Origin of the sequence: Dokdonia sp. Asnod1-B02 (assembly GCF_045063955.1) — a bacterium.
Classification (GTDB): Bacteria; Bacteroidota; Bacteroidia; order Flavobacteriales; family Flavobacteriaceae; genus Dokdonia.
On the sequence record NZ_JBEFNW010000002.1, the window covers coordinates 1667228 to 1724898 of the forward strand.

General features: G+C 37.1%; 43 protein-coding genes and 1 tRNA gene (1 of these 44 cut by a window edge). 17 read left to right on the forward strand and 27 right to left on the reverse strand.

Annotation, left to right across the window (positions count from 1 at the left end; all coding sequences use genetic code 11):
- Window positions 1-143: 143 nt before the first annotated feature.
- Window positions 144-3011: a M16 family metallopeptidase gene (locus tag ACJJVU_RS07685; protein WP_405223893.1), complete on the reverse strand. Its 2868-nt coding sequence runs from the start codon at window positions 3009-3011 to the stop codon at window positions 144-146.
- 264 nt (window positions 3012-3275) lie between these two features.
- Between ACJJVU_RS07685 and ACJJVU_RS07690 the strand changes: the two genes are divergently transcribed.
- Window positions 3276-4082: an alpha/beta hydrolase gene (locus ACJJVU_RS07690; RefSeq protein WP_405223895.1), complete on the forward strand. Its 807-nt coding sequence runs from the start codon at window positions 3276-3278 to the stop codon at window positions 4080-4082.
- A 1-nt stretch (window position 4083) separates the two neighbouring features.
- On the opposite strand, the gene ACJJVU_RS07695 is transcribed toward ACJJVU_RS07690, so the two are convergent.
- Window positions 4084-5451, reverse strand: a complete 1368-nt coding sequence (locus ACJJVU_RS07695) for an alpha/beta hydrolase family protein (RefSeq protein ID WP_405223897.1) — start codon at window positions 5449-5451, stop codon at window positions 4084-4086.
- 169 nt (window positions 5452-5620) lie between these two features.
- Window positions 5621-6133, reverse strand: a complete 513-nt coding sequence (locus tag ACJJVU_RS07700; protein WP_405223899.1) for a hypothetical protein — start codon at window positions 6131-6133, stop codon at window positions 5621-5623.
- 266 nt (window positions 6134-6399) lie between these two features.
- On the opposite strand from ACJJVU_RS07700, the gene ychF reads away from it, so the two are divergent.
- Window positions 6400-7494 (forward strand): redox-regulated ATPase YchF, encoded by a 1095-nt coding sequence (ychF, locus tag ACJJVU_RS07705; RefSeq protein ID WP_339848343.1) that lies wholly within the window; start codon window positions 6400-6402, stop codon window positions 7492-7494.
- Between the two features lie 60 nt (window positions 7495-7554).
- On the opposite strand, the gene ACJJVU_RS07710 is transcribed toward ychF, so the two are convergent.
- Entirely contained in the window at window positions 7555-7968 is a 414-nt protein-coding gene (locus ACJJVU_RS07710; protein WP_405223902.1) for a BLUF domain-containing protein, read from the reverse strand.
- Between the two features lie 506 nt (window positions 7969-8474).
- On the opposite strand from ACJJVU_RS07710, the gene ACJJVU_RS07715 reads away from it, so the two are divergent.
- A tRNA-Ser gene (locus ACJJVU_RS07715) sits at window positions 8475-8559 on the forward strand.
- A 615-nt stretch (window positions 8560-9174) separates the two neighbouring features.
- Here ACJJVU_RS07715 and ACJJVU_RS07720 read toward each other — a convergent pair.
- From ACJJVU_RS07720 to ACJJVU_RS07790, 15 genes are all read right to left on the reverse strand, one after another.
- Window positions 9175-9864: a nucleotidyl transferase AbiEii/AbiGii toxin family protein gene (locus tag ACJJVU_RS07720; protein WP_405223904.1), complete on the reverse strand. Its 690-nt coding sequence runs from the start codon at window positions 9862-9864 to the stop codon at window positions 9175-9177.
- Window positions 9865-10422, reverse strand: coding sequence for a hypothetical protein (locus ACJJVU_RS07725; RefSeq protein WP_339848270.1), 558 nt, complete (start codon window positions 10420-10422; stop codon window positions 9865-9867).
- Between the two features lie 143 nt (window positions 10423-10565).
- The gene (locus tag ACJJVU_RS07730) at window positions 10566-10925 is read right to left on the reverse strand and encodes a hypothetical protein (RefSeq protein WP_405223906.1); all 360 of its coding nucleotides are present in this window, start codon (window positions 10923-10925) and stop codon (window positions 10566-10568) included.
- A 790-nt stretch (window positions 10926-11715) separates the two neighbouring features.
- Entirely contained in the window at window positions 11716-11976 is a 261-nt protein-coding gene (locus ACJJVU_RS07735; RefSeq protein ID WP_405223908.1) for a hypothetical protein, read from the reverse strand.
- Between the two features lie 56 nt (window positions 11977-12032).
- Window positions 12033-12638 (reverse strand): hypothetical protein, encoded by a 606-nt coding sequence (locus tag ACJJVU_RS07740; protein WP_405223910.1) that lies wholly within the window; start codon window positions 12636-12638, stop codon window positions 12033-12035.
- Window positions 12639-12646: 8 nt separating this feature from the next.
- On the reverse strand, window positions 12647-13627 hold the full coding sequence (locus ACJJVU_RS07745; protein ID WP_405223912.1) for a hypothetical protein: 981 nt from the start codon (window positions 13625-13627) through the stop codon (window positions 12647-12649).
- Complete coding sequence (locus ACJJVU_RS07750; RefSeq protein WP_405223914.1) at window positions 13624-15642, reverse strand: AAA family ATPase; 2019 nt, start codon at window positions 15640-15642, stop codon at window positions 13624-13626. The genes ACJJVU_RS07745 and ACJJVU_RS07750 overlap by 4 nt, the downstream gene beginning before the upstream one ends.
- Before the next feature lie 179 nt (window positions 15643-15821).
- On the reverse strand, window positions 15822-18827 hold the full coding sequence (locus ACJJVU_RS07755; protein ID WP_405223916.1) for a type I restriction endonuclease subunit R: 3006 nt from the start codon (window positions 18825-18827) through the stop codon (window positions 15822-15824).
- A gap of 4 nt (window positions 18828-18831) precedes the next feature.
- The gene (locus tag ACJJVU_RS07760) at window positions 18832-20178 is read right to left on the reverse strand and encodes a restriction endonuclease subunit S (protein WP_405223918.1); all 1347 of its coding nucleotides are present in this window, start codon (window positions 20176-20178) and stop codon (window positions 18832-18834) included.
- Complete coding sequence (locus tag ACJJVU_RS07765) at window positions 20178-21986, reverse strand: N-6 DNA methylase (protein WP_405223920.1); 1809 nt, start codon at window positions 21984-21986, stop codon at window positions 20178-20180. The genes ACJJVU_RS07760 and ACJJVU_RS07765 overlap by 1 nt, the downstream gene beginning before the upstream one ends.
- A 155-nt stretch (window positions 21987-22141) precedes the next feature.
- Window positions 22142-22708, reverse strand: a complete 567-nt coding sequence (locus tag ACJJVU_RS07770; RefSeq protein ID WP_405223922.1) for a hypothetical protein — start codon at window positions 22706-22708, stop codon at window positions 22142-22144.
- Between the two features lie 226 nt (window positions 22709-22934).
- Complete coding sequence (locus ACJJVU_RS07775; protein WP_405223924.1) at window positions 22935-23090, reverse strand: hypothetical protein; 156 nt, start codon at window positions 23088-23090, stop codon at window positions 22935-22937.
- A gap of 53 nt (window positions 23091-23143) precedes the next feature.
- Window positions 23144-23950, reverse strand: a complete 807-nt coding sequence (locus ACJJVU_RS07780; protein ID WP_405223926.1) for an SDR family NAD(P)-dependent oxidoreductase — start codon at window positions 23948-23950, stop codon at window positions 23144-23146.
- A gap of 96 nt (window positions 23951-24046) precedes the next feature.
- Complete coding sequence (locus tag ACJJVU_RS07785; protein ID WP_405223928.1) at window positions 24047-25012, reverse strand: 2OG-Fe(II) oxygenase; 966 nt, start codon at window positions 25010-25012, stop codon at window positions 24047-24049.
- Window positions 25013-25211: 199 nt separating this feature from the next.
- Window positions 25212-26195, reverse strand: coding sequence for a zinc-dependent alcohol dehydrogenase family protein (locus ACJJVU_RS07790; protein WP_405223930.1), 984 nt, complete (start codon window positions 26193-26195; stop codon window positions 25212-25214).
- A gap of 172 nt (window positions 26196-26367) precedes the next feature.
- Here ACJJVU_RS07790 and ACJJVU_RS07795 point away from each other — a divergent pair, with 172 nt between their 5' ends.
- On the forward strand, window positions 26368-27258 hold the full coding sequence (locus tag ACJJVU_RS07795; protein ID WP_405223932.1) for an AraC family transcriptional regulator: 891 nt from the start codon (window positions 26368-26370) through the stop codon (window positions 27256-27258).
- 38 nt (window positions 27259-27296) lie between these two features.
- Window positions 27297-27425 (forward strand): hypothetical protein, encoded by a 129-nt coding sequence (locus ACJJVU_RS07800; protein WP_405223934.1) that lies wholly within the window; start codon window positions 27297-27299, stop codon window positions 27423-27425.
- A gap of 13 nt (window positions 27426-27438) precedes the next feature.
- On the opposite strand, the gene ACJJVU_RS07805 is transcribed toward ACJJVU_RS07800, so the two are convergent.
- The 3 genes from ACJJVU_RS07805 to ACJJVU_RS07815 are packed head-to-tail and all read right to left on the reverse strand — an operon-like array spanning window position 27439 to window position 39384.
- On the reverse strand, window positions 27439-29361 hold the full coding sequence (locus ACJJVU_RS07805; RefSeq protein ID WP_405223936.1) for an OmpA family protein: 1923 nt from the start codon (window positions 29359-29361) through the stop codon (window positions 27439-27441).
- Window positions 29362-29373: 12 nt separating this feature from the next.
- The gene (locus ACJJVU_RS07810) at window positions 29374-30294 is read right to left on the reverse strand and encodes a type IX secretion system membrane protein PorP/SprF (protein WP_405223938.1); all 921 of its coding nucleotides are present in this window, start codon (window positions 30292-30294) and stop codon (window positions 29374-29376) included.
- 24 nt (window positions 30295-30318) lie between these two features.
- Window positions 30319-39384 (reverse strand): Ig-like domain-containing protein, encoded by a 9066-nt coding sequence (locus ACJJVU_RS07815; protein ID WP_405223940.1) that lies wholly within the window; start codon window positions 39382-39384, stop codon window positions 30319-30321.
- A 575-nt stretch (window positions 39385-39959) separates the two neighbouring features.
- Here ACJJVU_RS07815 and ACJJVU_RS07820 point away from each other — a divergent pair.
- The 4 genes from ACJJVU_RS07820 to ACJJVU_RS07835 are packed head-to-tail and all read left to right on the forward strand — an operon-like array spanning window position 39960 to window position 43676.
- Window positions 39960-40739 (forward strand): HipA family kinase, encoded by a 780-nt coding sequence (locus tag ACJJVU_RS07820; protein ID WP_405223942.1) that lies wholly within the window; start codon window positions 39960-39962, stop codon window positions 40737-40739.
- A complete protein-coding gene (locus ACJJVU_RS07825) occupies window positions 40729-41112 on the forward strand; it encodes a DUF3037 domain-containing protein (protein ID WP_379953268.1) in 384 nt (127 codons plus the stop codon). Before ACJJVU_RS07820 ends, ACJJVU_RS07825 begins: the two co-directional genes overlap by 11 nt.
- A gap of 50 nt (window positions 41113-41162) precedes the next feature.
- A complete protein-coding gene (locus ACJJVU_RS07830) occupies window positions 41163-41759 on the forward strand; it encodes an NAD(P)H-dependent oxidoreductase (protein WP_405223944.1) in 597 nt (198 codons plus the stop codon).
- 3 nt (window positions 41760-41762) lie between these two features.
- Complete coding sequence (locus ACJJVU_RS07835; RefSeq protein ID WP_405223946.1) at window positions 41763-43676, forward strand: monovalent cation:proton antiporter-2 (CPA2) family protein; 1914 nt, start codon at window positions 41763-41765, stop codon at window positions 43674-43676.
- A 252-nt stretch (window positions 43677-43928) separates the two neighbouring features.
- On the opposite strand, the gene ACJJVU_RS07840 is transcribed toward ACJJVU_RS07835, so the two are convergent.
- The 5 genes from ACJJVU_RS07840 to ACJJVU_RS07860 all read right to left on the reverse strand — a co-directional run bounded on the left by ACJJVU_RS07840 (window position 43929) and on the right by ACJJVU_RS07860 (window position 52531).
- Window positions 43929-45350: an efflux transporter outer membrane subunit gene (locus tag ACJJVU_RS07840; protein ID WP_405223948.1), complete on the reverse strand. Its 1422-nt coding sequence runs from the start codon at window positions 45348-45350 to the stop codon at window positions 43929-43931.
- Entirely contained in the window at window positions 45350-48493 is a 3144-nt protein-coding gene (locus ACJJVU_RS07845) for an efflux RND transporter permease subunit (protein ID WP_405223950.1), read from the reverse strand. Before ACJJVU_RS07845 ends, ACJJVU_RS07840 begins: the two co-directional genes overlap by 1 nt.
- A gap of 23 nt (window positions 48494-48516) precedes the next feature.
- The gene (locus tag ACJJVU_RS07850; protein ID WP_405223952.1) at window positions 48517-49653 is read right to left on the reverse strand and encodes an efflux RND transporter periplasmic adaptor subunit; all 1137 of its coding nucleotides are present in this window, start codon (window positions 49651-49653) and stop codon (window positions 48517-48519) included.
- Window positions 49654-49659: 6 nt separating this feature from the next.
- Entirely contained in the window at window positions 49660-50163 is a 504-nt protein-coding gene (locus tag ACJJVU_RS07855; protein ID WP_298327462.1) for a GbsR/MarR family transcriptional regulator, read from the reverse strand.
- A 298-nt stretch (window positions 50164-50461) separates the two neighbouring features.
- Entirely contained in the window at window positions 50462-52531 is a 2070-nt protein-coding gene (locus tag ACJJVU_RS07860) for an ATP-dependent helicase (protein WP_405227484.1), read from the reverse strand.
- 45 nt (window positions 52532-52576) lie between these two features.
- On the opposite strand from ACJJVU_RS07860, the gene ACJJVU_RS07865 reads away from it, so the two are divergent.
- From ACJJVU_RS07865 to ACJJVU_RS07900, 8 genes are all read left to right on the forward strand, one after another.
- Window positions 52577-53911 carry a GIY-YIG nuclease family protein gene (locus ACJJVU_RS07865; protein ID WP_405223955.1) on the forward strand — a complete coding sequence of 445 codons (1335 nt, stop codon included), beginning with the start codon at window positions 52577-52579 and terminating at the stop codon, window positions 53909-53911.
- 267 nt (window positions 53912-54178) lie between these two features.
- On the forward strand, window positions 54179-54301 hold the full coding sequence (locus tag ACJJVU_RS07870) for a hypothetical protein (RefSeq protein ID WP_405223957.1): 123 nt from the start codon (window positions 54179-54181) through the stop codon (window positions 54299-54301).
- A 90-nt stretch (window positions 54302-54391) separates the two neighbouring features.
- On the forward strand, window positions 54392-54868 hold the full coding sequence (locus ACJJVU_RS07875) for a PA2169 family four-helix-bundle protein (protein WP_013751816.1): 477 nt from the start codon (window positions 54392-54394) through the stop codon (window positions 54866-54868).
- Window positions 54869-54932: 64 nt separating this feature from the next.
- Window positions 54933-55388: a BLUF domain-containing protein gene (locus ACJJVU_RS07880; protein ID WP_405223959.1), complete on the forward strand. Its 456-nt coding sequence runs from the start codon at window positions 54933-54935 to the stop codon at window positions 55386-55388.
- A 172-nt stretch (window positions 55389-55560) separates the two neighbouring features.
- Window positions 55561-55959 carry a VOC family protein gene (locus ACJJVU_RS07885; protein WP_013751818.1) on the forward strand — a complete coding sequence of 133 codons (399 nt, stop codon included), beginning with the start codon at window positions 55561-55563 and terminating at the stop codon, window positions 55957-55959.
- A gap of 65 nt (window positions 55960-56024) precedes the next feature.
- Entirely contained in the window at window positions 56025-56549 is a 525-nt protein-coding gene (locus ACJJVU_RS07890) for a YetF domain-containing protein (protein ID WP_339849397.1), read from the forward strand.
- A gap of 109 nt (window positions 56550-56658) precedes the next feature.
- A complete protein-coding gene (locus ACJJVU_RS07895) occupies window positions 56659-57507 on the forward strand; it encodes a universal stress protein (RefSeq protein WP_405223962.1) in 849 nt (282 codons plus the stop codon).
- Between the two features lie 11 nt (window positions 57508-57518).
- Window positions 57519-57671 carry the beginning of a sulfite exporter TauE/SafE family protein gene (locus ACJJVU_RS07900; protein ID WP_405223964.1) on the forward strand. It continues 579 nt past the right edge of the window, so only the first 153 of its 732 coding nucleotides appear in the window; it begins with the start codon at window positions 57519-57521; its stop codon lies beyond the right edge, outside the window.

The window sequence follows — 57671 nt, forward strand, 5'->3', positions numbered from 1 at the left end:
TTTTCTTTTCTAGTTAAATTTTTCAGGTGTTTTAGTTAATTTTTTGTGGTTCATTTTTTCGCGAAAGCGTATCCTTTACGCATAAAAAAAGAGCCTCCGTGTGGAGACTCTCTTTAATGAAATTCACTGTACTTCTATTCACATTATTGCTTGACGTTCTTAAGATCTACTTCATTTCCATCTTTGTCTAGCATTTTTACTTCGTCAAAGCCCATTTTTTTGAACTGTGCAAATTGTGTTGCGGCATCACCTACTACGAGGTAAGCCATCTTGTTTTCATCAAGATATTTATTTGCAAGCGCTTTGTGCTGCTCTAACGTCATATTACGTATTACGTCTTCCTCTTTCTCAATGTAATCTGTAGGAAGATCATAAGCGCTACGCTCTTGTAACATTCCTAATAAAGCAAATTGAGTCTCAAAACGACGTGCATTAGATTTGATAAGTGCATTTTTTGTAAAAGCAAGATCCTCCTCAGAGATTCCTTCTTTGTACTTTCTAATCTCATCTCTAAAAATCTCAACAGATTCTCCAGTTGTGTTAGTACGTACACTAGAAGAAGCAGTAAATGTACCTGGAAGTTTAGATCCATTAAAGTAGGTACGGGCTCCATAAGTATATCCTTTTTCTTCACGTAAAATAAGGTTTACAGCTCCAGAAAAAGATCCTCCTAGTTTGTAATTCATTACTTCGGCAGGGTAGAAGTCTTTGTCTGTACGTGCCATACCTAAGTATCCTATGTTAATCACAGATTGCTTTGCCTCTGGAATGTCTACAAATAATAAAGAAGATTTGTCTCTTGTATTTGCTATTGGGTATGCTGGGATTGTTACTTCTTTTGCCTCCCACTTAGACTCAAGATCTGCAAGTGCTGCTAGCGCATCTTCTTTTTCAATTTTTCCTACGATATGGAAACGGCTCACAGAAGGTGAGAAGTTTGTTGCGTAAAAATCCTTTAGATCTTGCATCGTGATGCTATTTACAGACTCCTCTGTACCGCTTGTAGGGTAAGAAAAGATATGATTTTCACCATATAATACTTTGTTATATACATTACTTGCTACTGCGTTAGGATTTGCAGCGCTACGCTTAATACCGTTAATAGTAGCGGTCTTGATACGTCCTAGCTCTTCCTCATCCCATCTAGGCTCAAATAAAATTTCTTCTATAAGGTCCATGGTAGCGGCAAAGTTACGAGTAAGCGTATTTCCTTGAATGGTAATCGCCTCGCGAGAAGTATACATATTGATACTTGCTCCTAGTAATTCTATGGCTTCTTCTAACTGCTCTGGAGTTTTATTTGCAGTACCCTCCATCATAATATCTGTCATAAGGTTTGCTACCCCATTTTTTTCCATACTGTCAAGTAAGTGACCACCTTCTATCACGAGGTTAAAGTTTACCGTAGGGATTTCATTTTGAGAAATTCCATACACTTCAATACCGTTAGAAAGTTCTGCTTCCCATGACGATGGAATTTTAAGAGCAGGAGCGTCTCCTACAGATGGAGGCGTAGCACGATCAATTTTAGATGGTGTTTTTACTACTTCTGTAACTGCATCTTCTACTACCTTAGTTACATTCTCTTTAATTTCTTCTTCAACAACGTCTGCTTTTACAGAGTTTTCTACAATAAGATTAAGTTGGCCCTTAGGTACAAAACTCGTTTGCACATATGGCTTCCCTTTTACGTAAGTGTTATACACACGCATTACATCTTCCTTTGTAACCGCTTTGATGTTCTCAATATCTTTTTCAATAAAATCTGGCTCACCAGCAAATACATTATAGCTTGCTAGTTGGAACGCTTTACCGTTTACACTGCTTATACCATTATAGAAACCAGTTTCAAGACCAGCTTTGATACGCTCTACATCTTTATCTGTAACGCCTTCTGCTTCAAATTTTGCAAGACCTTCGTCTATTGCTGCTTCAATTTGATCAAGATCTACACCGCTATTTGCAGTGATGATCACGTGAAATTCTCCTGCAATTTCCTGGCTATTATTGTAAGCTGTTGTTCTTGAAGTAAGATCTTTTTCTTTTACAAGAATCTTATATAAAGGAGCTTTTTTTCCGCTTGCAAGAATTTCAGCTAAGAAATCTAATGCGTAGGCATCATCTGTATACTGCTGCACTGTTGGGTACACACGGTGTAATTGTGGTGCTTGTGCAAAGTTATCCTCGTGGTAGAGTTTCTTTGTTTCGGCGATTGTTACTGGCTGTGGCTCAAGTGGAGCTACCTCTTGACGCTTTTTAATCTCACCAAAGTACTTCTCAATAAGTGCTTTTGCATCTTCAGTTTTAAAATCTCCTGCAAGTACGAGTGTCGCATTGTTAGGACCATAAAACTTGTCGTAAAATTCTTTTACGTCTGCTACCGTAGCATTTTGTAAATCCTCTAGTTCGCCAATAACTTGCCAGTTATATGGGTGACCTTCTGGATAGATGTTTTTATCAAGTACCCATCCCGTGTGACCGTAAGGATTATTATCTACACGTTGTCTTTTTTCGTTTTGAACCACCTCTTGCTGATTTTCAAAAGCCGACTCAGTTACTGTATTAATTAAGAATCCCATACGGTCAGATTCTAACCATAATACCGTTTCTAGTGCATTGTTAGGTACCGTTTCATAATAGATAGTTCCATCTTTCCAGGTACCTCCATTTAATGTTCCTCCGGCATCTTGTACCGTTTTAAAGAACTGATCTTGTGGTACATTTTCAGATTCTTGAAAGAGCATATGCTCAAAAAGGTGTGCAAAACCAGTGCGTCCAGTCTTTTCACGGTTAGAACCTACGGCATATTGTATGGCAAGCGATACAATAGGATCACTACTATCTTGATGCAAGATAACGTCTAGTCCGTTTTCAAGTTCGTATTTTTCATAGTCTATCGAGAGTTTTGCATCTGCTGCTTGTGCCTTGTCACCACTGGCATTGTCTTTACACGAGGTAACAACAAAGGCTCCTGCCATAAGGACAAAAGCAGCTGTTTTTAAGTTTTTCATGATCTGTGTTTTTTGATTTTTTAAGATTCTGTAAGATAATCTGCAACTTGATAACCTTTTCATAAAATTATGTTAATGGCAGATACTGAGATTGTTAATATTACTTTCGTAGCGATATAGACTTCATCTAGTATCACAAATACCTCATTATTTATGAATTTTTAATCCTACAGCATTTACTGAAGCCACGCCTCATTCTGCAGTATTTTCTGTAAACGAAAAGAAGAATAGTATTTTTGCAGCGCATCCATCAAGGCAGCATTCATGAAAAAGCTCAAAAAACCATTGATTATACTATTTATTGTTGCAAACCTATACGCGATTCTCTGTGGAGGTTTATACTTCTTTCAAGACAATCTTATTTTTCATCCGCAGCAGTTGCCGCAGGATTATGACTTTAATTTTGAACATCCGGCTGAGGAGGTTTGGCTAGATGTTCAAGATGGAGCGCGCTTGCACGGACTTAACTTTCAAGTAGACGATGCAAAAGGAACCATTTTATACTTTCACGGTAACGCGTCAAGTCTTGCTCGCTGGGGAGAGATTGTGCAGTTTTTTGTTGAGAAACAATATAATGTCGTAGTGATGGATTATCGTCAGTATGGAAAGAGTGGAGGAGCGCTTACTGAGCAAAATTTATATGATGATAGTTTGCTGTGGTACGCTTTCGCGAAAGCGCAATATCCCACAACCCCAATAATAAGCTACGGTAGAAGTCTGGGGACAACCTTTGCGACTTATGTTGCAGCTCAAGAAAATGTGAGCCAACTAGTACTAGAAACCCCATTTTATAGTATTGAAAACGAGGCAAGCTCAAGATTTTCTATCCTTCCAGTTAAGAGATTACTCAAATATGAATTCCCAACGTATCGTTATGTAAATGATGTGCAATCACCTATTGCGGTGCTTCACGGTACAGAAGACGAAGTGGTGGCATACGCCCACGGAAAGCGATTATTTGACAGCATAGATCAAGAAGAAAAGGTATTAATTACCATTCCAGAAGGTGGACATAATAACCTCATTGAGTTTCCTGCCTATGAGGAAGCTATAGATAAGGTTCTTAATTAAATTATCTAATCGTTTCTTCCTTAATCCACTTTGCAATGAGCGTTAGTGCTCTTGGAGCCATGGTTTGCTCTATTTCTGAGTATTCCGTTAACGCGCCAGTGGTGCTTTCTTGAAAGAGATGATTAAGCCCTTCAAAGGCTACTGTTCTTGTGCGCTCGTTATTACTAGCAGCAAAAGCTTCTTTTATAGCTTCTAGATTCTCTTCATAAGGAACTTGTAAATCCTTTTTACCATTCATTGCGAGAATAGGAGTTTTGACTTTACTTAAATATGTACTTGGCTTCGTTCTTAGTAGACTTATGATCTCGGGAGTAGTGATTTGATTTGTGATGGATTCCACTTGCTGTGCGGGTACATTAGGACCAAGTTTGTTAAGTAAGGCTGCATTTACTTCGTTTTTTAGGTCTCTATGATTTTCTGGAGCATTTACAATGATCTCATAAGCACGTCCTATGATTTCTAGTCCTTGTTTTATTTGAGCTTCTGGTACATTAAGTAACCGTTCTAGCGCTGCTTTTTGTGAGAGCATGAGTTGGTCACCATTTATTCCAGGTCCTGCGAGCATGACTGTAAAATCTACATCATCATTAGTTGCCGCAATTTGCGGAGCGATAATCCCTCCGATGCTATGACCTATAAACCCAAATTTAGACTCCTTGAGATAAGAACGCTTTTTAAGATACTCAAGTGCAGCCGTGGCATCTCTCGTAAACTCTGTGATACCTGCAGTTTTAAAAGTTCCAGTAGATTTACCTACGCCACGCTCGTCGTATCTAAAAACGGCAATACCTTGTCTGGTGAGATAATCTGCAAGGACGTAGTATAACTGGTGGCCAAACATATATCCATCTCTATTCTGCGGGCCGCTACCACTTATGATAATTGCTACGGGAGGATTTTTTATATAATTAGGAAGTGTGAGTGTACCGCTAAGTTCGATATCGTCCTCCTTATTTTTAAAAACGAGTTCTTTTGTGGTGTAGTTAAAGGGCGCCTTCGGTTGTTGTGGCCTGTTTAATGTGATCACACCACGCTCGAGGTTGAGTGCTACGGGAAAGTTATTTTGGATAATATTACCCGTAAAGCTATCATTCTCAAAAGCACCTTTGTATATGATATTAAAATCTGGAAAAGTCGCGACGAGTGTGTCATTTGTAAACGTAGTAGTTGCTGCTTTTCCCGCCATAAGTCCTTGGCTTGGGATATCCATTGTGGTGGCAAGAGCGCTATTCTCTTCTTGAATGTGAAAAGCAAAGTCTAGCTTTTTTCCTTGAAAGTTTACGGTGCCTGTCCAGTCTCCTGTAATTTCTTGTGAGTAGGAGGTAAGCGTGATTAAAAAACCTAGGATGAGTGTAAATAAAGCTTTCATAATGTACTAGTAAAGAATATATAGAATACTAAGATACTTGTAAATGTATGGATTGCGGGTAAAGTGTTCAAATTTTGGCGAAAGCCTAACAAAAAGAAACCCGAGGCTTGCGCTCTCGGGAATCTAACCAACCAAAGTTGTCTATGGCTGTTGTATCATACGTTACTTCTTAAAACTTAGTAGAAGTTGGCGTTTTTTTAATTTTATAAGTCACTGTCGTTACAGAGTCATCATCATTGTTATACTCTTCAGAGACCATATTTCCATCCTCATCAAAGTAGCTTACAGAAATCCCGTTTGCAGTTTTGAGTAAGTACACGTCACCTTTTGCAAGTTGGCGCATGGTTCCGTACTCAGATGTATTATTCTCACGAGTTCTCATAATAGTATACCCGTTTTCAGATTCTTCAAGTTGAAACTCAGAATCATTATAAGTATACGTTACCTCACGTTTTACAACAGTATTTCCTCGCTGTAACGTTTGGTTCAATTTTCCTTCCTCTGTAGGATCTAGTTGTGTAGGCGTTACTGTAGATACCTTTTCTGTTTTGTACACAGTCTCGTTACCTAGTGAAGATTTTACGGTCGTTCTTGTCGTTGTCGTTTCTTCTATCGTTTCCTGTGCTTGTGCTGCTGTGATTGTAAAAAGCGCTGCACATACTGTATATATTAACTTCTTCATGTTGTCTTGTTTTGGTTCTGTACAAAAGTACCTATGCAATCCCTCTATGATGCTTAAGGGTATGGTAATGCTTTGCTAAGTCTTTGCCAAAGTTTGTGTAGCAACCTCCTCTTTCTCTTAAAATATCACAACTTTGGGATGTTTATATAAGCTTGGTCTGGCAGTCGGTAGATCTATAAATAAGAATTATCTTTGCATCCTGAAAAAAGAGTGGAAAGGTATTTTTTCCGCTTTCGCGAAAGCGTACTATTAATACACATTATTTTATGAAAGCTGGAATCGTAGGATTACCTAACGTAGGGAAGTCAACCCTTTTTAACTGTCTGTCTAATGCCAAAGCGCAAAGTGCAAACTACCCGTTTTGTACTATAGAGCCTAACGTAGGTGTGGTAAATGTACCAGATGAACGTCTGTCAAAACTTGAAGAGCTTGTAAAGCCTGAGCGTGTAGTCCCTGCTACGGTAGAGATTGTAGATATCGCAGGTCTTGTAAAAGGAGCAAGTAAAGGAGAAGGACTAGGAAATCAATTTCTAGGAAACATACGTGAGACAGATGCCATTATACACGTACTACGTTGTTTTGACAACGATAATATTGTACACGTAGATGGAAGTGTAGATCCTATACGCGATAAAGAAACGATAGATATAGAGCTACAGCTTAAAGATCTTGAGACTACAGATAAGAAACTTGAAAAAGTAAAACGCGCTGCTCGTACGGGTAATAAAGAAGCACAAGCAGAAGAGGCAGTACTTTTAAAAATAAAATCTTCACTAGAAGCAGGAATCTCTATACGAGCTATTGATATAGATGAGGATACGAGAGAAGAGTATGTAAAGCCATTACAATTTATTACAGACAAGCCAGTAATGTACGTGTGTAACGTAGATGAAGGTGCTGCTGTAAATGGTAATGAGTATGTAACTAAGGTACGCGAGGCTGTAAAAGAAGAAAATGCAGAAGTAGTAGTACTTGCTGTAGGTACAGAAGCAGATATTACAGAGCTAGATGATTATGAGGAGCGCCAGATGTTTCTTGCAGATATAGGTCTTGAAGAGCCAGGAAGTGCTGTCTTAATACGTGGAGCCTACAAGTTATTGAACCAGCAAACATACTTTACAGCAGGTGTAAAGGAAGTACGCGCATGGACGGTAAACATAGGAGCAACTGGACCACAAGCGGCAGGAGTAATCCACACAGACTTTGAGAAAGGCTTTATACGTGCAGAGGTAATACAATATGAAGATTTTGTAACCTACGGTAGTGAGTCAAAAGTACGCGAGGCTGGAAAGCTAGCAGTACAAGGAAAAGAATACATTGTTAAGGATGGAGATGTAATGCATTTCTTATTTAACGTATAAGTACAAGCATCACTAAGTAAAAAGCCTCACTGTGAAAACAGTGAGGCTTTTTTATGATGGTTAGTCAAGTATAATAAAAGATCTTAAAAGACGTGACAGCTTATCTGATGTAGTAGATTGTATCGAGTGTACTTTGAGATACGCTTTGATCTCATCTAGCTGCTCTCTATTTTCAATGGTTTGAAAATGTGAGTTGTATTCTTCAAAAAGTGATTTAGTACTTTCTTTATTAATTACCTCAAACACGCTGTGGTGACGCGTATCATGTTTGATTTTAGTAGTGTATAAGTTGGTAAGATATTCTTCGTCACCTTCTAGTACTTGGAAGAAGTTACCAAATGAGTGTAGTAAGATACCACGCACACCACGCTCATTATTGCGCTCATTAGTATGATCAAAGATTTCTTGAATTTCTTCTTCAGATAAATCCTCAGAGGCTTTACTAAAGTAACAGATGGTGTACACAGATTTCATAACTAGGGATCTTGCGGCAAATATAAATATATTATGATAATTGTTTAACGCTTTTTAGAACTAGAGGGACGTTATTGAAATTTTGATGAACAGAATTTGGGGGACTTACTGTTGTGTGCTTACTGTTGTTGCTTACTGTTGTGAAACATCTCTCTAAATCTCTCTTCGAAGAGAGACTTCATTTTTCTTTCTCTTGCGGGAAAGGGGTGTTGGACTGTGGTGGTTTTTTCTTTTCTGTTGTTGCTTACTGTTGTGGGACATCTCTCTAAATCTCTCTTCGAAGAGAGACTTCATTTTTCTTCCCCTTGCGGGGAAGTTTTTTTTGGTTGGGTTAGGATGTTAGGTGTTGAGGGAAGGGTGATTTTATTTTTTTTTGTGCTAAAAGTACTCGGGTAGTGGGAGTTATGTGGTAGATTAAAAAAAACTACAAAAAAGTGTTGTTGTAAAGGAAAAAGCACTGTATATTTGCACCCGCAATCAAGCAGATAGCTTGATGAGGCACTCTAGGAGAATTGGCAGAGTGGTCGAATGCGGCAGTCTTGAAAACTGTTGAGGGTCACACCTCCGGGGGTTCGAATCCCTCATTCTCCGCAAAAGAAACCCGCAACGTTGTTGCGGGTTTTTTGTTTTATAACCATACGTCAAGCTCCGCTTGAAAGTAGGGGTAGAAAACAAAAAACCCAACGAGCATAGCTCGTTGAAGGTTTCATGCTTGCCCAGGATTCCCCTCTGGGATCACCGCAGGTAATCCCTTTTTCTATTTGTCATCAATTGTTATTAGTCAAGCTAGCTTGGTAGGCGAAGGGATAAAACAAAAAACCCAACGAGCATAGCTCGTTGAAGGTTTCATGCTTGCCCAGGATTCCCCCTTGGGATCACCGCAGGTAATCCCTTTCTAATTTTCACCAATTAATTATTTGTAATCTCCGCTTGAAAGTAGGGGTAGAAAACAAAAAACCCAACGAGCATAGCTCGTTGAAGGTTTCATGCTTGCCCAGGATTCCTCTTCTGGGATCACCGCAGATAATCCCTTTCTAATTTTCACCAATTAATTATTTGTAATCTCCGCTTGTAAGTAGGGGTAGAAAACAAAAAACCCAACGAGCATAGCTCGTTGAAGGTTTCATGCTTGCCCAGGATTCCCCCTTTGGGATCACCTTTAGGTAATCCCTTTTTTATCTAATTATTTAGCTGGTGCAATGATATTTAGCTATCAATTATTTGATTGATAGTTACTTTTAATAGGTCTAAACTTTCAGTAAGAATTTGACGATCAATATTTGCCGACAAAATTTCATCACTACTGCGCTGTACAAGCAGTAGTGATAATTGCTCTCTTATAAATAGACGAACGTCTTTATGGGTGTTTTTTATTTCAGAAACAATGTCGCTATTATTTAATAATACGTAAAGTATATCTTCAATATCGTGACTGGTGCGGTAATCTGTACCTCTGCTATTAAATGCTTCAAACTTAGTAGCTATAAATATCGATGGACTAAAAATTTGAATCTCTTGCGTGTTGACTTTTGCTTTGTGGATGTCCTTAAAGCCATATGCATACCATTTGTTATTAACATTTACGGGGTTATCAATACCATCTGGAATTATATCTACAGGTACTCCTTTAAATATTTTACGCACAATAGAGGTGCTTACTGGGTCTGGATAAAATTTTTGATCCCGTAATTGCTCTTCTATTTTTATCCAATCACTATAATTCTTAACTTTAATGGTAACATCTATATCTTCAGTTACTCTTATTTCATTAATTGCGTGATTATCTGCGTATAAACTCACCACTGCACCGCCTACAAACACCGCTGTCTCCTTGAGTTCCTCAAGTCCAATAGCTACTTGCTCAATTGCGTCTCTATTTTTTTCCTGACTTATCATTTATAGTACCAATAATTTCGTACCATCATTAGTGCTTTTAGCATCAAAAAATAAACGTTCTAAGGCTTTAATAGCCATAGCTTTTTCCCTTGCCCTGCCTACGCGTAAAGTATCTACTAAGGCTAACAATTCATATAAGATTGCGTCACTTTCTACCGCCTTTATAACCGATGGATAAAGAGGTTCTATAGCTTGTCCTCTTAAAGTACCACGGGCTGAGGGCCACACATAATGCTCATTACTCACAATCTGAGAGTTAAGCGGTAGTGCAGAATGTGCTGTTGGTATTCCTTTAACTAATGACCCGGGTTTCTGCGGAAATACATAGGTAATACCACTCTTTAAAAAGTCGAGTAGTGCCAGTTTAAATACCTTCTTTCCAGAAGGGTCAATCAGGCCCGCATATTTTGAACGTACAATAGATTTACTCACCTCAGACTGGCTAATGCCTAATGTGTGTGCCAAATCTAGCTGCTGCCATTTTTCATTATTTATGGCAATAATCTTTAATAAGATCACAATGTCTTGCGGACTCATTATTTGTTGTTTATACTTCATAACTTATTATTCCATATTCGAATATGCAATAATAATGAATATATAATTAAAATTCAATAAGTTAATACATCATATTCCATATTCGAATATAGAATACGCTACCTAAGCTATGCTACTACCGCCTACCAACTACCGCCTACCGACTAATTAAGCACCTCCTTATTCACCCCTTTTCTATAGCAGCGCTCTTCACCTAGGTATAGCGGATTACCGTGTTTTTCTGACCAGAAGCCTTCTAGTAGATCTTTGGTGATGCATTGATAGACTACGACACCTTTGTAGATGGTCTCGTCATCGCCTTCATAATTAAAATTAATCACGAGAATGTTATTCTTAAAGAAACCAGTTCCTTGTTGGCGCTGATCACCACTTATTAGCCACGTAGCAACGATTCTCTTGTACTCATCTAGCGCTAGTGTGAGTTCGCCCTCATAGCCAGCTGCATCTGCACTTTGGTTGCTTCCTGTGATGGTGTATGTACCTGCTAGGTCTTCTATGGTCATTGGTGGGTGTTGGGTTTAATCTCGGTTGGGATACAATTATTCTCAATTTCTTGAACTGCTTTTAGAGCGTGGTCTCTGAGTATAAGTTCTGTTTTCATAGATTGGTTTTATTTTTTAACTAAGTTTCTCGATAAGTTCTTCCCTTCTTTTAAATAATTCTTTAAATGAAAGTCCATTCGTTACATAGTAAATGACAGTAATTAATAGTATAATTGAAACTATAGAGAGCGCCCAGTAAACCCAATTACCATCTCTATAAGAAATCAGAATCAACTTTATAATACTATATAATTGAAAAACTAGAGGGAATATCACAACTAATACAAACATTGGTACAAGCATTAGTATAGTAGAAAAGTGGCTCTTTGATAGAGTTTCAAACAGCTTGCTTAATGCAAATTTAGGTTGGACGCTTTTTAACCATTCTTTACTTGCTAAATCTTTAGGTACTAACGCTTCGATTAAAGTGAAGGCTTCAATGGATTTTTCTCCAGAAAAAATGAGATAAAAATATACCCCAGCATGAATACTGGGAATAAAAAATAAGATAAATTCACTATTACTTAGATTTAAGATACTGAGAGATAAGTTTATGTCTACGTTGTTTTCAAGAAGAAAAAAATAAGAGGGATAATGTATAACAGAGCTCCTAGTTTTGTGATTCTTTTTTTCAACATTGTTAATTCGTTGAGTAAAGATTGCAAGTAAAATTCATTCATAGATTAAGAGAAAACTTTTAAGGTAATTTGAAATTAGTATGTTTATTAGTTAAAATAAGGATTCATAATTTCTACCCGTATGCATAGGTACCATCAGGTTTAGTGAAAGCCACGGCAACAATATCTGCATCTGGTTTTCTTCCTTTAGCAACTAGCCAGTCATAGGTAGCATGGATTAAGGTATAAGTACCGCGTAACCCTTTATATTCGGTACCATATGTTGTTGTTCGACCGAAAGTATTCATAATGTCCGCTAAGTCTGATGCCATTAATGTCGCACTAGCGCGATTAAGTACAGTAGCTATTTCTAAAACGTATTGCTTATTATCCATAATATAGTTGATTTTCTTTATTGAATGTTGAGTTATATTTAAATTAAGTTGTTATTTCAATGCCTCCCACAATGTGGATGTAACTTGTTAGCCAGTTTATGTTCAAGTACATAAAGGAGAGGACCTAAATCTTGATTAAAATGGACACAATGAATTATTATAGTTACATCTGCATCTTTAGCCCAGTGATATAATTGTAGACCTTGCGTTCTAGCATTTTTATAATATCCAAGGTGTTGATTAATTCTGCCCATTATATTAGTTAGGCCCCTTTTACTTGGTTTACCTTTTCTTACTCCTAAATAAAATGTCTTATCCTTATGAGCTAATTTGTTTGTTGTTGGAACTGCTCTATATCCAGAATTCTTTAACTGCTTTTTACTTCTATATTCAGAAAGAAGATTATCTAATTTAATTGCATCTTCGGTAGTTTCTGTTTCAAACCAGTAAATGCAATCACCATAATAATCATCTAGTTTAGCTAAAATATGTTTAAATTCGGGCTTAGTATTTGGATATGAATTAAATTCAGTACCAGGATCAAAGAGCTGATTAGTATGAAATTGTCCAATTTTAAATTTATCTTTGGGCGCTTTCAAAATTTCAGAAATTATACCGTCTAATTCTATATTTACGGTATTGATATGAGTATCTATATTCATTGAATTATTTAAGTAATTATTTTTAGTTCTTCGAGAATGTCTTTTTTGAATTTACTGAAAGGTCTTTTATGAAAATTTGATGTCTCATATTCTACTCCAAAAACTATTCTATAAGTCTCTTCATATGAAAGTCCTGCATCAGGATATGCCAACATCATATTTTTAATATAGTTGACTGAATAAGCTTTTTTGATTTCAATCAAATCTGATAGCTCTGAACTGTGAGCATTGTAAACTTCTTTAAGATTCAAATCATTATATGTGTTGAACGTTTTCTTATTTCCTACCGAAGATTTTATTTCAACAGTATAAGAGTTCGTAGATCTAAAATATTTATAAGTAAAAGAAAAATTATCTAAAGAGTCTTCAATAATATATGGATGTAAATGTCTGTTGAGTGAAAAAATAGTATCACTTTTGGCTGTACTGTTACAAATTGAACAACTAGGAATAAGGTTAAAAAAAGAAAGAGCTAAAAGAGGGAAGATACTTTTGGGGAACCAGTGGTCAAATTGAGGCCTCATTAATTTTCTTCCTCTTCTCGATATCATCGTATTTGTATAAATTCTATTGCAATACGTACACGTTGTCCTATCTAAATTGGATGCTAAAGAATAATCATACTTTTTAGAGGAGGAAATAAACCAATTTTCATAATTAACAATTTCCTCAATTTTTTTATTAAGTCGTTTGTATCTTGAATATTTCTTTCTCTCAGCAAGAGATCTATTTTTTGGTTTTAAAGAGCATATGCGTAGATAGTCTAAAAAACCAGCGCTTGTAAACTTTGGTAAAGCATCATAAAATCTTAAATTTAAATCATAAATTTCTTGAGGACTGCCATTAATTAGAGTACCTCTATTATATACAATAAAATCAGAAATAGCAGTTGCTTTGTGTCGATGTCTATTCAGATAAGGTAGAACTATTTTTGAGTGTTCAACTTTGGCTCTTTTTATATTGGTTGCAGACCTATTTATAAAAATCATTTATCCTTTCTTTTAAATTCTACATCTTGATTAATTTGAGAAGCGAGCCTTATAATTTCATTTTTAATATTTTCCTCTTTTGCACTTTCAGGAAAAGTATTCTCAAACATTGACTGCATCTTAGTTCGTAAAATGGGTTCATCAACAATATTTAGTATTTTTTTATAGTCTTCCCTACCAAAATCACCTAATTCATTCTCTAAATTTTTATATAAATTAATTTTAACATTGTATTCCTTAGGGTTTAATTGATCATTCAAATTTTTACGAGTGTTTTTGATATTGGTTATTTCTTGAAATAAATCGAGATAATTAATCCATTTAATTGCATGATTTATCTTTTCTCTAGCAAAATCACCTACTAGGCCATCTTCTACAAAAAATGAATCTGCTAGTAGGTCTGTGATGTTTGCACCAAATGATCGTAAGGGTCTACCTTGTTCATCAATTTTGAAGACCTTTACAGTTGAATTCTCCAATTTCTGTAGATAAGTTATATTATCATTCGGAATATCTGATAAGGTTAGCGCATCGTGTGTCGAAAATATGATTTGTATTGTTGGTCGTTGACTTAGTTCAATAAAAAGCTCTGGTAATATTTCTGTAATTGATTTTATAAATTTCTTCTTCCAAACAGCGTGGTAACCAGTTTCTGGTTCATCGAGCAACAATAAGTATTGATTGTACTTGCGTAGGTGGTTTTCTCCTTTTCGCACAAAGGAATAAATAGCGCTATAAAAGTTTAATAATGACTGTTCGCCTGTAGAAAGTCTTTTCTCCGGAGTGATATTAAATATTCTGAATTCGAACTGTATGTATTGAAAAGCTTCGTGAACATCTTGATATAATTGAATAAAAGTCTGAAGGAAATTTGCTGTAGTATCTTGTTTTACAGATATTCTAATCTCATTTGGTTTTTCAAAAATGAATGTTCTATCAGCATTTTTATTTATAAAATTATAAAGTTCAAAAATCTTAGAGTAACGTTGAATGGTTAATACCATATGTTTTTTCAATTGACCGAAATCGAATCCTCCAGCTATTTGAGAAATCTTATAGCCCTTAATTTTTTCAATTAGGGCATCTACATTTTTGAATTTGACACCTACTTTTTCCTCTAAGGTTTGATAAAGCGCGCCATCTATATTATCTAATCTTTTCTTTAAAAAAAATTCCAACTTATCTTCAAACCTCTCCTTATTTAAAACATCTTGGAAACTTACTGAATAACCATTTGAATTTGTTTGGGCAAACGTATCATCAGAGACCAATAAGGAGAGAACAAAGACTTGAAAATTACTGATAAATCTAAAATCACCGTGTATTCCTTGTTCATTAGACACACTATAATGGTTCCAAAGCATTTTCAACTGTTCTCGAATAGATTTCCCTATAGTAGCATTTTTATAGAAATCAGATCCTAAGAACTCATCTTTATCAATTTGGTTGACCTTGATAGTTAAATTTTCATAGAATGGAAGATTCTGAAAAGTTTTTTGAAGATATTGACCTTTCTGGTTCAGAAAAAAGACTTGTCTCAAAATGCTATTATAGTAGTAATCTTCAATACTATCATCTATTAGATTAGATTGATTAATGGGACTATGAAAAGTTTTCAGGTTGTAATCAATGTGACTAGAATAATATAAGGGGTAAAATTTATTTTCATCATTATATTTTTGATATTCAAATTGAGTGCTAATTTGTATTTCGGACTGATTTCTTAAAAATAGGCTTTGGCCATCCCAATAAATACTAATGATTTGATGATTTGGTTCTTGGTTTAGTATCCTCATAATAGAAGATTTTCCTACACCATTATTCCCCACAATAGCACTTATATTAGTTATTTGATTTCCAAAGAAGTTAGAAATATGCTTTGGATTTTCCGACTTATTTATTTCCAGCTTATTATTAGAATACAGAAACTCAAAAGTAAATGCGCCACCAAAATTAAAATATTCACATTGGTTGAATAAAAAGTGGTCTTTGATAAAAAATGCTAGTAATTCCAAGGATTATATTTTTCTTATTTTTTTCTACTGTAAGCCTAAATAAATGAATGAGCTCAAAAATTTACAATCAATCTTAACTCTTAAAGTTTCAAACCACAAAATTTTGAATAGGCTTCTATTTTGTTTAAAAGCCTCTCTTTACTACTGATTAGTATTTAATTTTATACTTTCTTAATTATTTATCCTGCTCTATTTAATAGGTCTTTGACCATACCGAATACCATATTGTTAAACTCTTCTTTAGCCTCGGCGTTGTCATTTATAACTTTGTAGAAATCAAAATTTGTAGTGACATGTTTGAGTAATTCGTCTTGTGCTATTTTATCACTAGTAATTCTAGCGTTCTGTTCGTCAGAGTGCTCAATAGAGTTTAGCATATCTTTATTTTTCGCGACTCCATTTACAATGCTTTCAGCCATTTGTCTCACTTTATCCGCATCTTCAAATTCAGTCCCGTAGCGGTCGTTGAAAGTTTGAATAATATTTGATAATTGGTCAATCTCTGGGTCACTTACGCCACCTCTCATATCTGTTGGGATAGGTTGTAAATCTTCTCCTTGTTCCATTGCTATATTAGTAGTAGCTTCTAATTGTAGTCGATAGCTATCCATATCAATACTGTCTAAAACACCTTGCGAAAAATCAGGTTCAGCTTCTGTTACTAATTTATTTTGCAAATGATTTAAGAAAATATATAAACGCTCGAGATACACACTTTCAAAGTCGACAATTTGAGAAAGGAAGATATACAAGCGCACATAGGTCTTTACCTTAGCTCTAAAATCAGCTTGCTGCTCTTCTTCTAATTCTTCTCTAAAAATAGCACTGGACTGATCCAAAATGTCGTGTAATTGGTCTACCGCTACATTTGCCAATATCTTATTTGAAAAATCTTCAACTTGTTCTCTAGAATAGACTTGGTAATTATCTAAAGCATCTTGTAAGTCAAATAGTTTATTTGGATCTGTTGCTTCTCCTAAAATGGTATTTTCAAAATATGGTTTAAAAGCTTTTTCTATATCTTCAGATGAATTAGCAAAATCTAAAACAAAAGTGTCTTTTTTTAATGGATGACTTCTGTTTAGACGCGACAAGGTTTGAACCGCATTTACTCCACCTAATTTTTTATCTACATACATTGTGTGTAGTAGTGGTTGGTCAAACCCTGTTTGGAATTTGTTTGCTACCAATAAAAACTTGTATTCGTCTTTTTCAAATTCCTCTGGAATGTTTCCACTTGGAAAACCGTTTAAACTTGACTCAGTTTCTCCATCTATTTCTCCTGAAAAACCAACAATTGCTTTATACGGACTATTGATAGATTTTAAATAGGCATCAAATGCAGTTTTGTATTGTACGGCTTTTGCTCTGCTACTTGTTACCATCATAGCTTTTGCTTTTCCTCCCATTTTCTTCTTACGAACTACATTATCCATAAAATGGTCTATCATTAAAATAGATTTCTTTTTTATGGCGTGGTCGTGTCCTTCTACATATGCTTTTAGTTTCTTTTGAGCCTTTTTCTTATCGTATTCTGGGTCGTCTTCTATTTTTTTAAGTAGAGCATAAAAGCTTTGGTAGGTTGTGTAATTCTGTAACACATCTTTTATAAAACCTTCTTCTATGGCTTGTTTCATAGAATACAAATGAAATGCTGCATATTTGGTTTTACCATCTTGCTCAAATGGTTCACCAAATAATTCTAAGGTTTTGTTTTTTGGTGTTGCTGTAAATGCAAAATAACTGGCATTAGGTAATAGTTTACGAGCTTTTACCATTGCTCTTATAAAATCTTCGCCTGTTACTTCATCATCTTCTGTTTCGTCATAGTTTTCTAAATCGCTCTGTAACTGTTCTTCGTCCGAAACTTTGGCAAGTGTTTCGTTTAATTTACGTGCCATTTGTCCGCTTAAACTACTGTGGGCTTCATCTATAATTATCCCGAAGTTATTACTTGGTAATTCTCCAATATCTTCCACAATGTGTGGGAATTTTTGAATGGTCGTAATTATGATTTTTTTACCTTCTTCTAAAGCTGTTTTTAATTGTTTACTACCATCTGTTATGGCTTGTACAACACCCTTTACTTGTTGGTATTGTTTTATGTTTTCTCGTATTTGCTTGTCTAAAACTCTGCGGTCTGTAATAACTATTACGGTATCGAAAATGGTTTTAGAACCTGATTTATCGTGTAGACCAACCAGTTGGTGTGCCAACCAAGAAATGGAATTACTTTTACCTGAACCTGCCGAATGTTGAATTAAATATTTTTGTCCAGCTCCTTTTTCTTGGGCATCTAGTAGAATACTAGAAACCGCTGTTAATTGGTGAAAACGAGGGAAAATTAATTTCTTGGTTTTCTTTATTTTTTTGTTGCCTTTAGAATCTTTGTATTCTTTTTCTTCGGTAATTAACTTGGTGTAATTTTGTAGAATATTGGTAAGACTATCTTTAGTTAAAATCTCTTTCCAAAGATAGTCTGTTTTTATACCTCCGTTTGGTTCATTTCCTGCTCCGTTCTTGTTTCCTTTATTAAACGGTAAAAAATACGAGCTGTCGCCTTTTAGTTCAGTACACATCCAAACTTCTTCTGTGTCTACTGCAAAATTAACCACCATACGACCTAAACGAAACAATTCTTCATTAGGGCCACGGTCTGTTTTGTATTGCTTTATGGCGTGTTTTACATTTTGATTGGTTAGTTCGTTTTTAAGCTCAAAACTTATTATAGGTAAACCATTAATAAAACTAACTACATCTAAAGAGTTTTTGTTTTTAGTAGAATAATACACTTGTCGCATTACCGAAAATAGATTGGCTTGGTAAAGTTCTGTGTTTTTGGTGTTGTAAGCAGAAACAGGTTTATCGTAAAACAAACGAATCTTAGTATCGGTAAAACCATCTGTTACACCCTTACGCAATACCTCAATAACACCTTTAAGTTTTATTTGGTCGTTTATGCGTTTAATTATTTTTTGTTGATACAGTTCTTTGTGGTAGCGTTTTAGTTTTTCTACTGCTTTGGGTTGGGTAGCATCTAAAAATTGAAACAAGAGTTCACTATCTAAACAATTTACGTTATCGTAATCTTGTGATGTACGCAATACATAACCATTAGTAATTACCAAATGGTCTACAATGTGCTTTTCAAAGCCGTTTTCTTTAGTGTTGGTAGTCTTACTCATTTAGTTACTCTTTTATGTTATAAGCTGTAGCGTCTTCTGCTACCATTGCTAATGGCGTTTCTACTTCTGGTATTTTAAAATCTCGAACATCTATTTTACCCGTAACCGCTTCTGATATTAAAGTGGTTTTGTATTCTTCTACTAAAGCGATTTCTTTTTCTATTGTAGAAATAGTTTTATCAATTTTAGTGGTTTCAGTTTCTATATAAATTACAATTTGTTCCTGTTCAATAACAGAAGGGCAACAAATTTTGATTTTTTTTAAATCTGCAAAACTCATTGATTGCCTTACTCCTCCACCTAAGTTGTAAAAGGCTTTAGATAAATCGTAAGAGTGAAATAACAAATGAAAATATTTAGAATTACAGTTTGTTTTAGTAGTTTCTATTGCTACGTAAGCAGAAGTAATTATACCAAAATCATATACTAGACCAGTTCTAAGACTTTTTTTATCATTTTGTAGATCTGTAAATCTAAAAATGATATTACCAGGTTCTACAATTTGGTATGTTTCATATGAATCAGGCACTAATCCATTTCCATCTAAAATTGATTTAGTAACAATTTTACCGTGACTTAAGGATAATCGATTGTTGTTTATTAAACCAATATTCTTAATTTTTCTATTTTTAAAATATTCAAAAGTATTTCTCACTTCCCAATGTTCAGGAATATCACCTAGCCATTCAATACCTGAAGGTTTTAGATTGACATTTGGATTTAAACCTTTGGTGACAGCTTGGTTAATGATTGCTGCTTTTTGCTCGATAAGTAATTCTATTAACTGTTTTTTCTTTTTTATAAAACGCTCAATTTTTTCTAGTTTGTAATCTAGAAAATTAGCTATGGCGGTTTGTTCGGGTTTTGGTGGTAGTGGTAAATATGAATCTTTAAATTTACCTGTATCGATATTTTGTCCTTCTCTAATACCAGTAACAAGAAGCGTTAAGCCACTAATGTATCTTTTAGATTTTAATAGATATCTGAAGTATTTATGTACAACTTCTTCTTGGGGTTTTAAAATTGTGTATGCAGGACTAATTATCCCTCTGTAATGAGCATATTCAATGCCTCCTTGAAAAGACCTTAGACTAATTACGAAATCACCTTTTTCTACAAGTTTTAAGGTTTCAAAATTTTTAGTAGCTGTAACTGTAGTCTTACCGTAAACTGATTTAGGAACGACACCTTTTGTTTGAGTTGCGGCCAAGAGTTCTTCATCAGGAAATCCCTTTATTGAGGTTTCTATTAGAATACGTTTAGACTTAATTATTTTCCAATTTTCAGGAACTTTTCCAAGCCAAACAACTTCTGAATTTTTATATGTAGAATATGTTTTTATATTTTTCATTATTCTACAATTTCCTTTAATAAACCATCTGTTTCGGCTTCCAACTCAAAAATCTTTTTAGAAATAGTATCTAAATCTCTCAAGGTTTCATATTGGTAGAAATATTTATTGAAGGCAATCTCATAGCCTAATTTCATTTTCTTTTTATCATACCAAGCATCAGGTGCAAAGGGTAATACTTCACGAGTAAAATAGGTATCAATGTTTTCCATCATTGGTACGTTTTCTGTATCCTTTAAATCTTTGTCCGATTTTGGCTTCCCTTTACTGTCTTTTATTATTTTTCCGTTTTCGTCTTTTTCAGGTTGATGTGTGGTTATTTGATAAAAGCCAAAATCTTCAATATCAAACACTTTAGAGTATTCATTTTCTTCAAAATCAAAATATATGTTTTGAATATCTAAAATATGATTGGATAGTAATTCTACTTTTTTATCCCCTAAACCTTTACGCATTTTACTGTAAAAAGCTTCAGAAGAAGCATTAATCAATTGTACTTTTCCTTTTCTTTCTTTTGCTTTGTTATTACTCAATATCCAAACATAGGTTGCAATACCTGTGTTGTAAAACATATCGTTCGGCAATTGTATAATACATTCTAATAAATCGTTTTCTAAAATGTATTGGCGTATGCCACTTTCTCCACTTCCTGCATCACCAGTAAATAAGGCAGAGCCATTATGTACAGAAGCTATACGGCTACCACCATCTTTTGGGTCTTTCATTTTAGAAAGCATATGTAGCATAAACATTAACTGTCCGTCATTGCTACGAGAGGTCAAACATTGTTTTTCTAGTTCACCTTTAAAGTTTTTAATTTCTAAGTTAAAACGAGTATCGTTTATTTCTATTTTTTTTGCTGTACCTACGTTGAGTTCTTTTTGGTCTTCTTTCCAACTTGTTCCATATGGTGGGTTGGTTAGCATAAAGTTAAACTTCAGGTTAGGGTCAAAACCATATTTACTCAATGTAGAACCAAATTGTATTTTGTCTGGGTCTTCTCCTTTTAGTAACATATCAGATTTACAAACCGCATACATTTCGCCTGTGTTTTCTTGACCATATAAATGAAAACTGGCTTTACTTTTTATTTCACCATCTGGGTTGGTGGCAAACTTTTTAGATTGCGTAAGCATTGCACCAGAACCTGCACAAGGGTCGTACACCAAATAGGTTCCTTTTTGTATTTTGTCTTTTACAGGCAAATACACCAAATGAGTCATTAATTCTATAATTTCTCTAGGGGTAAAGTGTCGTCCTGCTGCTGCATTGGTTTTTTCGTTAAACCTTCTGATAAGGTCTTCAAACATATATCCCATTGCCATTGGCGATATTTTCTCTGGGCGTAGTTCTACTTTTGGGCTACAAAATTTTTCAAGTAATGAAAAAGTAATACCTGTTGTTTCAAAAGTTTCTAATTGGTTACGAAACTTAAATTTTTGAATAATGTCTTGTACATTTTCAGAAAATCCGTTTAAGTAATCTAAAAAGTTAGAGTCTATATTATTTGGATCTTCCAACAATTTTTTCATTGTGTATGGAGAAGTGTTGAAAAACTCTAAACCTGAACCATGTCCTTTACTGGTTAATAATCCGTTAAGATTATCCATTTTGTTTTTATACTCATCGTAAGTTTTCAAAACTTGATCTTTGGAAGGTTCTAGAGCCAAATCCAAACGCCTTAAAACCGTCATTGGTAGAATAACGTCTTGATATTGATTTTCTAGGTATTTGTTTATCAAAACATCATCTGCAACTGTCCAGATAAAATTGATAATAGGCTGTAGGGACTGTGTATCTAAATTCATTTATTGTTATTCAAATTTGGTTATAAGATCTCGTTGTGAGATGGATTTAGTCATAACGAATGACTAATATACTATTTAAACTTTGTAAGAAATTACGGGTTTTCTCATAATGGTTAAATTTTAAGAAAATTGAGGTATTATTTTATTCAATAAACTCAATCCCCCCTACCACGCCCCACATACAACTCCATCGCTTTCTTATACTTTATCGCACCTTTCATACTCAGGTCATTAATAAAATTGTCTAGCTCAGGGTGATTGCGGGCGGTCCAGGTAATTAGGGAGTCGCGTTCTTGTTGCCACACATCCCAGTTTACATCTATGCAGGTGATTTCTTCTAGCTTGGTGATTTTGCCATCATGGAGGTATATTTTATGGCTGCAGGTGAGTGGGTTGTTCTTTAAAAATTCAAATCGTAGCGAACTCACGGCTACCGTAGCGATTACTTGCGTGCTGTCATTTTCTATGGAAACCACCTCGTAGGAGGGCTTAAATATGGAGTCCCACTTAAACTGCTCGTAGTAACTTTCTTTGTCAAAAGGCATCACATAATCTCCAGCCGTGATGGTGATGCTATCGCTTATCAAGCTGCTTATTTCCTTATAATTCCCTTCGGCAACGGCCTTGTAGTAGGCAGCGACGGTTTCTTGTGAGGTGGCTTCTTTTTGTGTGCATCCCGTGAGTATGCAGAGTAGGGTGAGGAGGAATAGGGTATATTTCATAGCGCGTGATTAGATGAATACGGGCCTAAATATACCATCTTTTATAGTGCCGTAGCTTGCAAATGAGGTGCTGTTTATGAGGTGTTGAGAGTCCGCTTTCGCGAAAGCGTGAAAACTCCACACACCATTAGTCTAAAGCTTTTAAAGGCTTGCATAAAAATAAGCCTTCACTATAGTTGGGGGAACTAGGAAGGCTTACAGTCATCGGGTAAAGAGCAAGATGTTGCTACCTGCTAACCACAATAAAATCTGAACGTCTATTTTCTAAATACTGCACCTCTGTACAGCTATCGTCTGCCTCATCACAAATGTGTATGGGCCTAGACTCACCAAATCCTTTTGCACTCTCAATGCGCGAACTCGTGGTACCATTTTTAATCAAATAGTCACGGGTAGAGATGGCTCTGTTTTCTAGTAAGCAAAGCTTTTTGTGGTTTATGATATGTTTTTTAAAATCTGTTGTGTTGTGGTGATTAAGTGTGTGCGTTTTTGCTCACTGTAGGCATCTGTATGTGCCCTGCCAAAGCTTCCTTTGTCATTATCAAAGTAGTCACCGCTATGACTCGCATAGCTAGGGTTTGTAGCGAGGTCTTGTAAAATAGTTGCTCCTTTATCTGCTGGTGACCAGTGGTGACCGTAGGCTTCTTTTACCATATTTGTATTAAGTAAAGAACCTGGGTTTACAGGGATAACCGTAAGTGCTGGCTCTTGTAACGCGAGGTCAAAGCTCCACATTAATAAAGCAAGCTTACTCTGTGCGTAGGTCTCCTGCTGGATCTCTTCTTTAGTACCTGCTAGTACGCTATCTATAACAGATGACTGCGCTGCAGAGGTCAAGTTTATAATGCGCGTGCGGTCGCTTTTTTTAAGGAGGTCGAGTAGGGAAGTGGTGAGCAGGTAAGGCGCTATATAATTTACCGCCATACGCATATCAAGCCCATCTGCCGTAAACAGCTCGCGGCTTTTAAAAACCCCTGCGTTGTTTATGAGTACATCTAGCGTTGTGAGTTTTTCATTTACCTCACTAGCCATAGCACACACTGCTGCCATACTAGAAAAATCTGCTACAAAACCGTCTATGTGTTCATTGTTAGATTCGGCTTTTATGGTGGCGATGGTCTCTGCTACTTTTGTAGCATTACGACCGTGTATGTACAAGGTATGTCCCTGTTTTGCTAGCTGTATGGCGGCTAGTTTACCTATGCCGTCAGTACTTCCAGTAATTAATATGGTCTTGCTCATTCCTATATGTGTATGTTGATGAAAACTGGCAATAGTTGTACTGCCAGTTCTTTTAATTTTATTCTTGTTCTAAGATAGTTATTAGGTCTACATTTCTTAAAAAGGAGCAACGGTATCTTTAGGACCATCAGGTAAACTCCATCGCTGGCGAGCGGTTACACTTTCTAACGCAACATCTTTAATAGTATCACTGTTGCTAGTATTTCCGTAGCTACTTTTACTACCGCGTGGTATTTGCATACGATCTCCATATAGCCACACTACTAAATTACTACGTTGCCCGCTTGTAATGGGGTGCGTAGCGTGCGGCACATTACCGCTATGGATGATTGCTTTTCCAGGCTCAAAAATAGCTTGTACCGTTTTTCCTGAAGCTTTATCATAAAAATCAACCTCAGATCCCGTAAACTTCTCATCTGGTAAGTTGATATTGATATTCAAGGTAGCTGCAGAGGCATCGGTATGTGCGTGTAAATCCTTGTCTTTATCTGGATTGTACTGTATTGAAAAACCAAAAGTCTGATTGTCATAACCGTAAGTTCCTAATAATAAACGCGCTATAGGACGCATAAAACGGTCCATCATATCATTATAAAATACCTGAAAATTAGGTGCTGCCAGATGACCTTCAGAACGAGGGTCTAACATCATTCCATATCTGTTTAATTGAATACCATAAGGTGCACGTTTTGGCACTCCTGAGTTTGCTACAGCTTCTAGATAGTTTCGAAAATCTGCTAAACGATCTAGATCAAAAAACTGTGCTACATAAACACCTGGTATAATTTCTTCCCACAAATCGGCAACAGCAGATTCATTTTCTGGGTTTTCCCAAGCGTCTTTAATGGCTTTACGTAATCGTGGGTCTAGCAAGGTTTCGTCAGGAACTAATAAATCATCTTTGTTTTCTATTTCCCATTCTGCCCAAGCAGCTTCTAGTACTTTGCGATTTTCGTTCCAAAATTGAGAGACAGATGGATCGCGTCTTAATGATAATTCTCGTGATGGTACTTCTAAAGCACGAGCTTCTGCAAGTGCATTTGTATGTTCGATGGTACTCATAATTATATGTTTTACGTATAGCTACTGCTATTATATTTTATATTTATAATAGAACTACGCACAAATGGCTGGTGGCTTTGGTAGTAAAAAATGGTGGTTGTTGTAAAAAGCAAAGTTCTGTATTTTTTAAACCTTAAACATCTATAAAATAGGTGTTTAAGGTTTAATTGCTTTCCATAGTAAGCCTATGGATGAGGTCTTAGTTAGTTACAACTACTTTACCTATTGCTTTACCACTCTCTAGTCTTGCATAAGCATCACCTACATTATCTAGTGCAAATGTGCTGTCTACAAGAGGTACTAGTGCTTTGTCTTGTGCGATATTGCTTAGTTCTTTTAAAATCGCTCCGTGCTCTTCTCGCTTGTAGTTGTGTAACATAGGGATGAGCATAAACACAACGTGTAGTGATAACCCTTTAAAGTGTGCTGGAGTAAGATCCAGGTTGCACATAGATACTGTAGTAGCAATTTGTGCATTAAGTGCTGCTGCCTCAAAAGACTTCGTAAGGTTATCTGCACCTACGGTATCATAAATAAGGTCAAAACCTGCACCATCTGTATATTTTGCTACATATGATTCAACCGTTTCTTCTTTATAGTTAATTGCCGTTGCTCCATAGCCTTCTATAATTTTTTGTTGCTCTGGTCCTCCACAAGTAGCATATACATCTGCCCCAAAGTAAATAGCTAGTTGTACCGCTACGTGGCCTACACCTCCAGAACCTCCGTGTACGAGTACTTTCTGCCCTTTTTTAATCCCTGCGCGTATTAATCCTTCATAAGCAGTAATTGCCACAAGTGGTAGTGATGCCGCCTCTGTCATAGATAAGTTGGCAGCTTTGTGAGCAATAAGTTTACTATCTGCTACGATATATTCAGCTAGCGTACCTTGTAAGTCGGCAAGGCCACCTACACAACCGTATACCTCGTCACCTACTTTAAAGTCATGTACACCTTCACCTACTGCTTCTATCACTCCTGCAAAGTCCATTCCTAATATAGCTGGTGCTGCTGGAGATAAAGGTAGGTCTGACCCCATCTTGCGTATCATGGTGTCTACCGTGTTCACACTAGAGGCTGCAATCTTGATACTCACGTGACCTGGAGTTACTGCAGGTTTTGCTACTTCGCTTGCTGTGAATGCGGCATTCTCACCGTATTCGTTGATAATCATTGCTTTCATATATGCTTTCTTTTATAGTTTGTGGTTTTCTTTGATGATACAAAGGTAGTGGGATAGGTCACTGGTCTATTTGTATATAAAATGGTTAATTAGGTATAAATAGAGGTTATTAAGTGTGTTATGATAATTTTAACGCGATAAAACCCTAAATTTGTCCCTAAATCATACTACTATGCAAGTATTAGAAGCTTATAAACCTTTTGAAATACAAGAAATGGAGTTATCTGAGTGGAAACAACGCCCAGTTAAAAACAACTTTTTTGAACTTGTGCTTATAGAAAGTGGAGAGGGTACGCAGTGTATTAATTACAACCTCTACGATTATAAAAAGGATAGTATCTTTTTACTACCTCCCTTAAAGTGTCACTCTTTTAATATAGAGAAGCGCACAAAATTTGTCTTTTTAAAGTTTACCAAGTCGTTTTTTAAAAGCTCTAATAAGATGACGCTCGATAAGTCTGAGTGGTTTAAAGAAGCAGCCTACATCTTATCTAACTATAACCAGCTGCCTGGCGATATCATTAAAAGTGATGCAGATAGGGAGCATCTCAAACAGCTTACGGCAATTATTTTAAGAGAGACTAGAAACTATGGAGAGGTCTCTGTATCGCTTATCTCAAGTCTTATGGTAAGTATCTTAGAAGTGGTTATTAGAAATATAAAAAAAGGGAGTCACTATGAGATTGTAAATACAACAAGTGATGATAGAGCAACAAATATGCTCACCTACATCAACGAGAACATTGCAAAAAGTGAATTACTCAAAGTAGATAGACTTGCAGAAACATTTATGATGTCTGCAACCTACGTAAGTGAGTTTTTTAGAAAACAGGTAGGGATGTCCTTGCGTGAGTATATTATGAAAGCCAAACTTAGACTAGTAGAGATACGTCTTCTCAACTCAGATTTCACCCTCACTGAAATCGCAGATGAGCTAGGCTTTACAGATGTAAGTCACCTCTCAAAAACATTTAAACGCTATACAGGTACTTCTGTAAGAGACTTTAAAAACGCAGGGGAGTATATGCTACTTAAAAGAGCCTCTTGTGGTGTGAGTGCTTAAGACTTGCTCGTTTGTTATAACCAATCAAATATTTATGTATGAGTGGTACGCTTTCGCGAAAGCGTGAAAACTCCACACACCATGAGTATACAACTATTAAAGGCTTGCATAAAAATAAGCCTTCACTAGCATTGGGGGAACTAGGAAGGCTTACAGTCATTGGGTAAAGAGCAAGGTGTGCTACCTGCTAACCACAATAAAATCTGAACGTCTATTTTCTAAATACTGCACCTCTGTACAGCTATCGTCTGCCTCATCACAAATGTGTATGGGCCTTGATTCACCAAACCCTTTTGCGCTCTCAATGCGCGAACTCGTGATACCGTTTTTAATTAAATAGTCTCGGGTAGCGATGGCTCTGTTTTCTGATAAGGTCTGATTATATGACGCTCCACCACGTTGATCTGTGTGGGATTCTATCTTTATGATAAGCGCAGGATATTCGTTCATAATATCAATAATGCGCTGAAGCTGTTGTGCGGCAAATATGTTGATCGCATAACGGTTAGACTCAAAATTAATAGGGTTGATTTTAATCTTTTCTATCTCACCATCTGTAACAAAAATGTCTGAAAGGTTAGCCAGTTTAAAATCTACAAAGTTAATAAGCCCATTAGGCTCTGTGCCTGTATTTAAGTCCAGCTCATCTTTTGAGTAGCCTATTTTTGATGCCTTAATATTGTATTTGATATTGCAACCCATCTGTAGGGTGTAGGTTCCTGCTGTGTCAGTAAGTGTTTCGGCTACTTGCTTATTGTTTGTATCATAAGCGATGATAGTCACTGCTGGTAATGGTGCGCCTGTTTGTGAGTCTGTAACGGTTCCTTCTAAGGTCTGGAAGCACTCACCGCGATCATATACAAAGGAGTAAATGTCATCGTCGCCTTTGCCGCCTTCTCTGTTTGAGCTAAAATATCCTTCATTTTTAGTGTTACTTGCCACATAAGCAAAGTCGTCTGCATTGCTGTTAATCCCAAGTCCGAGGTTGCGGGCATTACTGTAAATGCCGTCTCTAAGCTGCGCTTTGTAAATATCAAGGCCGCCAAAACCTACGTGACCCTTAGAGGCAAAATAGAGTTCTTTGTTTTTTACAAAAGGGAAAAAGTCATCATATGGTGTGTTTACCGCATCACCTAGATTGCGAGGTGTGGAGAGTGAGCCATCTGCTCGTATGTCACACACATAAATATCTGCACGGCCATAACCACCTGGCATGTCTGATACAAAATACAGCTGACTACCATTTGTAGTTACAAAAGGCTGCCCTATGGAATAGCCATTACCATTAATGGGAAGTTCCTCCTTGTCAAATTTGTCTTTATTAATCTGCACGCGGTAGAGCTTAAAGAAGTTTCTCTTGTTTTTTGTATAAATCTTACGCGATCCAGATTGTGCACTTGAAGCATAGACCAGCGTTTGATCATTATTATAAAAAGTAGCCGTGGCGTCGTGATACTGGGTTTCTAGCTCTTCATTAAAAAGCTTAACATTTGAGTAGGTGCCAGTACTATCTATCGTGGCTTCATAAAGCGATAGGTAAGGGGTGTTATCTCTTTTGTAGATTTTATTTTCTTCATCATTGCGAGCCGTTGAGAACACCAGTTTATTCTTATATAAGGATCCACCAAAATCTGCATAGCTAGAGTTAATATCAAGATTTGTAATCTGATAGAGCGTGTCATTTGCTAGTATGTCATTAAACCTAGACTTTTCCTCATAATATCTGTTGAGCTCTTTGTCTTTTTTGGAAAGCTTTAAATAGCCTACATAAAAATCATCTGCCGTATCATACTTTTTTAAGAAGCGTAGTACATCAAAATACTGCCAGATATGTGCAGGCTCCATCGTGTATCCTAGTGCGTCAAAGGTTTTCTTGTAAGCAATCTCTGCACGTTCATAATTCTTAAGGTTATAATGCGTGTCTGCAATATGCTGCCAGGTGGTAGGCGCTATCTTCTCTGAGTCATTGAGGTGCTCATCATAAAGTACTGCAGCATCTGCATACATATGTCTGTCATAAAGCTCATCTGCTTTTTTTAAATCATTTTGTGCATAACTAGAATATATACACATCATGAATAAAATATATAGTGATTTCTTCATAGTGGTTTGATATTAAAAGAATCTAGGTGAGAATGACATTCCCTTTTTCTTGAACAAAGAGAATTTTAAAATAACTTCATGGGTACCATCATTATAATTTGTGAACTCTGTAGTTGCATAATCAAAGGAATAGCCTAAAAATAGATTGTCAGAAATTTGAAAACCGGCCAGCGCACTTACCGCAGCATCCACTTGATAACTAGCACCTACAGTGAGTTTGTCATGAAAAAGAAAATTGGCCGAAAGATTATATCGCAACGGACTACCATTTACATAATTTACAAGTGCAGCTGGTTTAAAGCGTATGTTATCACTTATGCCAAACACATAACCCGCGGTGAGGTACGACTGGCGCTCATCTGCCACGACAGCTTCCTCCACATTATCATAATACTCATCACTAAAAAAGTCAGGCACCGAGACTCCTACATACCAATTATATTTATACAAAAAGGCACCAGCACCTAGCGTTGCCAGCAGTCTGTTATCTACATTATTTGTGAGTAGGGGATCACCTTGGTTTACAAACTCCCCTTTAGAAAAATCTACATTGAGTAACTGAGCACCTGCTTTTATCCCAAATGCGAGGTTGAGATCTCTATCTAACTGAATATTATAAGAAAAATTACCATCAAAGTTGAATCTTTCGGCAGGACCATTTACGTCTTTAGTGACATTGACTCCTAGCCCTACGCGCTCCGTGAGCGGAGTTTCAACACTGAGATTATAAGTCTCAGGTGCGCCATCAAAACCAGCCCACTGAGAACGATATATCCCCACCACATTCAACCCTTCTGAAGATCCAGCATATGCTGGATTTATAGCCATGGTATTATACATGTACTGTGTATAGTTAGGCGCTTGTTGTGCATTCATGTGTATGCTTACACAACACATAATAAGTACTAAGTAAATGTTATATATTTTAAACATAGTCGTTGTTTTTAAGTTAGATTGTTAAAGTGCAATGTATACCCATCCCGTAAGCGGCTCACTGCCATCATTTAAGTCTAAGATGTAATAGTAGGTAGATGAAGGAAGGCCGTCATTTTCATTTACAGTACCATTAGAAGTAGAAGTTCCTCTCCACACATTTGCATAGCCATCCATTTCATACACCATATTTCCAGCTCGATTGTAAATTTTCAAGTTGTTTTCTGGATATGACTCAATACAGCGTATGGTAAAAGTGTCATTAAAGCCATCACCATTGGGTGAGAATTCATTAAACACTTTAATGCAACTTGGCGTAATATCAGCTTGCGATACATTGTTAGTAAGATCACTATCCATAGGACTAGACTGCGTGATGGTTGCGATATTTAAATAATCTCCATCCTCTAGCACTACAGCGCTTATCGCTAACTCCACAGTTGCATTAGCCACCACTGAAGGAATAAGCCAAACACCAGTTGCACTATCATAAGTCCCACTATCTGTCACCGCCGATACAAATTGCAATCCAGAAGGTAATAAGTCCTCTACCTCAACATCTGTAAAGTCTGTGTCGCCTGCATTAGTCACCATAATAGTATACACAACCTCCGTGTTGAGCTGTGGCAAGGCATTATTGACCATTTTAAGAATCGTAAGATCAGAACAAGAAGCTACCTCAACGTCTAGCGTAGCATCTGCAAGAGGCATACAGCTATTAGTAGATTCATAATTTACAGCAACAGATTGCTCACCAAGTTCGTCCCATATCACAGTCACAAAATCATCTGTGAGATCGCCACCAGTGATGATTGTTCCTCCAGAAGAAATCGTCCATAAATAACCACTCATATCTGACTCAGTCTGGTAAGTGATTTCATTACCCACACAAGTCATGTCAGTACTGCTCGTAATGCTTGCACTAGCGATCTCATCTATCGTAATACTCACCTCTAGACGAGTGCTACTCTCACAGCCATTATTTACAAGAGCTCCGTAGTAATTACCAGAAACTAAAAGTGCATCTGCTGCCAATGGACTGCCGCCAGTAGCTTGAGCATACCATATTACGTCCGGTTCATTCACTTCAATATCACTTACGGTAGCCATAACATCTACACAAAATGACTGCGTGGTAGCTGTAGTCGTAGGCGTAGGCGCACTGATAATAGTCACTGTAATCGCCAGTCTGTTTGCACTCTCAATACCGTTTGTAACAAGTGCCGCATAGTAAATTGTGTTGTCCATCAATGCAGTATCGGTGGTTAAAACTGTTCCGCCAGAAGCACTGAGGTACCAATTTACAGTGGTCTCATTTACCTGAATATCTGCAATTGTAGGGTTTTCGCTTTCGCAAAAAAGTTGCTGGTCATTATCTGTCGTTACGATACCAGATTGTATGGTAAGCTCATCTACAGTCATATCTGATGCCAAATTACCTGCCAAATCCTCTGCAGTGGCTTGTACATCGTATGTCGCATCTGCTAGCTCGTTTTCATCAGAAATCTGTAAGTTCCAAGTATCATCACCATTATCGGTAAGGTTTCCATCACTTTCCATATATGTGTTTCCATCTACAATGATGGAAAGCATATCATCAGAATCTGCAGTTCCTGTAATCATTGGAGTAGTGTCACTTGTATCTTGAGGAGTCACTGTAGGCGTAATAGGAGCAGTGGTGTCAACCGTCAACTCATTAATAGTTACATCTGATGCCGAATTCCCGGTCATATCTTGAGTTGTGGCCTGTACATCATATACACCATCTGCAATGTCATTAGCTCCTGGAATTTGCAAGCTCCATGTATTATCACCATGATCGGTAAGATGTCCATCGTTTTCTACATACGTTGCATTGTCTACAATCACTGTCAGCTCATCTTCCGAATCTGCAGTACCCTCAATAAGTGGGGTCGTATCTGTCGTTATTTGAGAGATTACCGTTGGAATATTAGGAGCATCCGTATCGATTATCAATTCGTCGGTAGTAGTATCTGAGGCAGTATTTCCAACCGTATCTTCCACCGAAGCATCCACATCATAGGTTCCATCTGGTAGTTCGCTACCATTTGGTATTTGTAAGCTCCAAGTATCATCACCGTTATCAGTAAGGTTTCCATCACCTTCATTGTAGGTAACTCCATTTACAATTACTGTTAGTTCATCGTCAGAATCTGCAGTACCAGTAATGAGTGGAGTGTTGTCATTCGTAGTTTGAGCAGTAACCGTAGGAGTCGTTGGGGAAACAGAGTCAACGGTTAATTCATCTGTAGTAGTATCAGAAGCAGTGTTTCCAACCGCATCTTCAACGGAAACCTCTACATCATAAGTTCCATCTGGCAGTTCGCTTCCATCAGGTATTTGTAAGCTCCAAGTATCATCTCCGTTATCGATGAGGATTCCATCACCTTCGGTGTAGGTTACACCATTTACAATTACTGTCAGCTCATCATCAGAATCTGCTGTTCCTGTAATAAGCGGAGTGGTGTCGTTTGTAGTTTGTGCAGTAACCGTAGGAGTCGTTGGGGAAACAGAGTCAATGGTTAATTCATCAGTAGTATTATCAGAAGCCGTATTACCCACCGTATCTTCCACCGAAGCATCTACATCATAAGTTCCATCTAGTAATTCACTTCCACTCGGTATTTGCAGAGACCAAGTATTATCACCGTTATCTATAAGATCCGCTCCAGTTTCCAAATAAGTAACACCATTTACTATTACAGTCAGCTCATCATCAGAATCTGCTGTTCCTGTAATCAGTGGAGTGGTGTCGTTTGTAGTTTGTGCAGTAACCGTAGGAGTCGTTGGGGAAACAGAGTCAATGGTTAATTCATCAATTGTTATATCTGAAGCCGTATTTCCAACCGAATCTTCCACAGAAGCATCCACATCATAAGTCCCATCTGGTAATTCGTTACCATCAGGAATTTGCAGAGACCAAGTATCATCTCCGTTGTCTGTAAGATCCGCTCCAGTTTCCAAGTAAGTAACTCCATTTACAATTACTGTTAGTTCATCATCAGAATCTGCTGTTCCTGTAATCAGAGGAGTAATATCATTCGTAGTTTGTGCAGTAACCGTAGGAGTCGTTGGGGAAACAGAGTCAATGGTCAATTCATCAATTGTATTGTCAGAAGCAGTATTTCCAACCGAATCTTCCACAGATGCATCTACATCATAAGTTCCATCTGGAATTTCACTTCCATTAGGTATTTGTAGAGACCAAGTATCATCACCATTGTCGATGAGGTTTCCATCACCTTCGGTGTAGGTGATTTCATTTACAATTACCGTCAGCTGATCATCAGAATCTGCTGTTCCTGTAATAAGCGGAGTGGTGTCATTCGTAGTTTGAGTAATAACTGTTGGAGTCGTTGGGGAAACAGAGTCAATGGTTAATTCATCAATTGTTATATCTGAAGCCGTATTTCCAACCGTATCTTCCACAGAAGCATCCACATCATAGGTTCCATCTAGTAATTCACTTCCATTCGGTATTTGTAATGACCACGTATCATCTCCATTATCTGTGAGATCGGCTCCAGCTTCTAGGTAAGTAACTCCATTTACAATTACCGTCAGCTCATCATCAGAATCAGCAGTACCTGTAATCAGCGGGGTAGTGTCATTTGTAGTTTGCGCAGTAACCGTTGGAGTGGTAGGCGCAGTTGCGTCAATGACTAATTCATCAGTAGTAGTATCAGATGCAGTATTTCCAACCGTATCTTCCACAGAAGCACCTATATCATAGGTTCCATCTGGTAGTTCGCTACCATCAGGAATTTGCAGAGACCAAGTATTATCACCGTTATCGATGAGGTTTCCATCACCTTCGATGTAGGTTACACCATTTACAATTACGGTCAACTCATCGTCAGAATCTGCCGTACCAATAATCAGCGGAGTGGTGTCGTTGGTGGTTTGAGCAGTAACCGTTGGCGTAGTTGGCGCAGTAGCGTCAATTATTAGTTCATCGGTTGTGGTATCAGAAGCAGTGTTTCCAACCGTATCTTCCACAGAGGCATCTACATCATAGGTTCCATCTGGAATTTCACTTCCATTCGGTATTTGTAAGCTCCACGTATCATCACCGTTATCTGTAAGATCCGCTCCAGTTTCCAAATAAGTAACTCCATTTACTATTACAGTCAGCTCATCATCAGAATCTGCTGTTCCTGTAATAAGCGGCGTGGTGTCATTGGTGGTTTGAGGATTTACTGTTGGAGTTGTAGGTGCAGTAGCATCAATTACTAATTCATCTGTAGTAGTATCAGAAGCCATATTTCCAACAGCATCTTCCACAGAAGCATCCACGTCATAGGTTCCATCTGGTAGTTCGCTACCATCAGGAATCTGTAAGCTCCAAGTATCATCACCATTATCTATAAGATCCGCTCCAGTTTCCAAATAAGTTACTCCATTTACAATTACTGTTAGCTCATCATCAGAGTCTGCCGTACCAGTGATTAGCGGAGTACTGTCGTTTGTAGTTTGCGGATTTACTGTTGGAGTTGTAGGTGCAGTTGCGTCAATTATTAATTCATCAATTGTATTGTCAGAAGCTGTATTCCCAACAGTATCTTCTACAGAGGCATCTACATCATAGGTTCCATCTGGTAGTTCGCTACCATCAGGTATTTGTAAGCTCCAAGTATCATCTCCGTTATCTGTAAGATTTGCTCCAGTTTCAGGGTAAGTAACTCCATTTACTATTACAGTGAGCTCATCATCCGAATCTGCTGTACCAGTAATCAGCGGAGTGGTGTCATTCGTAATTTGTGCAGTAACTGTTGGCATAGTAGGCGCAGTAGCGTCAATAATTAGTTCATCTGTAGTAGTATCAAAAGCAGTATTTCCAACAGTATCTTCTACAGAAGCATCTACATCATAAGTTCCATCTGGTAGTTCGCTACCATCAGGTATTTGTAGAGACCAAGTATCATCTCCATTATCTGTAAGATCCGTTCCAGTTTCCAGATAAGTAACTCCATTTACAATTATAGTCAGCTCATCATCAGAATCTGCTGTTCCTGTAACCAGTGGAGTGGTGTCATTCGTAGTTTGTGAATCTACCGTTGGAGTCGTAGGCGCAGTTGCGTCAATGACTAATTCATTGGTTGTAGTATCAGATGCAGTATTTCCAACCGCATCTTCCACAGAAGCATTTACATCATAGGTTCCATCTAGTAGTTCGCTACCATCAGGAATTTGTAGAGACCAAGTATCATCTCCATTATCTGTAAGATCCGTTCCAGTTTCCAGATAAGTAACTCCATTTACAATTATAGTCAGCTCATCATCAGAATCTGCTGTTCCTGTAACCAGTGGAGTGGTGTCATTCGTAGTTTGTGAATCTACCGTTGGAGTCGTAGGCGCAGTTGCGTCAATGACTAATTCATTGGTTGTAGTATCAGATGCAGTATTTCCAACCGCATCTTCCACAGAAGCATTTACATCATAGGTTCCATCTAGTAGTTCGCTACCATCAGGAATTTGTAGAGACCAAGTATCATCTCCATTATCTGTAAGATCCGTTCCAGTTTCCAGATAAGTAACTCCATTTACAATTATAGTCAGCTCATCATCAGAATCTGCTGTTCCTGTAACCAGTGGAGTGGTGTCATTCGTAGTTTGTGAATCTACCGTTGGAGTCGTAGGCGCAGTTGCGTCAATGACTAATTCATTGGTTGTAGTATCAGATGCAGTATTTCCAACCGCATCTTCCACAGAAGCATTTACATCATAGGTTCCATCTAGTAGTTCGCTACCATCAGGAATTTGTAAGCTCCAGGTATCATCTCCATTATCTGTAAGATCTGCTCCAGTTTCAAGATATGTTATACCATTTACAATTACTGTTAGCTCATCTTCAGAATCTGCTGTTCCTGTAATCAGCGGAGTGGTGTCATTCGTAATTTGTGCAGTAACTGTTGGAGTAGTTGGCGCAGTTGCGTCAATTACTAATTCATCTGCAGTAGTATCAGAAGCAGTATTTCCAACCGTATCTTCTACAGAAACCTCAACATCATAAGTTCCATCTGGTAGTTCGCTACCATTAGGAATTTGTAGAGACCAAGTATCATCACCATTATCGATGAGGTTTCCATCACCTTCGGTGTAGGTGATTTCATTTACAATTACCGTCAGCTCATCATCAGAATCTGCTGTACCAGTAATGAGCGGTGTGGTGTCATTTGTAGTTTGAGGAGTAACTGTTGGACTATTTGGAGCAGTAGCGTCAATTATCAACTCGTCTGTAGTGTTATCAGAAGCTGTATTTCCAACCGTATCTTCTACCGAAGCATCCACATCATAGGTTCCATCTGGTAGTTCACTTCCATCAGGAATTTGTAGAGACCACGTATCATCTCCGTTATCTATGAGGTTTCCATCACCTTCGGTGTAGGTTATTCCGTTTACAATTACTGTTAGCTCATCATCAGAATCTGCTGTTCCTGTAATCAGCGGTGTAGTGTCGTTTGTAGTTTGAGCAGTAACCGTAGGAGTAGTAGGTGCGGTCGCATCAATTATCAGTTCATCTGTAGTAGTATCAGAAGCAGTATTGCCAACAGTATCTTCCACAGAAGCATCTACATCATAAGTTCCATCTGGAATTTCACTTCCATCAGGTATTTGTAGAGACCAAGTATCATCACCATTATCGATGAGGTTTCCGTCACCTTCTGTGTAGGTAACTCCGTTTACAATTACAGTCAGCTCATCATCAGAATCTGCCGTACCTGTAATCAGCGGAGTTGTATCATTTGTTGTCTGAGCGGTAACCGTTGGAGTTGTAGGTGCAGTAGCATCAATTACTAATTCATCTGTTGTAGTATCAGAAGCAGTGTTTCCAAAAGTATCTTCCACAGAAGCATCTACATCATAGGTTTCATCTGGTAGTTCGCTTCCATCAGGTATTTGTAAGTTCCACGTATCATCACCATTATCTGTAAGATCCGTTCCAGTTTCCAAATAAGTAACACCATTTACAATTACTGTTAGCTCATCATCAGAATCTGCTGTACCCGTAATTATCGGAGTGGTGTCGTTGGTGGTTTGAGCATCTACAGTAGGAATGGTGGGATTGTCAATATCTACCGTGTAAGCCTCACTATCAATAGCTGTGGCAGTACATAATGTACCGACAACCGTTATCGAAGCGTCAATGGATGAATCTGCGTCAAGTACTAATTCAGCACCTGGAATGTCTCTAGCAAAGTTTAAACCTGCATCCAATAATGTAGTGTACTCTGTATTATTTACAGTAATTATTACTTCATCATTTTCTTGAGCATCTCCCGAAACTGTACCAGTAATGGTGATGTCATTATCTTGCTCAATACTATTTATAGTATCATCGGCTGTAATATTCTCTGTAAGATTTATAGAGATATTAGGAGTGTTTGCAAGAATAATAGAGACTTGTCTTAAATCGCCAGGACTATTCTCACAGCCAGTAGCTGGTTCTGTTGTAGAAATAAATATGTTATCAGGATTGTTAGCATCATTTAATCCAGTTATTTCAAGCTTGCTATCATTGATTACGTAAACGATTCCATCTGCAGTAAGCCCATTAGTAATCTCTACATTTTTATTAGGATCAAAGTAATATTTGAAGTCATTTGAGATCGTACTTGACGGTACAATCTCTAGTACTTCAGGTAAACATATGGCAGTATCAAAACCTGCTACTAAGATATCTGAAGATTTTGGAGTAGGGTTAATTGTTACTAAAACTGGAGTTCGTACAGACGCTACAGTACATCCATTTGCCGTAGCAGCGGCATAGAAAGTGGTGCTTTCTGTTAATGATGAAGTGGTAAATGCCTCACCACTATCTACCGTAGCTAGTAAATTTCCACCTTGCTCTTCATCATACCACTCTATTTGTGAGTTTGTAGTATCAGTAGTAGCAATAAGTTCTGCGGTGCTATTTTCACATAAAGTGATATTTTGAGAAGCTGCAGCAATTTCAGGAATGGCAGGAGTAACGGCTACATCGTATAAATCAAGTCGCTGACTTAATGAAGTGTTCAAGAGTGAGGAATAACTAACGACAATTCTATCTACGGGCGCAGACACATCAAAGTCAATGTCTACAGGAGTATTACTTTGTAAAAGATTTATTAATTCCAGATTTAATAAGGATCCTAAGTTTCTCGATGCAATTAGATTTGAACCGTTATATGCTTCAAATTGGATATTATTTGCCACTCCAAGCGCTAATAAACTAGGATCGACAGCAAGTCTAATTTTGAAATCTTCTGTAGGTTGTGAAGCATTCTGAAAATAAATTACCTGCTCTACAGTCGCTGCCACAGATAATACACCTAAGCTTAACTCTGAGAATGTAGCGAGATCTCCATCAATTGCATTTTCAATATTTGTAACCCCAGCGCCTCCTAGATTTATTAAATCTAGATTAAGCCCAGTCCCGTCAAATGAGGTAAATGAAGGAGTGTTGCAAATAGGAGCATCTGCCCCATAGAAAGCTCCATAAACTTTTAAAGAACGTTCTTGATTTAGTCCAATTAAGGAACCTATACTATTTGTAATTTCTATACTGCTATATGGTTGGTCTGGTGTGAGTGCTATATAATAATCTCCCTGTGCATCGGTCACTATTTGTGTTCTAGCACCGCTAAATGTATTAGGGTCTGATGATACTGCACTTAGCACGGTAGTATTACCATTTAATGCCTTTACAGTAAATTCTTGATTACCTATTAGTACAATCCCCAATACATCTGCAAGTAAATTACCGAGACTACCGCCTAATAAGGATGGTAACAAGTCATCTTCTGTTTCTATTTTAATGTATGATGTTGTATTTGCAGGCAGTAGTTCTCCATATGATAACTCAAGAACACCATCATATGCACCAAAAAAAAGCGTTCCAGAATTTGCTCTAACCTCGGCGAAATCTGTTAAATCTTGATTGGTAGCCAAATTGGCATCATCAACATTTTCTTGATTGGTTATAATTGTCGCAAAAGTTTGTTCTTGCGCACTGACAGAAAAGCAGGCAAATAATAAAATAAATAGAAAGCCGCTCAGGGATGATGGAAAAGTAATTTTTCTCTTCATGATAGTAGTCTTAAATTATTTTAATAAAACATCTAACTAATGAATGTCGAGTACACATCATTAAAAACAATAAAATTGCAATTTGATTAATCGTATAAGAGTCCGCTTAATCAAAGTAATACCAGACTTCAGTTTTGTTTAGGACTGTTGTGAGGTATTTTAGTAATTAAGAACTTTTACTTGTATAAAATTGGTTGTAGATCGTTGATTTATACAAGTTTAATATGTAGGAAAATTATTGAAATGATTTCTTATTAGCAAGACTAAATACAACTAATATGAATTAATTAACACTTAAACGTTATAAATTAGCATTTGATAGAATTTTACAAGTATAAATTATTAGCATCAGTCACTTAAATTTAACCTAGAGGTAATAAACTTTGCTTTCGCGAAAGAGTAGCTAAACAAAACTGTTAAAATATGATGACTTGTTGAATAAATTGTACTTGTATAAAAGTCGATACACATCATTTATAAGTTGAAAATGACCCATAATATTAGTAGATAAGACCAATAAGTAATCACTTAAATTTGCAGTAAGAGGAAAACCTCAGAAAAGAGAATACTGTACTATGGATATGCTACAATTAAGAACTGTAAATGTTGTGCAATACTTGCAACCTTTACGAGAAGGAGGATCACTTCCAGCTTTAGTCAAAGCAGACGATGATTATTTATATGTGCTCAAGTTTAGAGGAGCGGGACAAGGAAAGAAGGCACTTATAGCCGAGCTACTAGGAGGAGAAATAGCAAGAGCGATAGGTCTGCATGTTCCGGAGCTTGTGTTTATGCATCTGGATGACTCTTTTAGTAAAACAGAGCCAGATGAGGAGATTCAGGATTTATTGAAGTTTAGCGTAGGGTTAAACTTTGGGCTTCATTTCTTATCTGAGGCGATTACTTATGATCCGCTGGTGAGTACCGTAGACGCGCTTACAGCATCAAAAATAGTATTACTAGACTGCATCATTAGCAATATAGACAGAACGGCAAAAAATACAAATCTCCTGCAGTGGCATAATGAGATATGGGTGATAGATAACGGTGCGAGTTTTTATTTTCACCATGACTGGAAAAATTGGAAAAATCACCTAGAGCGTACTTTTCCGCTTGTAAAAGATCATGTATTGCTAGAAAAAGCAACACAATTACCAGAAGCTGCAACTGCAATCAAAAAGCTATTAACGCAAGAAAAGCTAGAAGATATTATAGCACATATTCCAGAAGACTGGTTAATATCTGAGTTTGACACGATGATTCCTAGTGATATGAGAGCGGCCTATCTTGAGTTTGTAAATTCTAGATTATCAAAAATTGATATCTTAGTAAAAGAAGGAGAAGATGCAAGATAAATATACCTTTGAGTACGCCACCATTAGAATTGTGCCTAAAGTAGAACGAGAAGAGTTCTTTAATGTAGGTGTCATTGTCTTTTCAAAAAAGAAAAAATACTTAGGCATAAAGTTTCATATATGCCCAGATAAGTGGAAAGCCTTCTGTACAGATGTAGAGATTGCAAGGTATCAAGCATATCTAGAAGCCTGGAAAGAGGTGTGCAAAGGAGCACCTGCTGGAGGTCGCATAGGCGCTATGGAACTATCAGACAGATTTAGATGGCTTACTGCTTGTAGAAGCACTATCATACAAAGCTCTAAAACGCATCCGGGTTTATGTGAAGATCCAGCGAGTATGCTAGAAGAGATCTTTGCTAAAAACGTGTTGTAACCTTATATATCTTTTTAGCTGGCTTTCGCCAAAATTAACGATACCCACCCATGAAGAAAATACTTGTATTATTCTCGCATCCTAAATTTGAAAAATCTAGGGCAAATACGTCACTAGTATCACACATTCAAGATATGGAGGATGTTACTTTTCATGATCTTTATGAGCAATACCCAGATTTCCATATTGACGTAGATGCCGAAAAGGAGTTGCTTGCTGCACATGATATCATCGTATGGCACCATCCATTATATTGGTATAGCTGTCCGCCTTTAATGAAGCAGTGGATTGATATGGTGTTAGAATTTGGGTGGGCATATGGACCAAATGGTAATGCCCTTAAGGGAAAAACTTGCTTAAATGTGATTACCACAGGTGGCTCAAAAGAGGTGTATTGTGCTCAAGGAAGCAATAGCTTTACCATCAATGAATTTTTAAGACCCTTTGAACAAACAGCAATCTTATGCGGGATGCAGTATTATCCACCATTTGCAGTCATGGGTACGCACCAATTGAGTGACAATCAGTTAGACACTCACTCGAGTACTTATAAATCATTATTAGAGTTACTCCAGAAGGAAGCTGTTGTACTAGGTGTAGATAACTGCGTATTTTTAAATGATTTGCCACAATTAAAAACTCAGTAAATTATGACAGGAAGTATTCTTTTTGAAGCGATAGTCTTTCTTGCGGGAGCAATAATTTGTGTGTCCATCGCAAAGCGACTTGGGCTGAGTTCTGTAATAGGTTATTTACTAGCGGGTGTGCTCATAGGCCCTTATGTCTTAGGTTTTATAGGTCAAGAAGGAGAAGATATATTACACTTTGCAGAGTTTGGCGTAGTTGTAATGCTATTCCTGATAGGCTTAGAAATTGAACCTAAGAATTTCTGGAACATGCGCAAGACCATCTTAGGCATGGGTGGACTGCAAGTAGGAGGGACCATGCTCTTAACGTATTTCTTATTTACTTTCATAGGTTACGACTGGAAGGTGTCTCTTGTAATTGCGATGGCAGTAGCACTATCATCTACCGCAATAGCCTTACAAACTATCAAGGAGAAAGGAATGATGGATACGACTTATGGAGCCTCTTCTTTTTCTATTTTACTTTTTCAAGATATAATAGTGATTTTCATGCTAGGTGCTTTGCCGCTGCTTTCTACCGCTACCACTGTTGCAAGTGGTGAAGGCCATGGAGCATCTGAGAATTTACTGGATGGTTTGCCTATCGCTTTTCAAACCCTAGCAATTATACTATCTGTTGTAATTATTATCGTTGCTGGTAAGTATTTAATTGTACCCATGCTGCGTAAAGTGGCAAAAACTGGAGTGCGCGAGCTTCTCATCGCAGCTGCACTATTGATTGTATTCTCTATATCCTTTTTAATGGAGTACGTAGGTCTCAGTCCGGCGCTGGGTGCATTTTTAGGCGGAGTGGTATTATCAAATAGCGAATTCAAACATGAGCTGGAAAGTACCTTAGAACCTTTTAAGAATCTACTGCTAGGTTTGTTTTTCATGGCAGTGGGAGCCTCCATCAATTTTATTGTGATTGCTAAAAATCCGCTAACTATTAGTGGGATATTAATTGCTATTGTAATCGTAAAGGCGATTGTATTATTTATTACTGGTTATGTTTTTAAGCTAAAATTAGATCAGAAACTGCTGCTCACCTTTAGCTTATCACAGATAGGAGAGTTTGCCTTTGTCTTGCTTTCTTTCGCGTTCAGTTTGCAATTATTAGAGCAAGATCAAATGGATATGATGCTCGTGATTACGGCACTTACCATGTCACTTACACCCATCACAGGGATGATCAATGAGCGATTTATATTGCCAAGAATAGGAACAAAAGAATCTATAAAACGACCTATGGATCACATCGCAAAGTCGCAAAATGTGATACTTGTTGGTTTTGGACATTTTGGAAGTACGATAGGGCGCTTTTTAAGATCCCATGGAGTAGAGGCGACTATATTAGATCAAGACTCAAATCGTGTAGATTTTCTTCGTAAGATGGGTTTTGAGGTGTATTATGGAGATGCCACGCGCATAGACTTACTAGAATCTGCAGGAATTGCTCAGGCAAAAATTCTAATTTGCGCTATAGATAATCCTACAGTAACCACACAAGTGACAAAGCTTGTCAAAGAAAAATACCCACACGTAGAACTCATGATACGTGCAAAAAATAGAAATGACGCCTATGATTTACTCAACTTAGGCATAGAAAATATTTACAGAGAGTCCCTAGATACCTCGCTCAGTATGGCAAGCGATGTATTGCATAAACTCGGTTTCAGAAAATATACGCTTAATAGGCAAGTTCAAAACTTTATAAAATATGATGAAGCTATTTTAAGACGCCTTGCCAAAGAACCTAAAAGAGGCACAGACAGTTATATTTTTGTCGCCCGTCAAGAATTAGAAAAGCAAGAACGCTACCTCAATGAAGACTTCAATCGAGGCATTGTTGCATATGACAATCACTGGGACAGCGAGCACATAAGAAAAACACTTGAGGAGCAGCAGCATGACGAAGATGAGGATCCTCAGATTTGAGGTCTAAGCTTATTAAAATAAAAACTGCTCAAAGCTCCCTTTCGGGAAAATTTGAGCAGTTGCTATTAATGCTGTTAAAATGAATTAGTTCTTTTGGTTGTATTAATTGTCACAAGTGGGATACGCATCTATCACATTTCCTAGCTTAAATACCGAAAGATAGCGTGTGAATTGAAAATCTAAACTATAACTCTCTAAACAATCATTAGAACTGAGTGATAAAATTAGACATACCTTACTAACGGTTACTGATTATCTCCATCCACCACCTAGAGCTTCATATAAATCAACAATAGATACAAGCTGCTTTAGTTTACTCTCGATAATATTAAGCTCTGCATTAAGAGCACTTTGTCTTGCAGTAAGTAAATCTAAATAAGTTGCATAACCATTTTTTAAGAGCTCATCAGAATTTGCCTCTGCTGCGCGTAATGCAGTCACTTCTTTATTGATAAATTCGAATTTTTTAGTTTCTGCTTCATATTCAAATAATGCATTTGATACTTCAGTTCCCGCAACGAGCAATGTTTTTTTAAATGCTAGTAAGCTCTGTTCTTGTTGAGCAATAGCAACTTCGCGCTGCGTTCTCAACTTTCGCTGATTCAAAAGTGGTTGTGTTAATCCGCCTATGACTGTTGCAAATAATGAGTTTGCACTCAAAAGCTCATCAATTTCAAGACTCTGGAAACCTCCTGCAGCAGTTAATCGCAATGAAGGATACAAGTTGCTTTTTGCAACATTAGTGAGCTCAAAAGATTGAATAAGATCAAACTCGGCAGCCATGACATCAGGTCTATTAGTTAATAGTGATACGGGTACTCCTAGTTTTAATTCTTCATCAAGTATTTGGCTATCTAATGTGCTTCTCTCAAAGCGTTGTCCAGGTTTACCTAGTAAAATACTAAGGATGTTTTCAGTTTTAAATAGTGCTGTTTCAAGATCTACTTGTAACGCTTTTGCATTGTTATACTGTGCTATATTCTGATCTACAGCAACCTGTGTAACCTGTCCAGCATCTTTTAATGCTTTTATAGTTTCTACACTACGTTCTCTAGTTGCAACCGTTTCTTCTGTGATGGCTATCTGAGCATCTAGAGCAAGTAAGTTATAATAGGTGTTTGTAATACTTGCAACAAGCTGTGTTTTTACAGCTTGGTGACCCGCTACACTTTTTAAATATGCTGCTTGCGTAGCTCTTTGGTTACTTCTTATTTTTCCCCAGATGTCTGCTTCCCAAGATAGATTTGCTGTGATATCAAATTGATCTGTAGCTCTGTTGGTTAAAAACTGACCAAACTGCGTGTTCTCAGAGAGTACTTGGTGTGTGAAATTTGTTCCCACATTTACGGTAGGTAAATAACCAGCCTTTCCTTGTTTCGCGTAAGCTTGTGCAGCAACCATCTGTTGTATAGCGATGCGCACATCCATGTTATTTTCAAGTCCTTCTTGAATGTAAGACTGCAACTGTTCATCTGTAAATAAGGTTCTCCAGGATACATTTGCAATAGAAATACTATCTGTAGGAAGGTTATCTGTTCTATACAGTGCCTCTGTCTCAGCAGTAATATCTGGCTGTACATAGTCTTGCGCTACAAAGCAACTTTGAAATATGACAGCGACTACTAGCAAGAGTATAGGCTTGCTTATACTTTTATAGGTGATAGGTGATTTCATTATTCTTGTGTTTCAATAGTTTGTACTGCTGGTTTACTAGAAATGCGTTCTTGTAACCACTGAAAAAATATAAATAAGATTGGGATGACAAATACTCCTAAGATGGTTCCTATAAGCATCCCGCCTACGGCTCCTGTACCTATAGAGTTGTTTCCTTCAGAACCAACACCTTTAGCTAATACCAATGGCATTAACCCTAAAATAAAAGCAAAAGAGGTCATTAAAATAGGTCTTAGTCGAGATTTTGCACCGTTTATGGCGGCACTCACGATGTCCTCGCCATTTTTGCGCCTAGCGAGGGCAAATTCTACAATAAGAATAGCATTCTTAGCGAGTAGGCCTATCAGCATGATCAAAGCAATCTGGAAATAGATGTTGTTCTCTAGACCAAATAATTTGGTACTTATGTAGGCTCCAAAAACTCCAAATGGTAAAGAAAGTATTACCGCAAATGGCAATAAGTAACTTTCATATTGCGCACTTAATAAGAAGTACACAAAGAGAATACTCAACCCAAATATAAAAGCGGTTTGATTTCCTGCATTTACCTCTTCTCTTGTAAGACCAGAATATGCGACAGTATAGTTGTTAGGTAGCTTTGCAACCTCTTCATCTATTATTCTAATAGCGTCTCCAGTACTAAAACCTTCATTTGTAGCACCAGTGATAGAAGTAGAATTAAATAGGTTAAAACGAGTAACAGATTGTGGTCCATACACACGTTCTAAGTTTACAAACTGTGTGATAGGAGTCATCTCTCCAGAGTCTGTTCTTACATACATACTATTTAAATCTTCAACGCCAGCTCGATCATCAGGTAATGCCTGAATATAGACTCTAAACTGCTTCCCAAACTTAGAGAAATCGGACGCATAAATACCTCCTATATATCCTTGTAATGTGGAGAAGATACTATTAATAGGCACTCCTTTTTCCTTAGCAAGAGGGACGTTGATTTCCATCTCATATTGTGGATATTCTGTGCTAAAAGAGGACTGCGCATATTTAATTTCTGGATGTGACATTAATGCTGCAGCAAATTCTTTATTGGCAATGTCTAAGTCTTTAAACTCACCTCCAAACTTGTCTAATAAGTTTACTTCAAAACCAGATGAGTTACCAAATCCTCTAATACTAGGAGGAGAGAAGAAAATAATCTTAGCCTCAGGAATATTTGCAACTATACCAAAGAGTTTACCTGTGATAGCAGTGGCAGATAGTGAAGGATCTTCACGCTCATCCCAATTTGCTAGTTTTATAATTCCAAAGCCGTAGTTACTTCCTGCACCATTTATTAAACTTCTACCTTTAATAAAGTTGACACCCACAACGCCTTCTAAGCTATCAATTCTATCATATAAGTCAAGCGTTACAGCATTTGTTCTGTCTAGTGATGATCCCGCTGGAAGTTCAATATTTGCAAAAATTATCCCTCTATCTTCATTAGGTACAAAACCGGTAGGAGTTGTATTTGATGCCCAAACAATACCTACGATAGCAAGTGCTAATAATAAGACAGGCATCCATTTTTGTCTATATAAGAATGATAGCGAGTGACCGTATCTAGTTACTGTAGCGTTAAAACCTCTATTAAATAAGGTATAAAAGCGCTGTAAAGGTCCTTTTCCTTTGAGTTCCTCATCATCTTTGTGTGACTTTAAAAGTAACGCACACAACGCTGGACTCAGCGTCAAAGCATTTACCGCCGAAATAAGTATAGATATAATAAGTGTTACTCCAAATTGCTCATAAAATACTCCTGTAGGTCCTGTAACGAATGTAACAGGGATAAATACAGCTGCCATTACCAGCGTAATTGAGATAATCGCCCCAGAAATTTCATTCATGGCGGTAAGCGTCGCCTTCTTAGGATCTTTTTCTCCTTCATCCATTTTAGCATGCACAGCTTCTACTACTACAATAGCATCATCTACTACAATACCAATGGCGAGTACGAGCGCAAACAGGGTAAGTAAGTTGATGGAGTATCCAAAAACACTTAAAAAGAAAAACGTACCAATAATAGAAACAGGTACAGCAATGGCTGGAATAAGTGTAGATCTAAAGTCTTGTAAGAATAGAAATACTACTAAGAAAACTAATATAAAGGCTTCTAATAAGGTCGTAAGTACTTTATCTATAGATGCATTTAAAAATAAACTAGTATCGTAAGGAACAAAAACTCCTAGCCCTTCTGGTAGGTCTTTTTCTACAGATGCTATGGTTACTTTAATATTCTCAATAATCTCTCTTGCGTTAGATCCTTTAGTTTGAAAAATCCCCATAAAAACGGCTGGATGTCCTAAACTCACTGCATTTGATGCGTAAGATTGTGCATCTAGCTCAATCGTTGCCACGTCATCTAGACGTAAAAACTGACCGTTTCCTAATGCTTTGATGATGATGTCACCATATTGCTGTTGTTCTTTAAAGCGGCCACTATACGTTAGTGTATATGAAAAAGCCTCTCCATTATTTTCACCTAAAGATCCTGCTGCAGCTTCCAAGTTCTGTTCTTGTAATACCGCCTGTATATCTGATGGAATTAATCCGTATGAAGCAAGCTTCTCTGGCTTTAACCAAATACGCATTGCATAATCTTGTTGAGAAAATAAACTTACATCACCTACACCGCTTATACGCTGCATCGCTGGAATTACGTTTATTTTTAAATAGTTCTGGATGAATGTTGCATCATAATCTTCACTCTCAGAATACATGGAGATAAACATCAAAGCACTTGTTTCTTGCTTTTGTGTAGTAACACCAGTTTGTACTACTTCTTGTGGCAGTAGTGGTGTAGCTCTAGAAACACGGTTCTGTACGTTTACCGCTGCAATATCTGCGTCAATTTCTTGATTAAAATAAACCGTAATCTCGGCAGTACCATTGTTTGATGCAGTAGAGGTGATGTAGGTCATCCCTTCTACACCGTTAATTTGCTCTTCAATAGGGATAATTACACTTTCTAATACTGTTTCTGCATTTGCTCCTGGGTAAGAAGCAAGTACTTTTATGGTAGGTGGTGCAATATCTGGGTATTCTTCTATAGGTAAGCTAGTTATGCTTATAGCACCTAGTACCACTATGATAATAGAAATTACCGTTGAAAGCACGGGTCTTTCAATGAATGTTTTTAACATGTCTTGTGTTTTTTAAGTGTAACCTAGTTCTTAAATAGCGTTTGTATAGGCTTAGTAGCTTCCTCAAATGGAACTTCTTGAGGTGTGATAGTCATACCGCTTCTTAATTTTCCTACACCAGAAACGATGATAGTATCTGTGAGCTCGATACCTGATTCCACAACATATAGGTTGTCTACTATCGCTTTTACTTTGAGTATTGAAGTAGCTACTTTATTCTCATTGTCAACTTTAAAGAACATGATATTTCCTTGTTGTTCGTAGGTAGCTTCTTGAGGAATAACGATAGCATCCTCGTATATCGTTGGGATTTGTATTTTACCACTATTACCGTTTGTTAGTAATTGGTTAGGATTGTCAAAAACTGCTCTTAAACTTACAGTACCTGTGCGTTGATCAATTTGACCGGTACTAGTTTGTATGGTTCCTTTCTCAGAATAGGTTGTTCCATTTGCAAGTATTAAACTCACATCAGAAAAGTTAGCAAGCTTTTCGGCAAGATCTTTTCCTTCTGCTTGTTGTAAGAAGTCTAAGTATTGTTTCTCATTAAGACTAAAGAAAGCATAAACCTTACTTATATCACTTACAGTAGTAAGCGGTTGAGGATCTGCAGGACTAACCAGCGAACCTTCTCTATACGTAATTGCACCTACAAAGCCATCTACAGGGCTTGTGATAGTCGCGTAACCTATGTTTGCAGAGATACTGCTATAATTTGCTTTTGCTTGTGCTAGATTTGCTTTTGCAGTTTCTAATTGTACGGCACTTATGATATTCTTTTCTACCAGTGGCGTCAATTTATCAATTTCAACCTGAGCAACGTTTACTCTTGCTTTTGCTGCACCAGCATCTTGATTAAGTGATTGTGTCTCAAGTCTAAATAATACTTGACCCTTACGGACTTTTTGACCTTCGTCTACTAGTACTTGCTGTATATATCCAGATGCTTTTGCTCTTGCAGCACTATTTACAATTCCTTCAAGACTTGTAGGGTATTCCTGGTAAGCGGTTACAGTTTTAGGCTGTAACTTCATTACTGGGAATGGAGATGGAGGAGCTTGCTGTGCTGTAGCAGCAGTATCTTCTTGATTACCTCCACAACTTATTGTAATGAATAGCACGACAAGTGCAAGCAGGGTGAATGATGTATTTTTTTTCATGGTACTTTATATTTCAAATTTGGCGTCTGTTAACTTTGTTCTTAGTATTTCTATAGAAGCGGTGGCTTCATCTAAAAATTTGATGTAATCATTATGAAAATTCAAATCAAATTTTTCTGCATCGTCACCATCATTTTGGAGATTCATTGTTTCCTTATAAGTCTTGATTTCTTCATGTAACTCTCGAACTTCTTTCCACTCATTCATGAGATTATCTACATGGTGTACTACCATATCCTTATTGATAATAAAGTACTTCTTACGATCACCAGTTTTTGTGAAATACTCGATTTTATTAAGGTCTTGTAGGTGATTGAGGTGTGTTGAAATCGTACTCTTACTAGCGCATAGAATATTGACCATGTCCTCAAAAGTGCTTCCTTTTTTTCCTGTAAGTATTGTATATGATAGTATGCGAGCTGCTACTGGAGCTAGTTGCTCTCGTTTTTCGATATGTACACCTAGTTTTTCAACTAGTGACATTTTTTCTTTACAAATTTTATCTGTCATTATTCCTTAATTTATTCTCATCGCTCGATTGAACACATAGATGAGATTCAAATACGTGGCAAAATTAACCGTTAGTTCGGAACAAACCGAACCAATCGAAGTTAAAAAAAACATAATTAATATAGCTTTCGCGAAAGCGTAACAAAAACAGGGATAAGTGTCCTTTTAAATGAACAGCACAGCTCTGCCATCACTACTTGTATTTGGTACTGATTGTTGAAATGTACCCAAATAAATAAGCCATCCTCTTGAGAAAAGGTTGGCACAGCATGAGTTTGCGAAACAGAATAGTAGAAGATTAACTAAAATCCATTCCTAAATCTAAATCAATATCATTCTTTACGGCAGCATCTTTATGAGCTGTAAATGTAGATTTTGGAGAAGTTTGAGTAGCAAGATGATCTGGGAGCTCCTCTAGAAAATAGGCGCTATTTTCTCCTAGTTCTTTTTGCGTATCTGTTTTGTGATGAAAGGCATTAATGGACTCCGTAGCTCTAGTGATAATGAGTTCATTTTTTGCTCTAGTAAGTGCCACATATAATACACGTCTATCTTCTTCTACTTCATCTAGATTCCCTAGACTGTAGGAGGAAGGGTAGGACTTAGGTGATACATTAAGAACAAAACAAACGTCTGCTTCAAGACCCTTAGCCGAGTGTACGGTAGAGATGGTGACGTGATCCTGATGATCTGTGGTAGTTAATTTACTGCCTTCTAAGGTGTTTTGACCTGAAACATGTGCAGCATTATCTAGAATCCCTTCTGAGATAAAAGCACCAAGCGTCGCATAGTTTTCAGAAAGCATTTCTAGTACAGGAAAATCTCCTTTGCGCTTTTCTGTCCAGTCTTTGCTGTACTTCATAGCAAGATCAAACTCCATAGCGCTGTACAGTTCCTTGATTGCTTGCTTTACATTGCCTTTATTATCAAAAACAGTTTTGTAAAACTTAGATACTTTTTCTCCTTCGGTTCCAGAGATGATAGAGGTGAAGGTATCTGGCCTTATGTCCTCTGGTGCGATTTGCATTACCTCCGTCATATAAGACGTTGCTTTTACAGCGCCAATACCGTGGATAAAAGTAAAAAAGCGAATCCACGCAATCTCATCTAGCGGATTATTAATCACTCTCAATACCGCTACTAAATCTTTTATGTGAGCAGCTTCAAGAAATTTTCGTCCGCCAAAGGTTTGATAAGGAATCTTCTTTTGCAGAAATACTGCTTGTAATGGTCTTGTGTAGTATTGCGACCTGCTCAAGATTAGAAAATCAGAAAAGGAACTTCCGCCACTAGAGAAGGCTTCAAGGATTTTATTGGCTATATAATTTGCTTCTTCAAATTGGTTATTCACATTCAAAATCACAGGCACTTTTCCTGGTCCTCTGCTTGAGATCAGTTTTTTATTATACTGTACTGGTGATTTTTCTAGTAACCAGTTTGATATATCAAGAATCTCTTGTGTAGAACGATAATTCTTGTCCAATACTTTTACTGTAGCATCTGCCACACGTTCCTTAAACAAGTGAACATTCTTAAAATCTGCGCCACGGAAACTGTAAATAGATTGGGCATCATCTCCCACGCAAAAGAGATGACAGATATGCTCAAAAGGCTTTAATAAAAACCATTGCAGCGGATTGGTATCCTGCATCTCATCAATCAAAATATGCTCATAGGAGGAAGCCAGAATCTCTCTTGCTTTCTCATCTTTATTCAATCTATTTGCTATAACAAGCAGTAAATCGTCATAATCAAGGTACTGCTGTCTCTTCTTTTGTAGCTGGTACTCTTTAATAAGATGCTCTAGTTGTGGTCGCAACGTAGCGATATCTTCAGTTACTTGAGGATCATCTTTTCCTTTATAGAGCAACTTGCGTATGGTATCAGTGAGGTTACTTCTCGTGTTACGTGCAAAGGAGAAGATATCGAGAATTTGCTGCGGCTTGATTCTTACTTTTCCATATTCCTCACTGGCATTTCCACAAGCCATTTTCATCAAACTTAATTGATCATCTGGATCAATTACCGTAAAACTTGCCGCACCAAAAAGATTTGGGAACTTCACAATAAGCTGGTTACACCAGCTATGAAAGGTACTGCCATTAATCGCGCCGCTTGTACCAGCAGGTAACCCTGCTTTTACACGCTCTACAATCTCGCTCGCAGCCCTTTTTGTAAATGTGAGGATCTGTATCTTTTCTGGACGTACGCCAGATTGAATAAGATACTCCGCTCTACCTACAATAGTTTTAGTTTTACCAGTACCTGCTCCTGCAAGTAGCAGTAAGTGTTTACCATCAAAAGTGATGGCCTCACGTTGCTTAGTGTTATATGAATCTATAATAGCAGTTTTTTTATTTTCAAAGATAGGAAATTATTCATAATTTTGGATTTTATCCTACACTTCAATATATTGAGAAGAGCCTTCTTAGATCTACAAACTAACAGTAATAATTTAAAAATAGCGAGCGCTATTGCATTTTCTGTGGTCGTTTTTGATGATGAAGAGGAGTTGTATTATCATGAGAGCCTTATCAAACCGCTTCAAGTGCTTTCTCCAGATCAGGAATTTACTTACGGGATAACTAATAAATCACTGCGAAAAGCACCATCATTCATAGATATCGCGAGTTTACTCATCGACAACCTGGAAGACTGTGAGATTGCATATTTTGATAATTTCTCACAGCAATTGCTACGCAGCAGTTTTAGGGAGATTGGCTATCCACTAGGGAAGTCTTCCCTTATTTTTAATGCTACTTCCTCCAGAAAAAGTAGCAGCGCTGCACAACTATCTTTTGCGGAAACTGCAGCTATTCATTCGGTGGAGTATGATTCTTTGAAAGCTGGCATGAATGCTCGAGGACTGGCTCAATTGTTTCAAATTAAGGCTAGTGTGGATGATAATGAGAGTTACGCTTTCGCGAAAGCGGAACAAAACACCATCGCTACCACAAGCCTATATGACCATTTACCTAAAACAAGTGGCGTGTACTACTTTAGAAACGCAGCCGACGAAGTGATTTACGTAGGAAAAGCAGTCGACTTAAAAAAGCGAGTGATTTCGCATTTTAAGAGCAGATTAGTTTTTGAAAAGACCCTGTGCAAAGAAACCGTCGCTGTAGAATATGTGGAAACGGGAAACGAGTTGATTGCATTACTCAAAGAGTCGGCAGAGATTAAACAACTTGCACCTATCTATAATTCGCAACAGATAGAGACCAACAACCCATGGATTGTGGAATCTAAAATAGATGCCAAAGGAATCTTGAGAATTGTACCCACAGAAAAGAGCTACACAGACTCCTGTCATACCGTTTCTTTTAATAGAGATTCTGTAATCCAGCAACTCAAACTATTACAAATAATGCACGCGCTATGTCCAAGATTTATGGGTGTAGAACGTACTGCTGGTTCTTGCTCTAGCAAAGCTTGTAAGGGCGTATGTAGGGGAGAAGAACCCAAGGAAATATACAATGCAAGAGTATACAAAGCGCTGGAAACTCTCACGAGTAAAGAAGAAACCTACTACCTAGACCTCATAGGGAGAACTAGCAACGAGCGATCATTTGTGCTTGTGGTAGACGGGATTTATATGGGATATGGATATATTACAAATCAAGAAACGGTAAATACCATAGAAGATCTTGAGGCGTATCTTATTCCTCAAGAACATACGTATTACACCAGCCGAAGTATCCTCACTCACCTGAAAAAACGCGGAGTTATTAAAAATTTCTTAAGATAACGCGCTTTAATTTCCCACTTTCACTGCCATTTTGCTGTTTTTATGTTCATTAAAAGGCACTTTTTCTTATTTGATACATCCTCTTGTGTGTAGGAGGTAAGAGCTGTTTTGGTTGATTTTTTGTGTGAAAATCGAATCATTTTCGGTTGTTATAATAATGTCTGCTAAGGCATTTTTTATTTTAAGAGCGCTCTAACACATGGAGTTAAATAAGATTAAATGTCATTTTAAAACAAAGAGTCTCTCGTAATTTTATAAAAAAAAGAGATGGAAAGAGATAAAATAACGAAGACAGATATAAAGGATACCAACGAACGTCCTAACGGATTAGGATATGGTGGAAGAGATAAACCATCATCCAAAGATCTTAATATGAACGAGGAAGAGTAGCACTTATAATATTGCTACGATGTACCGATAACGTACACATATTAACTAATCATGTGTTTCTTTTAAGAGACACTTTTAAAACTAACAATTATGAAACAGACAACAGCAGAAGCAGCAAGAGAACAATCTCACATAGATATCGTAAATAACTTACAAGGAATTCTAGAAAAGAATTACGATGCAGAGGAAGGATACAAAGAAGCAATGCTCAAGGCAGATAATAGTTACTTAAAAGACTACCTCAAGAACAAGGCAGCAACAAGAGCAACATTTGCCACAGAGATAAGTGACATTATTTTAAAGCTCAATGAAACTCCAAAGGAATCTGGAAGCACAAAAGGAAGTATCCATAGAACATGGATGAGTATTAAAGATGCTTTTAGCTCAAACTCAGACGAGGGAATCCTTGAAGAATGCATTCGTGGAGATAAAGCGAGTATAGAGGAGTACAACGAAGTGATGGAAAACCAAGCGTTTCCAGTTGAAATTACAAGCGTACTCACAAATCAATTACTACAGGTAAAAAAATCTGTAAATGATATAAAGAAGATAGAAGATTTATTCTAGACCCTATCAAGTAAGAAAAAAGCCACCTTCGGGTGGCTTTTTTTTTGCTACCTTATGAAGCAATATGATATTTGGAAAACTTTTTAAATGGATTGGCAGCTCCCCAAAGAGGTTCAAAACCGTCTGTTATATCAGTGAGCATCATTGTAATTTAACTCATTCAGAAGTAAGTATACTTCTAAAAAAATCTCAAATTTATAATATTGGACACGGTGTAAATGGTGTTCTTATAAGTGCATCAAATCGATTTTTTCAAATACTAGAAGGAGAGGAAAAGGAAATCAATGAGCTGTTTGAAAGAATTCAAGCAGATGACCGCCATACAAATATTTTAAAGCTGTTTAATACCACGATTGATAGTCCATTTTTCTCATCGTACAATAGTTCTTTTAGAGTAGGTCTAGGAAGTGATGAGATTAACGAGATAAATAAATACCTTTCGATTACCACAAACCATCCCTTTGAAGCAAATGTTGTAGGTATTCTCAATTCCATGGCACTGTCTGCAAGGCTAGCATGAAAGTATGAGTTGTAGGGATTATATTTTTAAACAGATATTCCTTTAACCTAACGTTAATAACTGCGACTACCCTTAACACTTCTCACGCTTCCCGTTAAAATATTCTTTAGGTTTTTATAATGTGTATTGAGACACGGTTTTATGTTTTTAAATTTATATAAAACCAATTATTATGAAAGCACAAGCATATTTATCATTTGACGGAAATTGCCAAGAGGCATTAAATTTTTATAAAGGAATCCTAGGTGGAGAGGTTGTAAACCGCGAGACTTGGGAAGGAAAGGAAACAGATATTCCAGAGCATTACCGCAACAAGCTGCAACATGCAGAACTTAAAGGAAAAGGATTTCACTTTATGGCGTATGATGCAGCACCAGATACACCACTTACTTCAGGTAATAAGGTGTGTATGAGTCTAGATTATAGCGATACCGCAGAGGCTCAATCTGCATTTGAAGCGTTAAGCGCTCAAGGAAAAATTAATTCACCATTTCAAGAGACTAGTTGGAACGCACATTATGGACGTTGTACCGATCAATTTGGAGTAGAGTGGATGGTAAATGCCAAATAAATCCACAGAAAACACAAAGTAAAGCCCTCACAAGAGGGCTTTTTTAATCTTAAAAATAAAAATACATGGAAAACTGGATGACCGCATCAATGCCCATTTTAGGTAAAGTATTAATATCAATAATAGCCATATTTACAGTGATGATTATTATCACGAGAATTTCTGGTTTACGCACATTTGCAAAGATGTCAAGCTTTGACTTTGCATCAACCATTGCGGTAGGTTCTGTACTTGCATCCATTATTCTCAACCCAGACCAATCACTTCTTAAAGGAGGAATCGCACTAGCGGGTATTATTGCTTTTCAAACTTTATTTGCCTTGCTAGTAAGGAAAAGTGATTTTTTTAAAAACCTTGCTACTAATGATCCATTATTGTTAATGAAGGACGGGAAGATTCTTTATAAAAACTTAGAAAAATCAAACGTAGGTGAGGGAGATTTGATTGCAAAACTAAGGGAAGCAAACGTGCTCGACTACAGTGAGGTAAGAGCTGTTGTACTAGAAAGTACGGGAGACATGTCTGTACTTCATGACGACGGAGACAACAAACTTAATGATCAACTTTTAGAAGGCGTGCGCATTCATTAATTGACTTGTTTTCGTTTTTATATTTCAGATAGACGTAAAAATAGGAGCTGATATAAGTCATAGTTTATTTTCATAGTTGTAGGTAGGTTTGAGAAAGACCACCACTATTATGAAAAATATCCTTTTACTTACAGACTTCACGTTAAAATCTGATAATGCTCATGCATACGCTTTTGACTTTTTTAAAGGGCAAGAGTGCGAGTTTCACTTACTTAGTATCCAAAAAACTTGGGAGTACACCACAGATGATTTAATGACCTCTAGTCCTAAAGGAAATATAGACAACGCATTACTTGGTGATAATAGAACCAAGGTGGATGCAATGATTGGTCATTATAAAGAAACTTATAACAATAGTTCATTCACTTTTCAAGGTCATGTGGATTATGATGTATTTACAGATGCCATAAGCCAGGCTGTTACTGCATATAATATTGATTTAGTAGTATGTGGTACAGATGGTAAAACCGGGATTGTTGAAAATATATTCAGCTCACATGCTCTTAGAATTATAAGAAAAGTGGAGTGTCCTGTACTCGTAATTCCAGAAAAGTATAGATTTATAACTCCTAAGAGAATACAGTATTTACTTGATTATGATGATACTTTTGAGATGTGTGGTAAGGAACCATTAATTGACATAACTCATAAATATGCATCTAGTATAGATGTTCTGAGACTCACCTTTGGCTTTCATATGGAAGATCATGAATTTGAATATGAGCATACAGAAATCCAGAAGTTATTTCCAAGCACAACCATAAGCTACGCTAGGCACATAGATGAAAATCCCGTAGCGGTAATAAGAGAATCTCTATTGAAGAGATCTTGCCAACTTCAAGTACTATCCGCCAAAAATCAAACTTTTTTAGAACGTATTTTTTCATATTCGCATCTATCACAGATTGTTAATACTGTGACTACACCCTTGTTGATATTAAGAGATTGTAACTCTTAACCTTAGGTTGTATGCTCACTAGATACCTTCCCGTATTTTTATTACTAGCCTTACTGGCCGAAATTTTAGGAACCGTAGGTGGATTTGGGTCATCAGTATTTTTTGTGCCCATAGCAAATTTCTACTTTGATTTTCAATCGGTACTTGGTATCACGGCACTATTT

What these genes read in the sequence shown, in the direction of transcription:
- ACJJVU_RS07790 (WP_405223930.1), bottom strand. Translation starts at nt 26,195, where the DNA reads ATGAAAGCAATGATTATCAACGAATACGGTGAGAATGCCGCATTCACA.
- ACJJVU_RS07855 (WP_298327462.1), bottom strand. Translation starts at nt 50,163, where the DNA reads ATGACAGATAAAATTTGTAAAGAAAAAATGTCACTAGTTGAAAAACTA.
- ACJJVU_RS07785 (WP_405223928.1), bottom strand. Translation starts at nt 25,012, where the DNA reads ATGAGTACCATCGAACATACAAATGCACTTGCAGAAGCTCGTGCTTTA.
- ACJJVU_RS07895 (WP_405223962.1), top strand. Translation starts at nt 56,659, where the DNA reads ATGAAAAATATCCTTTTACTTACAGACTTCACGTTAAAATCTGATAAT.
- ACJJVU_RS07890 (WP_339849397.1), top strand. Translation starts at nt 56,025, where the DNA reads ATGGAAAACTGGATGACCGCATCAATGCCCATTTTAGGTAAAGTATTA.
- ACJJVU_RS07825 (WP_379953268.1), top strand. Translation starts at nt 40,729, where the DNA reads ATGCAAGATAAATATACCTTTGAGTACGCCACCATTAGAATTGTGCCT.
- ACJJVU_RS07815 (WP_405223940.1), bottom strand. Translation starts at nt 39,384, where the DNA reads ATGAAGAGAAAAATTACTTTTCCATCATCCCTGAGCGGCTTTCTATTT.
- ACJJVU_RS07845 (WP_405223950.1), bottom strand. Translation starts at nt 48,493, where the DNA reads ATGTTAAAAACATTCATTGAAAGACCCGTGCTTTCAACGGTAATTTCT.
- ACJJVU_RS07870 (WP_405223957.1), top strand. Translation starts at nt 54,179, where the DNA reads ATGGAAAGAGATAAAATAACGAAGACAGATATAAAGGATACCAACGAA.
- ACJJVU_RS07800 (WP_405223934.1), top strand. Translation starts at nt 27,297, where the DNA reads ATGAGTGGTACGCTTTCGCGAAAGCGTGAAAACTCCACACACCATGAG.
- ACJJVU_RS07695 (WP_405223897.1), bottom strand. Translation starts at nt 5,451, where the DNA reads ATGAAAGCTTTATTTACACTCATCCTAGGTTTTTTAATCACGCTTACC.
- ACJJVU_RS07720 (WP_405223904.1), bottom strand. Translation starts at nt 9,864, where the DNA reads ATGATAAGTCAGGAAAAAAATAGAGACGCAATTGAGCAAGTAGCTATT.
- ACJJVU_RS07725 (WP_339848270.1), bottom strand. Translation starts at nt 10,422, where the DNA reads ATGAAGTATAAACAACAAATAATGAGTCCGCAAGACATTGTGATCTTA.
- ACJJVU_RS07805 (WP_405223936.1), bottom strand. Translation starts at nt 29,361, where the DNA reads ATGAAGAAATCACTATATATTTTATTCATGATGTGTATATATTCTAGT.
- ACJJVU_RS07765 (WP_405223920.1), bottom strand. Translation starts at nt 21,986, where the DNA reads ATGAATTTAGATACACAGTCCCTACAGCCTATTATCAATTTTATCTGG.
- ACJJVU_RS07850 (WP_405223952.1), bottom strand. Translation starts at nt 49,653, where the DNA reads ATGAAAAAAAATACATCATTCACCCTGCTTGCACTTGTCGTGCTATTC.
- ychF (WP_339848343.1), top strand. Translation starts at nt 6,400, where the DNA reads ATGAAAGCTGGAATCGTAGGATTACCTAACGTAGGGAAGTCAACCCTT.
- ACJJVU_RS07755 (WP_405223916.1), bottom strand. Translation starts at nt 18,827, where the DNA reads ATGAGTAAGACTACCAACACTAAAGAAAACGGCTTTGAAAAGCACATT.
- ACJJVU_RS07875 (WP_013751816.1), top strand. Translation starts at nt 54,392, where the DNA reads ATGAAACAGACAACAGCAGAAGCAGCAAGAGAACAATCTCACATAGAT.
- ACJJVU_RS07780 (WP_405223926.1), bottom strand. Translation starts at nt 23,950, where the DNA reads ATGAGCAAGACCATATTAATTACTGGAAGTACTGACGGCATAGGTAAA.
- ACJJVU_RS07810 (WP_405223938.1), bottom strand. Translation starts at nt 30,294, where the DNA reads ATGTTTAAAATATATAACATTTACTTAGTACTTATTATGTGTTGTGTA.
- ACJJVU_RS07830 (WP_405223944.1), top strand. Translation starts at nt 41,163, where the DNA reads ATGAAGAAAATACTTGTATTATTCTCGCATCCTAAATTTGAAAAATCT.
- ACJJVU_RS07840 (WP_405223948.1), bottom strand. Translation starts at nt 45,350, where the DNA reads ATGAAATCACCTATCACCTATAAAAGTATAAGCAAGCCTATACTCTTG.
- ACJJVU_RS07735 (WP_405223908.1), bottom strand. Translation starts at nt 11,976, where the DNA reads ATGGATAATAAGCAATACGTTTTAGAAATAGCTACTGTACTTAATCGC.
- ACJJVU_RS07770 (WP_405223922.1), bottom strand. Translation starts at nt 22,708, where the DNA reads ATGAAATATACCCTATTCCTCCTCACCCTACTCTGCATACTCACGGGA.
- ACJJVU_RS07740 (WP_405223910.1), bottom strand. Translation starts at nt 12,638, where the DNA reads ATGAATATAGATACTCATATCAATACCGTAAATATAGAATTAGACGGT.
- ACJJVU_RS07690 (WP_405223895.1), top strand. Translation starts at nt 3,276, where the DNA reads ATGAAAAAGCTCAAAAAACCATTGATTATACTATTTATTGTTGCAAAC.
- ACJJVU_RS07835 (WP_405223946.1), top strand. Translation starts at nt 41,763, where the DNA reads ATGACAGGAAGTATTCTTTTTGAAGCGATAGTCTTTCTTGCGGGAGCA.
- ACJJVU_RS07820 (WP_405223942.1), top strand. Translation starts at nt 39,960, where the DNA reads ATGGATATGCTACAATTAAGAACTGTAAATGTTGTGCAATACTTGCAA.
- ACJJVU_RS07760 (WP_405223918.1), bottom strand. Translation starts at nt 20,178, where the DNA reads ATGAAAAATATAAAAACATATTCTACATATAAAAATTCAGAAGTTGTT.
- ACJJVU_RS07880 (WP_405223959.1), top strand. Translation starts at nt 54,933, where the DNA reads ATGATATTTGGAAAACTTTTTAAATGGATTGGCAGCTCCCCAAAGAGG.
- ACJJVU_RS07710 (WP_405223902.1), bottom strand. Translation starts at nt 7,968, where the DNA reads ATGAAATCTGTGTACACCATCTGTTACTTTAGTAAAGCCTCTGAGGAT.
- ACJJVU_RS07730 (WP_405223906.1), bottom strand. Translation starts at nt 10,925, where the DNA reads ATGACCATAGAAGACCTAGCAGGTACATACACCATCACAGGAAGCAAC.
- ACJJVU_RS07885 (WP_013751818.1), top strand. Translation starts at nt 55,561, where the DNA reads ATGAAAGCACAAGCATATTTATCATTTGACGGAAATTGCCAAGAGGCA.
- ACJJVU_RS07700 (WP_405223899.1), bottom strand. Translation starts at nt 6,133, where the DNA reads ATGAAGAAGTTAATATATACAGTATGTGCAGCGCTTTTTACAATCACA.
- ACJJVU_RS07745 (WP_405223912.1), bottom strand. Translation starts at nt 13,627, where the DNA reads ATGATTTTTATAAATAGGTCTGCAACCAATATAAAAAGAGCCAAAGTT.
- ACJJVU_RS07685 (WP_405223893.1), bottom strand. Translation starts at nt 3,011, where the DNA reads ATGAAAAACTTAAAAACAGCTGCTTTTGTCCTTATGGCAGGAGCCTTT.
- ACJJVU_RS07795 (WP_405223932.1), top strand. Translation starts at nt 26,368, where the DNA reads ATGCAAGTATTAGAAGCTTATAAACCTTTTGAAATACAAGAAATGGAG.